This window comes from Modicisalibacter muralis, from assembly GCF_900102945.1.
GTDB lineage: Bacteria > Pseudomonadota > Gammaproteobacteria > Pseudomonadales > Halomonadaceae > Modicisalibacter > Modicisalibacter muralis.
In genome coordinates this window covers 56,816-112,772 of the sequence record NZ_FNGI01000006.1, presented here as the reverse complement: position 1 = coordinate 112,772, position 55,957 = coordinate 56,816, and the positions used below count along the sequence as shown (strand labels likewise).

Annotated in this window: 55 protein-coding genes (2 of these 55 cut by a window edge); 34 read left to right on the top strand and 21 right to left on the bottom strand. The window is 59.9% G+C overall.

Annotated features, from left to right (window positions below):
* The 3 genes from BLR92_RS11680 to BLR92_RS11670 form a co-directional block, all read right to left on the bottom strand.
* Positions 1-573 carry the 5' portion of a transglycosylase SLT domain-containing protein gene (locus tag BLR92_RS11680; RefSeq protein ID WP_245704187.1) on the bottom strand. The gene continues 39 nt to the left of window position 1, outside the view, so only the first 573 of its 612 coding nucleotides appear in the window; the start codon lies at positions 571-573; the stop codon falls past the left edge of the window.
* Positions 554-2,275, bottom strand: coding sequence for a proline--tRNA ligase (locus BLR92_RS11675; protein ID WP_089728744.1), 1,722 nt, complete (start codon positions 2,273-2,275; stop codon positions 554-556). The genes BLR92_RS11680 and BLR92_RS11675 overlap by 20 nt, the downstream gene beginning before the upstream one ends.
* 236 nt (positions 2,276-2,511) lie before the next feature.
* Positions 2,512-3,420 (bottom strand): LysR substrate-binding domain-containing protein, encoded by a 909-nt coding sequence (locus BLR92_RS11670; RefSeq protein WP_089728742.1) that lies wholly within the window; start codon positions 3,418-3,420, stop codon positions 2,512-2,514.
* A gap of 136 nt (positions 3,421-3,556) precedes the next feature.
* On the opposite strand from BLR92_RS11670, the gene BLR92_RS11665 reads away from it, so the two are divergent.
* The 6 genes from BLR92_RS11665 to BLR92_RS11640 all read left to right on the top strand — a co-directional run bounded on the left by BLR92_RS11665 (position 3,557) and on the right by BLR92_RS11640 (position 10,065).
* Positions 3,557-4,876, top strand: coding sequence for a ribulose-bisphosphate carboxylase large subunit family protein (locus tag BLR92_RS11665; protein WP_089728739.1), 1,320 nt, complete (start codon positions 3,557-3,559; stop codon positions 4,874-4,876).
* Positions 4,877-4,933: 57 nt separating this feature from the next.
* A complete protein-coding gene (locus tag BLR92_RS11660) occupies positions 4,934-5,698 on the top strand; it encodes a phytanoyl-CoA dioxygenase family protein (protein WP_089728737.1) in 765 nt (254 codons plus the stop codon).
* Positions 5,699-5,748: 50 nt separating this feature from the next.
* Positions 5,749-6,783 (top strand): TRAP transporter substrate-binding protein, encoded by a 1,035-nt coding sequence (locus BLR92_RS11655; RefSeq protein WP_217636580.1) that lies wholly within the window; start codon positions 5,749-5,751, stop codon positions 6,781-6,783.
* A gap of 74 nt (positions 6,784-6,857) precedes the next feature.
* Positions 6,858-7,394: a TRAP transporter small permease gene (locus BLR92_RS11650; RefSeq protein ID WP_089728735.1), complete on the top strand. Its 537-nt coding sequence runs from the start codon at positions 6,858-6,860 to the stop codon at positions 7,392-7,394.
* A 2-nt stretch (positions 7,395-7,396) separates the two neighbouring features.
* A complete protein-coding gene (locus BLR92_RS11645) occupies positions 7,397-8,686 on the top strand; it encodes a TRAP transporter large permease (RefSeq protein ID WP_089728733.1) in 1,290 nt (429 codons plus the stop codon).
* A 17-nt stretch (positions 8,687-8,703) separates the two neighbouring features.
* The gene (locus tag BLR92_RS11640) at positions 8,704-10,065 is read left to right on the top strand and encodes a four-carbon acid sugar kinase family protein (protein WP_089728731.1); all 1,362 of its coding nucleotides are present in this window, start codon (positions 8,704-8,706) and stop codon (positions 10,063-10,065) included.
* Between the two features lie 36 nt (positions 10,066-10,101).
* Here BLR92_RS11640 and BLR92_RS11635 read toward each other — a convergent pair whose 3' ends face one another.
* Positions 10,102-11,007, bottom strand: a complete 906-nt coding sequence (locus BLR92_RS11635) for a LysR family transcriptional regulator (RefSeq protein WP_089728729.1) — start codon at positions 11,005-11,007, stop codon at positions 10,102-10,104.
* Positions 11,008-11,179: 172 nt separating this feature from the next.
* Here BLR92_RS11635 and BLR92_RS11630 point away from each other — a divergent pair, with 172 nt between their 5' ends.
* Complete coding sequence (locus BLR92_RS11630) at positions 11,180-12,691, top strand: CoA-acylating methylmalonate-semialdehyde dehydrogenase (RefSeq protein ID WP_089728727.1); 1,512 nt, start codon at positions 11,180-11,182, stop codon at positions 12,689-12,691.
* A 7-nt stretch (positions 12,692-12,698) separates the two neighbouring features.
* Complete coding sequence (locus tag BLR92_RS11625; RefSeq protein ID WP_089728725.1) at positions 12,699-14,357, top strand: GMC family oxidoreductase; 1,659 nt, start codon at positions 12,699-12,701, stop codon at positions 14,355-14,357.
* On the opposite strand, the gene BLR92_RS11620 is transcribed toward BLR92_RS11625, so the two are convergent.
* From BLR92_RS11620 to BLR92_RS11610, 3 genes are read right to left on the bottom strand one after another with little or no spacing between them, the layout of a single operon-like run.
* On the bottom strand, positions 14,354-15,208 hold the full coding sequence (locus tag BLR92_RS11620) for an N-acetylmuramoyl-L-alanine amidase (protein WP_089728941.1): 855 nt from the start codon (positions 15,206-15,208) through the stop codon (positions 14,354-14,356). The genes BLR92_RS11625 and BLR92_RS11620 overlap by 4 nt on opposite strands.
* Positions 15,209-15,222: 14 nt before the next feature.
* Positions 15,223-15,963, bottom strand: a complete 741-nt coding sequence (locus BLR92_RS11615) for a DUF3307 domain-containing protein (protein WP_089728723.1) — start codon at positions 15,961-15,963, stop codon at positions 15,223-15,225.
* Positions 15,960-16,601 (bottom strand): hypothetical protein, encoded by a 642-nt coding sequence (locus BLR92_RS11610; RefSeq protein ID WP_089728721.1) that lies wholly within the window; start codon positions 16,599-16,601, stop codon positions 15,960-15,962. Before BLR92_RS11610 ends, BLR92_RS11615 begins: the two co-directional genes overlap by 4 nt.
* A gap of 301 nt (positions 16,602-16,902) precedes the next feature.
* On the opposite strand from BLR92_RS11610, the gene BLR92_RS11605 reads away from it, so the two are divergent.
* Entirely contained in the window at positions 16,903-17,295 is a 393-nt protein-coding gene (locus tag BLR92_RS11605) for a hypothetical protein (RefSeq protein ID WP_089728719.1), read from the top strand.
* A gap of 247 nt (positions 17,296-17,542) precedes the next feature.
* On the opposite strand, the gene BLR92_RS11600 is transcribed toward BLR92_RS11605, so the two are convergent.
* From BLR92_RS11600 to BLR92_RS11580, 5 genes are all read right to left on the bottom strand, one after another.
* A complete protein-coding gene (locus BLR92_RS11600) occupies positions 17,543-18,718 on the bottom strand; it encodes a vWA domain-containing protein (protein ID WP_089728717.1) in 1,176 nt (391 codons plus the stop codon).
* 2 nt (positions 18,719-18,720) lie between these two features.
* A complete protein-coding gene (locus BLR92_RS11595) occupies positions 18,721-19,578 on the bottom strand; it encodes an AAA family ATPase (protein ID WP_089728716.1) in 858 nt (285 codons plus the stop codon).
* A 77-nt stretch (positions 19,579-19,655) separates the two neighbouring features.
* Positions 19,656-20,573 (bottom strand): GGDEF domain-containing protein, encoded by a 918-nt coding sequence (locus tag BLR92_RS11590; RefSeq protein WP_089728713.1) that lies wholly within the window; start codon positions 20,571-20,573, stop codon positions 19,656-19,658.
* 121 nt (positions 20,574-20,694) lie between these two features.
* On the bottom strand, positions 20,695-22,479 hold the full coding sequence (locus BLR92_RS11585) for an ABC transporter transmembrane domain-containing protein (protein ID WP_089728711.1): 1,785 nt from the start codon (positions 22,477-22,479) through the stop codon (positions 20,695-20,697).
* A gap of 45 nt (positions 22,480-22,524) precedes the next feature.
* Positions 22,525-23,088: a cytochrome b gene (locus tag BLR92_RS11580; RefSeq protein WP_089728709.1), complete on the bottom strand. Its 564-nt coding sequence runs from the start codon at positions 23,086-23,088 to the stop codon at positions 22,525-22,527.
* Between the two features lie 260 nt (positions 23,089-23,348).
* Here BLR92_RS11580 and BLR92_RS11575 point away from each other — a divergent pair, with 260 nt between their 5' ends.
* A complete protein-coding gene (locus tag BLR92_RS11575; RefSeq protein WP_089728707.1) occupies positions 23,349-23,831 on the top strand; it encodes an anthrone oxygenase family protein in 483 nt (160 codons plus the stop codon).
* 50 nt (positions 23,832-23,881) lie between these two features.
* Here the strand turns inward: BLR92_RS11575 and BLR92_RS11570 are convergent, their stop codons facing one another.
* Positions 23,882-24,787 (bottom strand): cation diffusion facilitator family transporter, encoded by a 906-nt coding sequence (locus BLR92_RS11570; protein WP_089728705.1) that lies wholly within the window; start codon positions 24,785-24,787, stop codon positions 23,882-23,884.
* Between the two features lie 164 nt (positions 24,788-24,951).
* On the opposite strand from BLR92_RS11570, the gene BLR92_RS11565 reads away from it, so the two are divergent.
* From BLR92_RS11565 to BLR92_RS11550, 4 genes are all read left to right on the top strand, one after another.
* On the top strand, positions 24,952-25,398 hold the full coding sequence (locus BLR92_RS11565) for an SRPBCC family protein (protein ID WP_089728703.1): 447 nt from the start codon (positions 24,952-24,954) through the stop codon (positions 25,396-25,398).
* On the top strand, positions 25,385-25,723 hold the full coding sequence (locus tag BLR92_RS11560) for an ArsR/SmtB family transcription factor (protein WP_089728701.1): 339 nt from the start codon (positions 25,385-25,387) through the stop codon (positions 25,721-25,723). The genes BLR92_RS11565 and BLR92_RS11560 overlap by 14 nt, the downstream gene beginning before the upstream one ends.
* 7 nt (positions 25,724-25,730) lie before the next feature.
* Positions 25,731-26,945, top strand: coding sequence for a methyltransferase (locus BLR92_RS11555; protein ID WP_089728699.1), 1,215 nt, complete (start codon positions 25,731-25,733; stop codon positions 26,943-26,945).
* 65 nt (positions 26,946-27,010) lie between these two features.
* The gene (locus BLR92_RS11550) at positions 27,011-27,550 is read left to right on the top strand and encodes an O-acetyl-ADP-ribose deacetylase (protein ID WP_089728697.1); all 540 of its coding nucleotides are present in this window, start codon (positions 27,011-27,013) and stop codon (positions 27,548-27,550) included.
* A 146-nt stretch (positions 27,551-27,696) separates the two neighbouring features.
* Here the strand turns inward: BLR92_RS11550 and BLR92_RS11545 are convergent, their stop codons facing one another.
* Entirely contained in the window at positions 27,697-29,016 is a 1,320-nt protein-coding gene (locus BLR92_RS11545) for a glycerophosphodiester phosphodiesterase family protein (RefSeq protein WP_089728695.1), read from the bottom strand.
* 75 nt (positions 29,017-29,091) lie between these two features.
* On the bottom strand, positions 29,092-29,655 hold the full coding sequence (locus BLR92_RS11540) for a thioredoxin family protein (RefSeq protein WP_089728693.1): 564 nt from the start codon (positions 29,653-29,655) through the stop codon (positions 29,092-29,094).
* Positions 29,656-30,131: 476 nt separating this feature from the next.
* Here BLR92_RS11540 and BLR92_RS11535 point away from each other — a divergent pair, with 476 nt between their 5' ends.
* The 11 genes from BLR92_RS11535 (at position 30,132) to BLR92_RS11485 (ending at position 38,806) form a co-directional block, all read left to right on the top strand.
* Positions 30,132-30,800, top strand: coding sequence for a dihydrofolate reductase family protein (locus BLR92_RS11535; RefSeq protein ID WP_089728691.1), 669 nt, complete (start codon positions 30,132-30,134; stop codon positions 30,798-30,800).
* Positions 30,801-30,941: 141 nt separating this feature from the next.
* The gene (locus BLR92_RS11530; protein WP_089728689.1) at positions 30,942-31,352 is read left to right on the top strand and encodes a VOC family protein; all 411 of its coding nucleotides are present in this window, start codon (positions 30,942-30,944) and stop codon (positions 31,350-31,352) included.
* Positions 31,353-31,488: 136 nt separating this feature from the next.
* Positions 31,489-31,974, top strand: a complete 486-nt coding sequence (locus BLR92_RS11525; RefSeq protein WP_089728687.1) for a VOC family protein — start codon at positions 31,489-31,491, stop codon at positions 31,972-31,974.
* Between the two features lie 88 nt (positions 31,975-32,062).
* Positions 32,063-32,443 (top strand): VOC family protein, encoded by a 381-nt coding sequence (locus BLR92_RS11520; RefSeq protein WP_089728685.1) that lies wholly within the window; start codon positions 32,063-32,065, stop codon positions 32,441-32,443.
* Positions 32,444-32,659: 216 nt separating this feature from the next.
* Complete coding sequence (locus tag BLR92_RS11515) at positions 32,660-34,849, top strand: OsmC domain/YcaO domain-containing protein (protein ID WP_089728684.1); 2,190 nt, start codon at positions 32,660-32,662, stop codon at positions 34,847-34,849.
* Positions 34,850-34,938: 89 nt separating this feature from the next.
* A complete protein-coding gene (locus tag BLR92_RS11510; RefSeq protein ID WP_089728682.1) occupies positions 34,939-35,307 on the top strand; it encodes a glyoxalase superfamily protein in 369 nt (122 codons plus the stop codon).
* 59 nt (positions 35,308-35,366) lie between these two features.
* Entirely contained in the window at positions 35,367-36,443 is a 1,077-nt protein-coding gene (locus tag BLR92_RS11505) for a proline racemase family protein (protein ID WP_089728679.1), read from the top strand.
* 147 nt (positions 36,444-36,590) lie between these two features.
* Complete coding sequence (locus tag BLR92_RS11500) at positions 36,591-37,235, top strand: glutathione S-transferase family protein (protein WP_089728677.1); 645 nt, start codon at positions 36,591-36,593, stop codon at positions 37,233-37,235.
* 126 nt (positions 37,236-37,361) lie between these two features.
* Positions 37,362-37,661 carry a putative quinol monooxygenase gene (locus BLR92_RS20170; protein WP_089728675.1) on the top strand — a complete coding sequence of 100 codons (300 nt, stop codon included), beginning with the start codon at positions 37,362-37,364 and terminating at the stop codon, positions 37,659-37,661.
* Between the two features lie 339 nt (positions 37,662-38,000).
* Positions 38,001-38,348: a DUF2200 domain-containing protein gene (locus BLR92_RS11490; RefSeq protein ID WP_089728673.1), complete on the top strand. Its 348-nt coding sequence runs from the start codon at positions 38,001-38,003 to the stop codon at positions 38,346-38,348.
* Positions 38,349-38,440: 92 nt separating this feature from the next.
* Entirely contained in the window at positions 38,441-38,806 is a 366-nt protein-coding gene (locus BLR92_RS11485; protein ID WP_089728671.1) for a cupin domain-containing protein, read from the top strand.
* Between the two features lie 447 nt (positions 38,807-39,253).
* On the opposite strand, the gene fabF is transcribed toward BLR92_RS11485, so the two are convergent.
* The gene (fabF, locus tag BLR92_RS11480; RefSeq protein WP_089728669.1) at positions 39,254-40,519 is read right to left on the bottom strand and encodes a beta-ketoacyl-ACP synthase II; all 1,266 of its coding nucleotides are present in this window, start codon (positions 40,517-40,519) and stop codon (positions 39,254-39,256) included.
* A gap of 306 nt (positions 40,520-40,825) precedes the next feature.
* Between fabF and BLR92_RS11475 the strand changes: the two genes are divergently transcribed.
* The 7 genes from BLR92_RS11475 to BLR92_RS19570 all read left to right on the top strand — a co-directional run bounded on the left by BLR92_RS11475 (position 40,826) and on the right by BLR92_RS19570 (position 47,246).
* A complete protein-coding gene (locus BLR92_RS11475) occupies positions 40,826-41,470 on the top strand; it encodes a TetR/AcrR family transcriptional regulator (protein WP_089728667.1) in 645 nt (214 codons plus the stop codon).
* 75 nt (positions 41,471-41,545) lie between these two features.
* Positions 41,546-41,986, top strand: a complete 441-nt coding sequence (locus tag BLR92_RS11470; protein WP_089728665.1) for a DUF1801 domain-containing protein — start codon at positions 41,546-41,548, stop codon at positions 41,984-41,986.
* A gap of 74 nt (positions 41,987-42,060) precedes the next feature.
* Positions 42,061-42,531 (top strand): AAC(3)-I family aminoglycoside N-acetyltransferase, encoded by a 471-nt coding sequence (locus tag BLR92_RS11465; RefSeq protein WP_089728664.1) that lies wholly within the window; start codon positions 42,061-42,063, stop codon positions 42,529-42,531.
* A 204-nt stretch (positions 42,532-42,735) separates the two neighbouring features.
* Positions 42,736-44,934, top strand: coding sequence for a catalase/peroxidase HPI (gene katG / locus BLR92_RS11460; RefSeq protein ID WP_089728662.1), 2,199 nt, complete (start codon positions 42,736-42,738; stop codon positions 44,932-44,934).
* A 556-nt stretch (positions 44,935-45,490) separates the two neighbouring features.
* On the top strand, positions 45,491-45,868 hold the full coding sequence (locus tag BLR92_RS11455; protein ID WP_089728660.1) for a hypothetical protein: 378 nt from the start codon (positions 45,491-45,493) through the stop codon (positions 45,866-45,868).
* 122 nt (positions 45,869-45,990) lie between these two features.
* Complete coding sequence (locus BLR92_RS11450; protein WP_089728658.1) at positions 45,991-46,596, top strand: hypothetical protein; 606 nt, start codon at positions 45,991-45,993, stop codon at positions 46,594-46,596.
* An 86-nt stretch (positions 46,597-46,682) separates the two neighbouring features.
* Positions 46,683-47,246, top strand: a complete 564-nt coding sequence (locus BLR92_RS19570; RefSeq protein WP_139171595.1) for a hypothetical protein — start codon at positions 46,683-46,685, stop codon at positions 47,244-47,246.
* Between the two features lie 205 nt (positions 47,247-47,451).
* Here the strand turns inward: BLR92_RS19570 and BLR92_RS11440 are convergent, their stop codons facing one another.
* The 5 genes from BLR92_RS11440 to BLR92_RS11420 all read right to left on the bottom strand — a co-directional run bounded on the left by BLR92_RS11440 (position 47,452) and on the right by BLR92_RS11420 (position 54,277).
* On the bottom strand, positions 47,452-48,351 hold the full coding sequence (locus BLR92_RS11440) for a hydroxymethylglutaryl-CoA lyase (protein WP_089728654.1): 900 nt from the start codon (positions 48,349-48,351) through the stop codon (positions 47,452-47,454).
* Between the two features lies 1 nt (position 48,352).
* Positions 48,353-50,416, bottom strand: coding sequence for an acetyl/propionyl/methylcrotonyl-CoA carboxylase subunit alpha (locus BLR92_RS11435; protein WP_089728652.1), 2,064 nt, complete (start codon positions 50,414-50,416; stop codon positions 48,353-48,355).
* The gene (locus BLR92_RS11430; protein WP_089728650.1) at positions 50,413-51,249 is read right to left on the bottom strand and encodes an enoyl-CoA hydratase-related protein; all 837 of its coding nucleotides are present in this window, start codon (positions 51,247-51,249) and stop codon (positions 50,413-50,415) included. The genes BLR92_RS11435 and BLR92_RS11430 overlap by 4 nt, the downstream gene beginning before the upstream one ends.
* A 125-nt stretch (positions 51,250-51,374) precedes the next feature.
* The gene (locus BLR92_RS11425; RefSeq protein WP_089728648.1) at positions 51,375-52,982 is read right to left on the bottom strand and encodes a carboxyl transferase domain-containing protein; all 1,608 of its coding nucleotides are present in this window, start codon (positions 52,980-52,982) and stop codon (positions 51,375-51,377) included.
* 125 nt (positions 52,983-53,107) lie between these two features.
* Positions 53,108-54,277 (bottom strand): isovaleryl-CoA dehydrogenase, encoded by a 1,170-nt coding sequence (locus tag BLR92_RS11420; protein WP_089728646.1) that lies wholly within the window; start codon positions 54,275-54,277, stop codon positions 53,108-53,110.
* A 423-nt stretch (positions 54,278-54,700) separates the two neighbouring features.
* On the opposite strand from BLR92_RS11420, the gene BLR92_RS11415 reads away from it, so the two are divergent.
* Both BLR92_RS11415 and BLR92_RS11410 read left to right on the top strand, forming a co-directional pair.
* A complete protein-coding gene (locus BLR92_RS11415) occupies positions 54,701-55,333 on the top strand; it encodes a DUF1326 domain-containing protein (protein ID WP_089728644.1) in 633 nt (210 codons plus the stop codon).
* A 7-nt stretch (positions 55,334-55,340) separates the two neighbouring features.
* Positions 55,341-55,957: the 5' portion of a DUF2182 domain-containing protein gene (locus BLR92_RS11410; protein WP_245704186.1), read on the top strand. It continues 238 nt past the right edge of the window; 617 of the gene's 855 nt are visible here — the first part of the coding sequence; the start codon lies at positions 55,341-55,343; its stop codon lies beyond the right edge, outside the window.

Below are 55,957 nucleotides of genomic sequence, written 5' to 3'. Positions count from 1 at the left end.
GCGCATCACCCGCTCGGGATACCAGGTCTTGCCCAGGCTGCCGTTGTAGCGTGCCAACGCGCGGGTCAGATCGCCGTTCTCGCGTTGCAGGTAGTAAGCAAGAATGGTGCAGCCATAACGCAGGTTGAGGCGCGGGTCGAGCAGATTGTCCTCGGAGCGGCCGATGACGTTTTTCCAGAACGGCATCACCTGCATCAGCCCCAGGGCACCGGCGGACGACACCGCATCGGCCTGGAAGGCGCTCTCGACCTGGATGACCGCCAGCACGATCTGCGGCGATAGCCCGGCCAGCCTGGCCTCCTGGCGGATTCGTTGGAGTAGCGTCAGGCGAGTTTCGGGTTCGTCGAGAAAGGGCGCGAGACGCGGTTGCATCGCTTCAAGCCAGGCACTGGGCCGTTCCGCCTGGGCTGAAAGGCCGGCACGGCTGGTCATGGCCGACAGGGTGTCGACCAAGGCTTCGGGCACCTCGTCGGGTGCACGCGCCGCGCCGTGCGCCATGTCCGCAGCCAGGGTAGCCAGCAGGGCCGCCACCAGCCAGGTGGCGGCCCATCGATTAGCCTTGCAGGCGCTCACGCAGAAAATCGATCAGCTCATCGGCGGGAATCATGCGGTTGTCGGTGTCGCGGCGGCCCTTGTATTCCAGCTCGCCGTTATCCAGGCTGCGATCGCCGATCACCACGCGATGGGGTATGCCGATCAACTCCTGGTCGGCGAACTTGACGCCGGGGCGCGTATCGCGATCGTCGAGCAAGACATCGATGCCCTGGGCGCTGAGTTCGCCGTAGAGGCGCTCGGCGGTTTCGCGCACGCGCTCGGACTTGTGCGCGTTCATCGGCACCAGCACCACCTCGAACGGGGCGATGGCATTGGGCCAGATGATGCCGCTGGCATCGTGGTTCTGTTCGATGGCGGCGGCGGCCACACGGGTCACGCCGATACCGTAGCAGCCCATCCACAGGGTGGCGGCTCGGCCGTTCTCGTCGAGCACCGTGGCATCCATCGCCTCGCTGTATTTCTGGCCGAGCTGGAAGACATGGCCGACCTCGATGCCACGCTTGATCGAAAGCGTGCCCTTGCCGTCCGGCGAGGGGTCGCCCGCGACCACGTTGCGAATGTCGGCGACCTTGGGTAGCGCCACATCGCGTTCCCAATTGATGCCGAAATAGTGCTTGCCGTCGATGTTGGCGCCAGCGCCGAAGTCGCTCATCAACGCCACGCTGCGGTCGATGATGACCGGCATATCGAGCTTGACCGGTCCCAGCGAGCCGGGCCCGGCGCCGACCACGGCGCGAATCTCGTCTTCACTGGCCATGGTCAGCGGCGCCTTGATCTCGGGCAGGTTTTCCGCCTTGACCTCGTTCAACTCATGATCGCCACGCACCAGCAGGGCGATCAGGCCACCCTCGGTGGCATGCACCATCAGGGTCTTGAGGGTCTTCTCAATGGGTAGACCATGCTGCTCGACCAGGGCGGCGATGGTTTTGGCATGGGGTGTATCGACCAGGCGCAGTCCTTCGCCGGGTGCAGGGCGCTGAGCATCTTCGCCGAGCGGCGCGGGCAGTGCCTCGGCCTTCTCGATGTTGGCGGCGTAGTCGGAGTCGCTGGAGAAGGCGATATCGTCCTCGCCGGAGTCGGCGAGGACGTGAAACTCATGCGAGCCGGTACCGCCGATCGAGCCGTTGTCGGCCAGCACCGGACGATAATCCAGGCCCAGCCTATCGAAGATGCGCACATAGGCGTCATACATCGTCTGGTAGGAGCGTTGCAGGCCGGCCTCGTCGACATCGAAGGAGTAGGCGTCCTTCATGATGAATTCGCGCGAGCGCATCACCCCGAAGCGTGGGCGAATCTCGTCGCGAAACTTGGTCTGGACCTGATAGAAATTGGCCGGCAACTGCTTGTAGCTCGAGACCTCGCGGCGCACCAGGTCGGTGATCACCTCCTCGTGGGTCGGGCCGACGCAATAGTCGCGTTGATGACGATCCTTGAGGCGCAGCAGCTCGGGGCCATACTGTTCCCAGCGGCCGGATTCCTGCCACAGCTCGGCGGGCTGTACCGCCGGCATCAGCACTTCCTGCGCGCCGGCGCGGTTCATTTCCTCGCGCACGATACGTTCGATCTTGCGCAATGTGCGCAGGCCGGTCGGCAGCCAGGTATACAGCCCCGAGGTCAGGCGGCGGATCATGCCGGCGCGCAGCATCAGCTGGTGGCTGACGATCTCGGCATCGGCGGGCGTTTCCTTGAGAGTGGCGATCAACAGTTGACTGGCGCGCATGAGTCCGGCGTTCCTTCGAGTTCATATAAACGAAGCCGCGCCCCTTTTATCGGGCATCGCGGCGTTTGCCGCATTGTACGGCTAAAGCTCTGGTGGCGGCAAAAGCGAACGCAGCGGTAAGACCGTGAGATCGACAGCGAACTGACACGCATCGAGTGAGTCGAGAATCTCGGTCATGTATCGGTAATGATGAGCGTCATGCAGTCATTGGGCGGATAGCGTCGGGACGTATCGGGTCACCTACCTTTGGCATTTGGCAGGGCGCGGTCCGTATTGCCGACTTCGTGCATGGTCCATTTCACAAGCGCCTGCAAGTCCTTCGACTTCCTGAGATGCGGTGCAATCCACAACACGATATTGAACTTGCCGGCGATGAAACCGAAGGGTGCGACAAGCCGTCCTGAGCTTATCTCATCCTCTACGATCATACGTGGAGCGATGGCAACGCCAAGCCCATAGGATGCTGCCTGGATCATCAGGTAGAAGTGCTCGTAGATATCATGTGGCGCCAATGCAATCTCTGGGCGCCCCATTGTTTCAAGCCAATCATTCCATGCGAAGAGCCGCGTCTTGGCGGCGAGAATGCGCGCCTTAGGCAAATCTTCCAGGCGAGCTTCCAGTCCTGCCGCTTTCAGGTAGCCAGGGGCGCATACAAGGCCGATTTCTTCATTCATCAGATGTTTGACGATCACATCCTGCGGCGGTGGAACCATGTCGTTGCGAATCGCCAGGCTGATCTCTTCGCGCACAAGATCGATGTCTGCGTAGTTTACATTGAGCCGCAGATCCACATTAGGGTGCGTTTGCTTGAAATGGCGCAGCCGAGGTATCAGCCAGTGCATCATGATAGTGGCGGAGCATGACAGCGTTAGCGGGCCTGGCTTGAACTGCGCCACGCTAGCTTCGATCAGATTGAATCCGTCCGATAGTTTAGCCGCCATGCGTGCGCCCTCATCAGTCGCGATTACCGATTGCGGCAGGCGTTTCAACAGTGGCACGCCAAAGATGCTTTCCAAGCTTTGTATATGGCGGCTGATAGCGCTGGGGGTGACGCCGAGCTCGTCCGCTGCGCGACTCATATTGCCAAGTCGGACCGATGTTTCGAAGGCTCGGAGTGCATTCAGCGATGGTCGTGCGACGGTCATACTGTTTGGCCCCTCCCTATCTTCCACTAGATTTGACTTTTTCTCATACCTTACCGCACAAAATGTGAATTGTATCTTGGGCATCGATCTTCATAGGATACGTTAGCAGGAGGCTAACAACCCGAGGTCAAAAAATATGCTTGTTGAAGAAACTCAAGCCCAGGCGTCAAGCGCCACGGCGCAAGCGCACGCTTTATTGCAGGACCGTGTCGTTGCTACTTACCTGATCGAAACGGCTTTTTCATTGGAATACGCCGCCGAGGTGATTGCCGGCGAGCAGTCGTGTGGCACGTTTGTCGCTGTGCCCGGTGAAACCGCAGCATTGAAGGATCGTCACGGCGCACGGGTCATTAGCATCAAGCCGCTGGGAGCGGTCTCCGCTCCTTCCCTGGAAGGAGCCACAGCGCCACATTCAGCACGCGTAGCCTCGCGATACGAACGCGGCGAAGTGACCATTTCCTTCCCGTTTCACAATATCGGTCCGTCGATACCGAATCTGCTGACGACCGTCGCAGGTAACCTTTATGAACTGCAACAAGTGTCCGGGCTGCGGTTGGTCGACCTGGATTTGCCGGCATCATTTGCAAAGCGCTATCCCGGGCCGGCCTTCGGCATCGAAGGAACACGACGGTTAGCGGGTGTCGATGGACGACCACTTATCGGCACCATCATCAAGCCGAGCATTGGCTTGATGCCGGACGAAATACGTCCGTTGATTCGTGATCTGGCTTGTGCGGGACTCGATTTTGCCAAGGATGACGAACTCAACGGTAATGCGCCCTATGCGCCGCTGGCCGAGCGTGTCGCGGTGGTAATGGACGAAATCAACCGTGCCGCCGACAAGACCGGTAAGAAGATGATGTATGCCTTCAATATCACTGGCGATGTCGACGACCTTCGGCGCGGCCACGACCTGGTGCGCGATGCTGGTGGTACTTGTGTGATGGTTGCTATCAATAGCGTGGGTTTTGCTGGGTTGTCCTACCTGCGTCAGCACTGTGAACTGCCCATTCATGGTCACCGTGCAATGTACGGCGCGCTTGCTCGCTACCCAATGCTTGGCATCGGTTTCACCGCCTACCAGAAGATATGCCGCCTTGCCGGCGTGGATCACCTGCACGTGAGCGGTCTCGGCAGCAAATTCTATCAGAGCGATGAGGAAGTGAGCCAATCGATCCTCGATTGCCTGACGCCACTGTATGGCGATTATCGTGTAATGCCGGCGGTTTCTTCGGCCCAATGGGCCGGATCGGCGGTAGACACGTATGCGCGGACCGATACGATTGACCTGTTGCACTTGGCCGGGGGTGGAATCATCGCTCACCCGGGCGGTATCGCGGAGGGTGTGCGTAGTATGCAACAGGGATGGGAGGCTGCCATGGCCGGTATAGAGATCGGCGATTACGCTGCCACACACTCCGAACTCAAGGCCGCCATCGAAAAATTCGTAGTATAACGCGGAAACGGTTTCCCTGCTGCGTGAGACGGCTCTTATTACAGAGAGGATGATACATTGAAACTAACTGCTGCTCAGTTACAGGAGTTCAACGACAACGGTTTCCTTGTGGTGCGCGATATATTCACGGCAGAGGAAGTCGATGCTCTACGTGCCGAGTCGGTGGCAATTTTCGAGCACGAGCGTTCGGAGGTATGGCGCGAGAAGAACGGCGCTCCGCGCACCGCCTTCGGTTGCCACGAGTACAATGAGTTATTCCGTTCGCTGACACGTGACAGCCGTCTTGTGATACCGGTCGAGCAGATCATCGGTGAAAAACTGTATATCCACCAGTTCAAAGTCAACCCGAAAGTCGCCTTCGATGGCGATCCTTTCCCATGGCATCAGGATTTCGTCACCTGGCATTACGATGACGGCATGCCGGAGCCCCGGGGGATGAATATCGCCATTATGCTGGATGACGTCACGCCGAATAATGGCGCGCTGATGTTTGTGCCGGGCAGCCATGGAGAAGGCATGATCGAAGCGCCGGACGTTAACGGTCGACGTTGGATGGAGCGCAGGGATGTGGCGCGCCTGATCAAGAAAAGCAGCGATATTGTGGCGGCATCCGGCAAAGCCGGTGATGTGCTGATGTTTCATGGTAATACGGTGCACGGCTCGGCCGGTAATATCACGCCGCTCCCGCGCAGGATTTTATACGTCACTTACAACGCCGTATCGAATTACCTGCGTGAGCCGAAACGAGCCTCTTTTATCGCGCATCGGACATTCGAGCCGGTGGATACGGTCGTAGGCCAGGTTCTGCATGCAGTCTCTTAAGAAACCACCATATCTAACCACACAAGAACAAAACGTAAGGAGATACGATCATGAAAATCATGTCCATACGACACAGATTCACCGTCCTGCTGGCTACATGTATCATGCTGGCGTTCGCGGCTGCCGCGGCTGCCGCGTCTGCCGAGACCATGGAGTTGCGTCTGGCTCACTATGCCGCCATTGATAGTCCAGCCGACCAGGCGGCCCAGGAGTTCGCGAGGTTGGTCGAAGAGAGAACCGACGGGCGAATCGTCATCACGCTGTTCCCCAATGGCCAGTTGGGAGGAGTGGAAGCGAACGCGCGCGACCTGGCCAGAGGGGCGCTTGATCTCGCATTGCTGACGCCAGGATCGCTAGCCGGGCTCGATCCTTTACTCGACATTCACTACCTGCCTTTCATCGCGACCGATTACGAGCAGGTCGATGCGATTTTCTACAATCCCGATGGTGTTATCCAGAAGACCATACGCGAGACGCTGGCCAAGCATGACATTGAAACACTAGGCTTATACGAACTCGAATTCCGCGCCGTTACCAACTCTCGGCATCCGATCGAAACACCCGACGACCTGGAGGGATTGAAATTGCGCGTGCCGAGTTCGGCGGCTATCAAAGGTTTCTTCGAGGCTGCTGGCGCTCAAACAGTCGTAATGCCTTTTCCGGAATTATTTACAGCGCTTCAGCAGGGAACGGTAGATGGTCAGGACAATGGAGCTGCCCTTACCTATGAATCGCAGCTGTTCGAAACGCAGGAATATATGACCACGTTGAAGCATGTGTATGCATTCGGCACGTTCAATGCGAGTGCCAAGCTTTGGTCCGAACTTTCGGAGGAAGATAAGCAGATCATGCTCGAAACTGCGCAAGAAGTCGGTGAGCGCCAAATCCAGAAAAATCGCGAAATAAACGATCAATACCTGGCCAAGCTCGCGCAGGCCGGCCTTGAGATAACGCATCCGAATGAGCAGGCGCTAGCGGCGTTTTTCGAGATAGGCCAGCAGGTCTGGGATGAGTTGACCCCCGTGTATGGAGAAGCGCGAATCAATGCTCTGCGTGAGGAGGTCGCACGCGCGCGGTCGAACTAAGTTTGGGAAGAAAGCGGCGAAATGAAGATGGCACGATTTCCCTGTGAAAGATACAGCTAACAAGAGAGGGATATATGGAGATTTCGCCTGCCTTGGATCGCTGTCTGAACATAAATGCACGGCCATTCAAGTTCGAACGGAAAGTCTATTGTGTTGAAAAATGGATATGTATCACGGCATTAGCCGTGATGCTGCTCGCCATATCAAGTAATGTGCTGGTGCGCTATTTCAACCTGCCTTTTCCCAATTTTAGTGAGTGGGGCGTTGTCGCTATGGCGCCGCTGACTTTTATTGGCATGGCAATGTGCTCATACACGGGAACCCATATTGTGATCGATATTCTCAAGTCGGCTAAAAGCCATCGGCTTCGCCTGGTCGCCCGATTTCTGATCGGAATCGCATCGATCATTTTCGCCACCGTGTACCTGTATTACGGATGGAATTTTTTCTACGATACCCTGCTATCCGGTGAAAAGCTGATCGCCATGGGAACGCCGGTCGCGATACCACTATTCTTCTTGCCTGCCGGAATGGTGCTAGTGATCTTTCATGCCGTGCTTGAACTCTGGTGTACCGTAATCGACCTTGCGCCCGCCATCCAGGAGAAATAAGCATGACGTTCGGTATCTTCATTCTCTTCGGACTTCTGCTGATCGGAATCCCCATTGGCATTGCGTTCCCCCTGCTCGTCATTGCAAATGCCGAGACCTGGAATATTGATTGGGCAGTGTTGCCCTCGACGACGTTTGGCGCTGTTTCCTCTTTCCCGTTGCTGGCGATACCTCTATTTATTCTTGCTGGGGAGGTCATGAATCGCGGCGGCCTGATCAAGCAATTAATCGATGTATGTGACCGACTGTTGGGATGGCTTCGGGCGCCGATGGGGCATGTAATGATTGCCGCCAGCGCAATGATGGGAGCCATTACCGGCTCATCAGTCGCCACCGTCGCGGCTATCGGCGGCGCCGTAGGTCCCGTAATGATGCGGCGGGGCTACCCGCCGGGCTATACCGCAGCGTTGAATGCGGCCTCAGGAATGCTCGGTGTGCTGATCCCGCCGTCAATTCCGCTCATTCTGTACGGATCGATCGTCGGTGTGTCGATTACCCAATTGTTTCTGGCTGCGATACTGCCCGGCATTCTTATGGTCATAGCATTCATGACGGTACATTTTTTCATGACGCGTCGCGTACTGGCCTCTGGCCATGAACATGCTCACAGTGGCAATGGAGCGAAAAGCGATGATGCCGCGAAAAGCCTGCCGTCCATCCTGTTCCGGTCCGCCCCAGCATTGATGCTACCCGTCGTTGTACTCGGCGGAATTTACTCGGGTGTCTTTACTCCGACTGAGGCCGCGGCAGTTGCCACAATGTATGCGTTGTTTGTCATGTTGCTCGGCAGGACGGGTCGATTTGGTGATCTGAGTGATATCTTTTCCCGTGCCGCGCTCAGTTCGGCGGCGATTCTGGTCGTTATCGCCTTCACCAGCGTATTCAACCGCGCGTTGGTGCTGGAACAGATTCCCCAGTCGATTGCTGCTTTTGCTCCCATGGTTACCGATAGTGTCATCGTATTCCTATTGGTCATCAATGTAGCGCTGCTATTGATAGGTATGCTCATGGAGACCAACGCAGCGACGCTGCTGATGGGTCCGTTGCTGGCACCTGCAGCGGCAAGTTATGGAATCGACCCGGTCCATCTCGGCATCATATTGGTCGTCAATATAGAGCTTGGTCTCCTGACGCCGCCGATGGCCGCCAATCTGTTTGTCGCTGCGCGCACTAACGACGTGGCGCTGATCGCACTGCTTCGTTACATCGGCTGGTTCATTTTTGCGGCGCTGATCGTGGTGGCATGCATTACCTTTATCCCTGCGTTACCTCTGTGGTATCGCTACTTCTAACTTGATTCGAGATCAGTATGCGCCCCATCCAGCCCTACCCAATGCTCTTTTATGGGGATGATTTCACCGGTGCCAGTGCGAATTTGCTGGAGTATCACCGGCAGGGACTAAGAGGCATCCTGTTCGTCAATACGCCGACTCTCGAGCAGGTGGCGATGCATGCGGCGGATGTCAAAGTGCTGGGCATCGCAGGGATCAGCCGCTCGCTTACGCCTACCGACATGGCCGACGAGATACGGCCAGTGTTCGAGCTGTTTAGGCGCTTGGGCGGGCGTGTCATTCAGTACAAGATCTGCGCTACTTTCGATTCCTCGCCGACACGCGGAAACTTCGGCACGGTGATGGAACTCGCAAGGGATGTGTTCGGCGTGGAGAACATCCCAATCGTGGCCGCGCACCCCTCCTTTGGCCGGTTCACGGCGTTCGCCAATCATTTCGCTGTCTATCAGCAACAGGCGTATCGGCTTGATCGTCATCCAAGCATGTCGAAGCACCCTGAGACACCAATGCAGGAGGCGGACTTGCGGCGGCACTTGGCCAATCAGACCTCGCTGCCTATTGGTTTGTGCGATGTCGTTGCACTGCGAACGAAAGGTGATGAGGAAATCGATGCCATTCTCAGCAACGCCAATTTCGCAGGCACCATCTTCGATGCGATGGAGCACAGGGATCTGGTTACCATGGCGCGAGCCGTGTGGCGCGTCTCGCATGATCGATCCGTATTCACGCTGTCTTCACACGGCTTCGCGGCCGGTCTAGCTTCTCATCTTGCCGCGACGCAAACGAGGCTGCACAAAATCGTGCGCAATCCGCAACGGCCGGTCGAAAGCCTCGTCGTGCTTTCCGGCAGTTGCTCGCCCCGCACTGCCATACAGATTGAACATGCCCGGGCCAATGGGTGGCAGGCCATACGTTTGCCGGTCGATGCGCTTGAATATGAGAGTGAAATGCATGTCGCCGAAAAGGTAGCGGCACAGGTACTTGAGGCGACTGCTAGAGGTCAGAGCATCGTGGTTTACGCAGCTAATGGTCCCGAGGATGCAACGATTGCAAAAGGGCGCGGCGTGTTTGGCGCAATGCAGTCCGAATCTTCGGCTGTCATCGGCAGGCTCTACGGTTCGGTCCTGCGGCTGGTATTCGCTCAAAGAACGCTGCCGCGCTTGATGCTCGCGGGCGGGGATACATCGAGCCAGACGGTGCGGGCGCTGGGCATCGATGCCTTGACGATCGATGCGATCAATCCCGCTAGCATGGAGGCTTTCATGCGCATGCACGCAGAGCAGAGTCCTTTCGATGGCGTGCAGCTATTGATGAAGGCTGGACAGAACGGCTCGGACGATTATTTCACCTGCGCGCGTCTAGGGGAGGGGTGGGAGTGATAGGTATGGCTGGCCCTTGAGAGATTTCAAGAAACGTTAGGTAGTCCATACCTGTTTCAGCACGCTCCGGGCAATGTCGACTATCGGTTCGTCGCGGCAGTCTCGACGGTAAATGAAGCTCAGCGTGCAGGGCAGGCGTACGCCATTGGCGATCACTAGGCCACGCTCCTGGCGTTCCTGCATGGCCACGGTATCACGGGCCAGACTCAATCCTACGCCAGCGCGCACTAAATCGAGCATGCAGGACTCCTGATCGACTTGGGCCACGCCATGGGCTGTGAGCCCCAATGGTGCGAGCACTGCTTTGAGCAGACGGTGATGAGCGGATGCCGGTGGAGTAACGATCCACGGCAGGGCAGTCAGGCTTGTCCAGTCGGTGCGCGCCAGGCGTGAGGCCCAGCCTGCCGGGGCAATGATCAAATAATGGAAAAGAGTCAGCTCGAGGATATCGATAGCAGGTTCGCCTCCCTCGGCGCGAGTCGCTAGGCCAGGTGGGCCGAGAAAGAAGCCGACATCCAATTCGCGGCGCAGAACTCGCTCGAACACGCTGCCACTCATGCTGTGGTGTAGTTCGGTTTCGATCTGCGGCGCCTGTTCCACCAGCCGATGCAGGAAAGCACCCAGGCGGATGAATTCCGGATCAACGATAGTACCGATGCGCAAGCATCCACGTACTGTGCTGTGCATGGCCCGTGCCGCCAGATCGAAGGCATGGACAGCGCCCAGCGCCTTCTCGGCGACGGGCAGCAGGGCGTGGCCGTCAGGGGTCAGGGCCAGGCCTTGAGGGTGACGCTGAAACAGCTTGAAGCCAAGATGCTCCTGGAACTGTTTGAGCTTGAGGCTTACTGCCGGCTGGGTCAGGTTTAGCATCTGTGCGGCGCGGGACACGCTACCTTGCTGAGCGACCGTGACGAAGGCGCGCAGCGCCTGTAAATCCCGCATGTCATCTCTCCGGAGAAGGAGGGTGAGTTCAGCGAGCAAAGATATAAATATGGCTTATATCATGCTTTCGAATTTCTTAATTGCTTACTGGCCAAGTCACGTTAGGCTAGATAAAGAATCTACTATTTTACCTGCCTATTCAGCAATTTCCATCATAACGAACGAGGACGCCATGACCATCGCCCATATCGAGCATTATATCAATGGTCGTATAACATGCGGTCAATCCGAGCGCTACCAGGACGTCACCAACCCAGCGACTGGGCTGGTATCCGGTCGGGTATCCTTGGCCAATCGCGCCGATGTCGAGGTTGCTGTAGCCGCGGCTAAAGATGCCTTTCCGGCTTGGGCCGACACGCCACCACTTCGGCGTGCCAGGGTGATGTTCCGGTTTCTCGAGTTGCTCAATGGCCGTAAGGATGAGTTGGCCCGTGCCATCACCCTTGAACATGGCAAGGTATTCAGCGATGCCTGGGGTGAGGTGACTCGTGGCATCGAGGTCGTCGAGTTCGCTTGCGGTATCCCGCATTTGCTCAAAGGCGATTACACCGAGCAGGTCAGCACCGGCATCGACAATTGGACGGTGCGTCAGCCGTTGGGTGTGGTCGCCGGTATCACTCCCTTCAATTTCCCTGTCATGGTACCGATGTGGATGTTTCCGCTGGCAATCGCCGCCGGCAATACCTTTGTGCTCAAGCCCAGCCCTACCGACCCTAGCGTTTCCCTGTTATTGGCCGAGTTGTTGGGGCAGGCCGGCATGCCCGATGGTGTGTTCAATGTGATTCAGGGTGACAAGGAAGCTGTGGATGCGCTGCTTGAGCACCCTGACGTTCAAGCCTTGAGTTTTGTCGGTTCCACACCTATCGCCAATCATATCTACGAGACAGGAGCGCGCCACGGTAAGCGTACCCAGGCACTGGGCGGAGCCAAGAACCACATGGTTGTGATGCCCGATGCCGATCTCGACAAGGCGATGAACGCTCTGATCGGTGCCGCCTATGGTTCGGCGGGCGAGCGCTGTATGGCAATTAGCGTCGCGGTACTGGTTGGCGAGGTTGCCGACGAGATCTTGCCTCGGTTGGCTGAGCGGACCAAGTCGTTGACGATCAAGAATGGACTCGATGAGAAAGCTGAGATGGGTCCTATCGTCAGCGCGGCGGCTCATCGGCGGATCGTCGGCTATATCGATCAAGGCGTGGCAGAAGGCGCCGAATTGGTGGTTGACGGCCGCGACTTCGACGCCAGTACCACAGGTGAAGGGTGTGCCGATGGTTTCTGGATGGGAGGGTCGTTGTTCGATCATGTCACCCAGGAGATGGCCATCTATCGCGATGAGATCTTCGGGCCGGTGCTGGCCTGCGTGCGAGTACCGGATGTGGCCACGGCGATTCGGTTGATCAACGAGCATGAGTTTGGCAATGGTGTGAGCTGCTTCACCGAGAGTGGCAACGTGGCCCGCGAGTTTGGACGGCGCATTCAGGTCGGTATGGTCGGCATCAATGTGCCGATTCCAGTGCCAATGGCTTGGCACGGTTTCGGAGGCTGGAAGCGCTCGCTGTTCGGTGATACCCATGCCTATGGCGAGGAGGGTGTGCGCTTTTATACCAAGCAGAAATCGATCATGCAGCGTTGGTCGGATTCCATTGATGGCGGCGCCGAGTTCGTGATACCCACGACCAAATGAGGCTCTCATGCCAGAACAACACTACGACTACATCATTATCGGCGCTGGCACGGCGGGTTGCCTGCTGGCCAATCGCCTGAGCGCCGACCCCGCCAACCGGGTGCTGCTGATCGAGGCCGGCGGCAAGGACAACTATCACTGGATCCATATCCCGGTCGGCTATCTTTATTGCATCGGAAATCCGCGCACCGACTGGTGCTTTCGCACCGAGCCGGATGCCGGACTCAACGGTCGACAACTGATCTATCCGCGCGGCAAGACGCTGGGCGGTTGTTCCAGCATCAACGGCATGATCTATATGCGCGGCCAGGCGCGGGACTACGATCATTGGGCCGAGGTGAGCGGCGACGATGCCTGGCGCTGGGATCACTGCTTGCCGGATTTCATGCGCCACGAGAACCACTACCGGCTGGATGCGGCGGGCAGCCGGGATGCGCAGCACGCGCGCTACCACGGCCATGGCGGCGAATGGCGGGTGGAGCGCCAGCGCCTGAAGTGGCAGGTGCTCGACGACTTCGCCGAGGCCGCTCGACAGGCCGGAATACCCGCCACCGATGACTTCAATCGCGGTTGCAACGAAGGGGTCGACTACTTCGAGGTCAATCAGCGCCGGGGCTGGCGCTGGAATACCGCCAAGGCCTTCCTGCGCCCAATCTGCATGAAGCGCGACAACTTTCAGCTATGGCACGGCACCCAGGTACTGCGCCTGGTCTTCGAGCGCGGCGAGGGCGGGCGGCCGCGCTGCACGGGCGTGGAGGTAGCGAAGGGCGGCGAGACCTTGACGGTGAAGGCGCGCGGCGAAGTCATCCTGTCGGCCGGGGCCATCGGTTCGCCACAGCTATTGCAGCTCTCCGGCCTTGGCTCCCCGTCGCTGCTGCGCCAGCATGCTATCCCGGTGATCCAGGAACTGCCCGGTGTCGGCGAGAACCTTCAGGATCACCTGCAGATTCGCGCCATTTATAAGGTTGCCGGCGCGAAGACGCTCAACACCCTGGCCGGTACGCTACTGGGCAAGGCGCGTATCGGCCTGGAATACCTCATCAAACGCAGCGGGCCGATGAGCATGGCGCCGTCGCAGCTCGGTGCCTTTACCCGCAGCTCGGCGGCGCAGCCGTATCCTAACCTCGAGTACCACGTTCAACCGCTGAGCCTGGACGCTTTCGGGCAGCCGCTGCATACCTTCCCGGCAATCACCGCCAGCGTCTGCAACCTCAATCCCACCAGCCGCGGCTCGGTGCGTATCGACAGTCGCGATGCCCGCGAGGCGCCGAAGATCGCCCCCAATTACTTGAATAGCGAGGAGGACCGGCAAGTGGCGGCGGACTCGCTACGCGTGACCCGGCGCATCGTCGCCCAGCCGGCCTTCGCCAAGTACCAACCGGAGGAGGTCAAGCCGGGCGTGCAGTACCAGAGCGACGACGACCTGACGCGCCTGGCCGGCGATATCGGCACCACCATATTTCACCCGGTGGGCACGGCTCGCATGGGTCGAGCGGACGACGCCATGGCAGTGGTCGATTCGCATCTGCGCGTACGTGGGGTGGATGGGCTGAGAGTGGCGGATGCCAGCGTGATGCCGACCATCACCAGCGGCAATACCAACTCGCCGACCCTGATGATCGCCGAGAAGGCGGCCGGCTGGATCCTGGCCGAACGGCGTGGCTAGAGGCACGCTGCCGAGAGGCGATACTTTTCCAGCAAGGCCCAGAGAATTGCCGCGGTCTCGGCATCCGGTTGGACCTTGTCTTGGGTCATGCGGAGATAGTCGTCGGGACGAAAATGCATCGTAAAGGCTCGTAGTACGTCGTGGGTCCGGTCGTCCAGTCGCCCGCTGATCGTGATGGGATAGCCATAGGCGGCGAGTGCGCATTGCAACTCGGCCAGGGTCGGCGGATTTTGGCGAAAGCGCCTCAGGTAGCGGGCAACGCTGGCATCGTCGGGCCAGGCGCCGATACCGGCGGCATGCAACTGGCGCCAGGGGAAGCGCGGGCCGGGGTCGATCTTGCGCGATGGGGCGATATCCGAATGCCCCACCACGTTGGTGGGATCGATGCCGTGGCGGGCGATGATATCGCGTGCCAGGGCGATCACGGCATCTATCTGATGTGGCGGGTAGGGCGCCCAGACGCGGCCCTGCGCGGTGTCGGTTGGCCCGCGGTTGACGATCTCGATGCCGATCGAGGTGTCGTTGAGGTTGTGCCGGCCCTTCCAGGCGCTGACCCCGGCATGCCAGGCTCGGCGCGATTCGTCGACCAGTTGGTAGATACGCGGTTGCCCATGTATCCAGCGGGCGGGCAGCGGCACCACGTAGTGCACGCTGACGTTGGGCCCGGTCAGCGTGGCCAGCGAGCGAGCCTCGCCGCCATCGGTATAGTGCAGCACCAGGTAGCGCACGCGGCTGGAGTGGGATGGCGCCGTGTACTGGTGGTCGGCCACGTATCCGTTGCGCCGTTCGAGCGTGGCCGGGCCGCTGCAGCCCGCCAGCAGCGCCGCGATCAGCAGGGCGATGTGTCGCATCGTGATGCCGCGCATCATAGTGCTTGCAACGACTGGCGCAGTGCCAGCCCCAGCATCAGCGTCAAGGCGAAGCTGAGCATGGTTCCGAGCAATACGTATTCGGTCAGCTTGCGGTCGCGATCTTCACGCAGATCGCCGAAGCGCAGCACCGATTTGGCGGCCAGCAGGAAACCGATCGGCATCAGATCGCCGGCCAGCACGAACGTCAGCACCAGGAAACGCTCCAGAATTCCAATCCGCGCGCCGGCATCGGCCAGCGTGCCGCTATTGTCGATCTGCTCGCTCCAGCGATGCATCACCAGGGCGATCAGGATCGATAGCGGTCGTGTTATCACCAGATAAACCAGCGCCACCAGCAGCACCTGCGGGTCCAGTAGCCAATCCCGGGTGGCGGCCAATAACGACCAGGGTTCGACCAACCAGGCCCAGGCCGCGAATAACACGGTCAGGTGCAGAGCCTGATCGAGCAGAAAGTAGCGAGCTTTTTCGGGCGCGTAGCACTTGAAGATATCGATCAGCAGATGTGTGCCACCGATAAACAGGGCAGCGAGAATGGCGGAATGAAGCGGTTGTCGAGTTATCAGCAGCACGGCCAGGACCAGCGCCGTATGGACCGCCGCATGGAGATACAGCGCCGCTGAGCGGTAGCGATAGCGCTGCTTGCTTTGCACCCAGGCCTTGCACTGCAGCAGAAAATCGCCGACCAGATGCGCCAGTAGCAGGGCCAGCAATAGCGAGGGAAAGGGGAGTGTCATGCCAGGCCCTCCGTGAGCCGCGTGCCGACATGGGCAAGATAGTCGCGGACCAGCGTCCAGCGGGCGGCGATCAGCCGACGATTGACCGTCGGCTGCGTGCGCTCCAGGCGCTTGGCCAGGGCCTGCTGGGATTCGTCGTGTAGCAGGCTCAGGTAAGCCACCTCGGCGGAGAAGCGCGACCAATGGCTGAGAATGTCGTCGGCAAAGCGTGTCAGTAGCGCCAGTTCGTCGTTGAGTGCCGTCGAAGGCGTCACGACGGTCAGTCGGTCCGCCTTGTCGCCGAGTGCATCGAGGCTACGGCCGGAAAGCAAAAAGGCTTGGCCGTCGGCTTCGGCGAAGCGCTCGGCCGTCGGCATTTTGGCAGGGCCAACCGCCACGGCGATGCGGGCATCCCACATGAACTGGCGGGAGGGCGATTGCTGCATCAACGCGGCGCGTACCAGCACGGCGGCTACCATGGCATCGCCAGGCTTGGGCACGGCAATCTGGAAGCCATCGCCGCGATAGCGATCGCCACGTGCGCCAAAGCGCGATGCGAGCAGCGCCAGGGTATCTTCGAGGGTGCGGCTGAGCCGCTCCCTCTGCTGGATTCGTTGTGAGCCGACCACGTCGCCGGTCAGTACGCCGATGTTTTGCATTGCTGCACCTTTCCGATTAATAGCTTATTATAGCTATTAATCGGGTTTATAGCCAAAAAAGACTATCATCTTTCATGAGGCTTATAGTCTATTTCAGCTATTTTTAGCCAAAATAGTCAATAGCCATTATAAAAATTAGCTTTTTAATACTGTAATTATATACAGTTAGTGGGCGCTACCCAAATTCGCTTGGTAACGTTTTGTCTCTCGAAGAGACAAGCCGAGGAGTCGGCAAGGAACTTGCGCTTCCATCGAAAATGCTGATTAATCAGACGATCATCCATACTAGCGGGGATTCTCGATGTCCAGAATCATGCGTATCCGTTCTGCTGCAGCCATGCTGGCGGCGTCTTTCGTGGTTCTTGCTCAACCGGCATTGGCACAAGCCGAGAATGACATACCACCCGAAGTTCAGGCGCAGTTGACTAATAGCTACATCGAGATGGCTGCCGGGTTCTATGGTATCGGCGTCATGTGTGGTGCCAGCGACGCGGAACTCGAAGAGTCCAGGAACAAGCAATTAGCCATGTTGGCCAAGCAGCCGGGTATTCCCGCCGATTATGAGCAGCGTTACGAGGCCGCCATTGCCAAGAGCGAGGCCGAAGTTGCTAAATTGTCACCAGCCGAGCGCAAGCAGACTTGTGACGAGATAAAACAGTCCGTGGAAGACTTTGCCGCGAAATATCAGAACTGAATATGTAGTTAGGCAATTTTTCGACCAGGCTGGCGCACCAGTACCGCGTGGCCTGCGATTCGTCGGGGACGCCGAGTCCGTGCAGGCTTTTATGCAGTGGTTCCTTAGAGGGTGTTTACAAAAGTAGCGAGCGACGGTCAGGCAAGGCGAAATCAGCCGAAAAAGCGGAGTTTGCATGCTGTAAATGAGCATTTTGAGGCTGATTTCAACACAGCATGGCCTAGTGCAGTAGTTTGTAAACACCCTCTTAACGGACCAGTTCGCGCATGGCTGTCTCCAGGCCCTGCAGTGACATCGGGTACATCCGCCCCTCGATCAATTCGCCAATCAGTCGAGTGGAGTGAGTGTACTCCCAGGAACGCGGCGGCATGGGGTTGAGCCAGGCCAATTTATCGAATTTGGCGGTCAGCCGCTGGAGCCAGACCGCGCCGGCCTCGTCGTTGAAATGCTCGACGCTACCGCCAGGGTGGACGATTTCATAAGGCGACATGGCGGCGTCGCCAACCACGATCACCTTGTAGTCGGCGCCGAAGGTACGCAGCACTTCCAACGTGCCGACACGCTCGCTACGCCGGCGATTGTCGCGCCACAGCCCCTCGTAGATGCAGTTGTGGAAGTAGAAATATTCGAGGTGCTTGAACTCGCTGCGACACGCCGAGAATAGTTCTTCGCAGGTGCGGATATGATCGTCCATCGAGCCGCCGACATCGAGCAATAGCAATACCTTGATCGCATTGTGACGTTCGGGGCGCATGCGTACGTTGAGCAACCCGCCATCGCGTGCCGTGGCGTCGATGGTGCTGTCGATATCGAACTCTTCCCCGGCGCCGGATCGCGCGAAGCGCCGCAGCCGACGCAGCGCCATCTTGATGTTGCGCGTGCCGAGCTCCAGCGTGTCGTCGTAGTCGCGGTAGTGGCGTTCGTCCCAGACCTTGACCGCGTGGCGATGCCTTGAGCCGTCCTGGCCGATGCGAATGCCCTCGGGGTTGTAGCCATGGGCGCCAAATGGACTGGTGCCGCCGGTGCCGATCCATTTATTACCGCCGGCATGCCGCTCGCGTTGTTCTTCCAGGCGCTTCTTGAAGGTCTCGATCAATTGCTCGAGCCCGCCCAGCGATTCGATTCGCGCTTTCTCTTCGTCGGAAAGCGAGCGCTCGAACTCGCGGCGCAGCCAGTCGTCGGGAAGCAGCGCCTCGATAGCGCCGTCCAGGTTCTCGATACCCTCGAACCAGGCGGCGAAGGCGCGATCGAAGCGGTCGTAGTGACGCTCGTCCTTGACCAGGGTCAGCCGCGCCAGGCGGTAGAAGTCGTCGCCATCGGCGAATGCCAGGCCACGTTCCAGCGAGACGTGCAGATCGAGCAATTCGCGCAGCGATACCGGCACGCCGGCACGCTTCAGGGTGTCGAAGAGGCCGAGCAACATGCCTAGCGTCTCGGGCCGTTGTTCTGGCGACGTACCATGAAGGCGAGGCGTTCGAGCAGGGCGGTATCTTGCTCGTTCTTGATCAGCGCGCCGGCCAGCGGTGGGATGGCCTTGCTCGGGTCGCGCTGGTAAAGCGCCTCCTGGGCCAGTTCATCGGCCATCAGCAGCTTGAGCCAATCGACCAGTTCCGAGGTGGAAGGCTTCTTCCTCAAACCGGGTGCCTGACGCAGATCGAAGAATACCTCCAGCGCCTGGGAAACCAGTCTTGGGGCGATCGCCGGGAAATGCACGTCGACGATTTGCTGCAGCGTTTCGCGATCGGGGAAGTCGATGTAGTGGAAAAAACAGCGGCGCAGGAAGGCGTCGGGCAATTCCTTCTCGTTATTGGAGGTGATGACGATGATCGGCCGATGCCGGGCACGCACGGTCTGATCGGTTTCGTAGACGTAGAACTCCATGCGATCGAGTTCTTGCAGCAGGTCGTTGGGAAATTCGATATCCGCCTTGTCGATCTCGTCGATCAGCAGCACGACCCGCTCATCGGACTCGAAAGCCTCCCACAGCTTGCCCTTGTTGATATAGTTGCGCACCTCGTGCACGCCCTCGACGCCCAATTGCGAGTCGCGCAGGCGGCTGACGGCATCGTATTCGTAAAGCCCCTGATGTGCCTTGGTGGTGGACTTGATGTGCCAGGTGATCAGCCGGGTATCCAGCGAGCGCGCCAGTTCCTCGGCGAGCAGGGTCTTGCCGGTGCCGGGCTCGCCCTTGACCAGCAGCGGGCGTTGCAGTGTGACCGCGGCCTCGACGGCCAGTCGCAGCGCATCGGTGACGACGTAGGTGGAGGTTCCCTCGAAAGCCATGTACTTGCCTCGTTGACGTAACTTCAAACGAGTGTACGAAAGCCATCCGTCGACCACAATTGCTGAATGCCAGCGATTCAGCCAAGTACCGATACCGAGGCGGGCGTCATGTCGACATTGACGATGCAGCTGGTGATGCAGTTGCGTCCCCGCGCCTTGCACTGATAGAGAGCGGCATCGGCGCAGGCGATCAGGTTCTCGACATCGATCGGCGTGCCAGGCTGCGCCGTGGCCACGCCGATGCTGACGGTGACGACCGGCGCAGTCGGCGATTCCACATGCGGAATGCCCACCGCCTGGAGCATGCCACGCATGGCCTCGGCGAGCCGCACGGCCTCATCGAGTTCGACGTCGAGCAGCACGACGACGAACTCCTCGCCACCCAAGCGCACCACGATATCCGTATCGCGTCGGAAGATATCGCGCAGCACGTTGGCGATCTCGATCAGGCAGTCGTCGCCCGCCAGGTGTCCGTAGTGGTCGTTATAGGGTTTGAAGTGATCGACGTCGATCATCAGTGCCGAGAGCGGCGCCATGCGTCGTCGGCTCAAGGGCAGCGCGGTATTCAGACGCTGTTCCAGCAAACGGCGATTGCCCAGCCCGGTTAGGGGGTCATTGAGAGTTTGTTCGAGCAACTGCTCGTTCTGCTCCCTTAGCGTAACGAGCAGGCGCTGGATCTTCTTGGTGAGCAGGGCGATATCGTCCTGACGTCGCATTAGGGACTTGGGCGGTTCACCCCGATCGCCGTCCTGCTGGTGCTTTACGTAGTTGACGAGGCGGTGAAGTGGCCGCGCGATCTGGCATTGTATCAGTGCCACCGAGGCCATCAGCATGGCCAGCAGCACGCCCCCGAACAGGCCTAACTGCACGCCGATGTCGAGTTCGGAAAATACCCCGAGAGACGCCGAAGTCCCCGCTCGGGCGATAAACCAGAGCAGGATACCGGCGGCCAATAACAGGCCGGTAAAGGCGGGAAGAAGGCGTCGGTATGACAAATTCGCGGCTACCCGGTTAGCAGAAGTTCCTAAGTTAATTTATCGGCAGGAACGAGCGAATCTTGAAACGATCGTTGGACGATTTTCGTTCCAAAAGTGCCAACCTGGCGCACTTGGCTGGCTAATCGATAGCGGGTATATCGAGATCGAACTGCAGGCTGGCCAGATGGCGATATAGCGGATTACTTTCGAGCAGCTCATTGTGCGTGCCGGCGCCGATCAACTGCCCGCGATCGAAGACCAGCAAACGGTCGGCGGCAACGACGGTCGCCAGGCGATGCGCAACCACCAGGCTGGTGCGACCGACCATCAAGCGATCCAGCGCCTCTTGCACCAAGCGCTCGCTTTCGGCGTCCAGTGCGCTGGTGGCTTCATCGAGCAGTAACACGCTGGGGTTGCGCAGCAGAGCGCGGGCAATCGCCAGGCGCTGGCGCTGACCGCCGGAGAGCTGCACGCCGCCTGGCCCCAGGTAACTGTCGAAGCCATTGGGCAACGCCTCGATGAATTCCAAGGCATTGGCATCGCGCGCTGCAATACGCACGGCATCATCGTCGGCGTCGGGGTCGCCATAACGAATGTTGTCCGCGGCGCTGCCGGTGAACAGCACCGGCTCCTGTGCGACCATACCCATCGCCGCGCGCAGCTCGGCCGGGTCGAGATCGCGCAGATCAATGCCATCGAGACACAGTCGGCCGGCATCGGGATCGTAAAAGCGCAGCAGCAGTTGCAGCAGTGTGCTTTTGCCGGCGCCAGAAGGGCCGACCAGCGCGACGCGTTGGCCAGGGCGGATATGCACGTTGAGCTTCATCAGCGCCGGCGTGTCGGGGCGGCTGGGGTAGGCGAAGTGCAGGTTCTCGATGGCGATCTCGCCGCGCGGCGGCTGCGGCAACGGGCGGGGCGAGGCGGGCGCATGAATCTTCGGGCGTGCATCGAGCAATTCGAGCAGCCGTTCGGCGGCACCCACGGCGCGTTGCACATCGCCGGCGACTTCGGCCAGTGCCGCCACGGCACCGGCGGCCAACACCGCATAGAAGACGAAGGCCGACAGCTCACCGGCGCTCATCTCACCCGCCAGCACGGCATGCCCGCCTTGCCAGAGCATGATGCCGACGGCGGCGAACACCACCAGCATGGCGATACCGGTCAGCCAGGCACGCTGGCGAGTACGCGCCAGCGCGACCCCGAAAGCCGCTTCCGCTCGTTCGCCATAGGTATGGCGGTCGCTTTGCTCATGACCGAAAGCCTGCAAGGTGCGGATGCCGGCGAGCGCTTCACCGGCATAACGCCCCAGCTCGGCGACCTGATCCTGACTATGCCGCGAAAGGCGCCGTACGCGCCGCCCGAACCACAGGATCGGCAGCACCGTGGCGGGGATGCCCAGCAATACCAGCGCACTGAGCCAAGGCTGGGTAACCAGCATCAACACCACCGCGCCGATCAGCATCAGCAGATTGCGCAGCGCCACCGACAGCGCTGAACCGAACAGGCTCTGCAATACGCTGGTGTCGGCGGTCAGCCGCGATTGGATCTCGCCCGCGCCACTGTTGCGATTGAGGCTTTGCTCGAAGAAACCGGGTTCCAAGGTCAGCAGGTGATCGAAAACCTGGCGACGCAGATCGGCGGCCAGCCGCTCGCCGATCCAGGTCACCAGGTAGTAGCGTAGCGCCGAGGCGATCGCGAGGATGCCTACTACCACCAACAGGCCGGCCAAGGCCTGATTGAGCCGCGTGGCGTTTTCGGCCATGAAGCCGCCGTCGATCACCAGGCGCAACCCTTGGCCCATCAGTAGCACGCTCCCCGAGGCCACCAGCAGGGCGACACCGGCGCCGATCAAGCGGCCGCGATAGGGGCGCAGCAGCGACAACAAGCGCAGCAGGATGCGCGGGTTCTGGCGGGTTTTGGTCATGGCGTGGCTCGGTAGCGAAAAAAATAATGTCCTAGCCACCGCCTGTCATGAGTCTCTACGCTGGAACAGGCTCATGCGCTGCATGACGCCGTCGCGACGAATGCGCCAATGATAAAGCGCAGCAGAGATGTGAATGAGGGCCAGCACCAGAATCGCCCAGCCGACCCGCCCATGCCATGCATACAGGCTTTCGGACAGCGCCTGATCCTTGGGGATCAACCCTGGCAGGTTGGCGTCGAAAAACTCGACCGGAAAGTTGCCGATGTCGGTGGCCAGCCAGCCCAGTATGGGCATGGTGAACAGCAATAGATAGAGTAGGGTATGCACGATGCTACTGGCGATACGATTGAAGGTGGGCAGGGGCTCGGCGTAAGCCGGCTTGCCTTTGACCAGCCGGATGATCAGGCGCAACGTCATCAAGCCAAGGATCAGCAAGCCGAATGTCTTGTGGTACTGATAGAGAAGGTCGGTAGTGGCTTTGCCGAAGCGTTCGACAAGATTTTCGAAGCCCAGCCAACCCAGCGTCATGCCGCTGGCCAGCGAACATACCACCAGTCCGGCAACCAGCCAATGCAGCAGGCGATGAGAGTAAGCGTAGCGTGCGATCATGATGCGAACCCCGCCCGTCGGACGTCAGCTTTGAATCTGCTTCACTATGCGCCGCGATGCAAGTGGAGGATTCATCGATCGGCCGGTCCCTCGTGCCATCCCCGCGCCTTATGACTCACGCCGAGCTCTTTCAACGACTCACTGCGCTGCTAACCGAGCGGTCACTTCCAACTGGGCAACGCGGCAAATATCGCCTATTAAGAAGAAGGCATGGAATCGATCGCTGCGCCATCGGCAAACGGGGAGACGCTTCCGTGGTAATGGTCTGGCAATTCGAGGGCGTACTGACGCTGCTCGCGGCATTGGGTTGCGGCCTGGTCGCCGGGGTGTTCTTCACGTTCTCGACGTTCGTGATGCAGGCGCTATTTCGCCTGCCGGCGCATGAGGGCATCGCCGCCATGCAGTCCATCAACATCGTCGTATTGAACCCCTGGTTTCTGGGAACCTTCTTCGGCACCGGGGCGATATGCGTGTTGTTGATCGTCTTGGCGCTGGTATCCGAGGCCGGGTTCAGTGCCGCCTTCGGGGTGCTGGGCAGCGCGCTCTACCTGGTGGGAACCTTGGGGGTGACCATCGTCTGCAACGTGCCCCGCAACCAGGCACTGGCCAAGCTCGACCCCAAGGCACCCGACTCGGTGGCGCACTGGGACGACTATGTCAGAAACTGGACGCGCTGGAATCATGTGCGGACCATTGCGGCGCTGCTCGCGGCGGCGGTGTTCAGCGTGATGCTGGCCGTTTGAGCGGGCCTGGCCAAGGATGCCCTGGTCAGGCAGCGGAATGGCTGGTCGGCTCAGGCCCAGCGCGGATCGGCGGTGAAGGCCACCGTGAACCAGCGCTGCTCGGCGGGAATGCTGAGTTGCGCGGCGATCTCCTCGCGAATCTCGTCGAGGACGATCATGCCTCGCTGGGTCGCGAAATCCGTGCGGGTGATGATGTGGATCTCGATGAAATGACCGCGTCCGGTCTTGGCTACATGACTGTGATACTGGAGCAGACCGTCGCGCTGCATCACTTGCTGCATGGCGGCGTGGACTTCCCGGTCGATGTGGCTGGGGGCGATCAGGAACACCTCCTTCATGGCGCGACGCACGATGCCGATGGGTACCGGCATGAAGCAAAGCGTGAGTATCGCCAGCAGCAGGGAATCCACATAGGGGGTCCAGTGCGACCAGGCCGTGCCTTCCAGAAATAGCGCAATCACGAAGGCCACCAGCAGGGCGGAGGTGATCAGTGCGGCCATTAGCCAGCTCTGGATATCGATACGCACGAACTCGGAGTTCGCCTCGCGATTGATGCGTCGCTCGAAGGCGTACATACCGAAGCACACCGCTGCGACCAGCACTGCATAGGCGATGGCCACACCGAAGGCGAGTTCCTGCCCACCTTCCATCAAGCCCTGTATGGCATTGAGAAAGGCGTAGAAACACAGCAGCGTCAGGATGGCGCCGTTGAGCGCGGCCACCATTGGCTCGAAGTGCCAATAACCATGCTGGAAGCGCTGGCTAGTCTGGCGCACGACCAGGCGCGACACCAGCAGCGCGAGGCCGGACATGGCTGCATCGATGGTGGAAAATACCCCGTCGAAGAGGATGGACTGCGAACCGGCCAGCAGGCCCAGGACGACACCCAGGGCGGCGACGACCAGAGTCATGGTGATGGAGAGCTTCAGGGCTCGCTGTTCGAGATGCGCTTGCATGGCGGCGTCGCTGCTTGGGCAAAACCGCTAATATACGGCTTGGCGACCGTGACTTGCCAGCAACGCAATCTGTAGCACGTTCCGTGTGCCGACTATTTATGCAGCCGAACGGTTGCGTTTTTCGCCACAATAGTCGATGCTAAACGCAACCAGGAGGTTGCGTTATGAAAGACAGCATCGAGAAGAGCATCGAGCTAAAAGCACCGGTCGAGCGCGTCTGGCATGCGTTGACGGACCATCGGCAGTTCGGCGAATGGTTCCGCGTCAAGTTGGATGGCCCCTTCGAGGTAGGCGAGGTCTCCCGAGGCCATATCACCTATCCGGGCTACGAACACGTCCAATGGGAGGCAAGGATTCAGGCCATGGAGCCCGAGCGTCTGTTCTCGTTTACCTGGCACCCTTATGCCGTCGACCCTGACAGAGACTACGTGGACGAGCCACCAACGCTGGTGGAGTTCCGACTGGAGCCCATCTCCGGCGGTACGCGTCTCGTCATCACGGAATCGGGCTTCAGTCGCATACCGGAAGGGCGCCGGATGGAGGCCCTGCGCATGAACGAGTCCGGATGGGAAGAGCAAACGTCCAATATTCAGGCGTATGTCGAGGCCTAGTGCAACGGTCGCGAAGCGCGATCCGGTACCGGTGTTCGCCGCCCTGGGCGACACCAACCGCCTGATGCTGGTGCTGACACTGCGTGATGGCCAATCCCGGTCGATCAGTCGACTGACATCCGACTTCCGGATGTCGCGTCAGGCCATCACCAAGCATCTTCATGTGCTCGAGCAGGCGGGTATCGTCAGGTCGCGCCGCGTCGGCCGAGAAAATCACTTCTCCTACGTTCCCGAACCCATCGAGGACGTGCGCTCGTACCTCGATCGGGTTTGCGAAGAGTGGGATGACGCCCTGTCACGCTTGAAGTCGTTCGTCGAGGACTGAGCCCTGGATGCCTATGACCTATGCCGAACGCTTTCAGCGACTCACCGCGCTGCTGACCGAATGGCAGCCGCTCTGGCGGCCCTTGCCTTTTCATCACCGGCAGATGCCCTGGGCATCGCGGCATTCTGGTTTATACCGTTATCTTATGTTGTTGGACGAAGCGAACTGGATCCGGCTGGAGAGGGATCCCTTCGCGACCAGCGGGATTGGCACCTGGCTACCGGTGGCCGAGTTGACGGAGCTGACGCAATTGCCGTCGCGCCACGCCGCCGATGAGTCCGCCTTGCCCAACCGCTGGGGCGATCACATCGGCGGGCGCAAGTGGCAGCAACTGGAAGCCTTCGTTCACCGAGTCGAGGCGAAGCCTGGGCAGGCCATGTTGGAGTGGTGTGCCGGCAAGGGCCACCTGGCACGCACTCTGAGCCGATTGCATGGCAGCGAGGTAACAGCGCTGGAGTGGCAGGCCGAGCTGTGCGAGCAGGGCAGGCAACTGGCCGAGCGCCAGGGTGTAGCGCTGAAATTGATCCAGCAGGACGTGATAGCCCCAGACGCCGGGCGCTGGCTCGATCCGCAAGGGCACGTGGTTGCTCTGCACGCCTGTGGCGACCTGCATACCCGGCTGTTGCAGCGGGCGGCGGAAACTGGCTGCGATATCACCCTGGCGCCATGCTGTTATCAGCGCACCGCGGCCGACCATTACCGTCCGCTTTCGCAACTGGGGCGGCGCCTGGCCGAGTCACACGATCTGCAACTCGAGCGCGACGACCTGGCCCTGGCCGTGCAGGAAACCGTGACCGCATCGGCGGCGGTGAGCCGGCAGCGTGAGCGGGCCAATGCCTGGCGCCTGGGCTTCGACCTGCTGCAGCGCGACGTGCGCGATTGTGACCGTTATCTGCCGGTGCCCAGTCTGGCCTATGGACGCATGCCGGCGAGCTTCGCCGACTTCTGCCGTTGGGCGGCGCAGCAGAAGGGGCTCTCATTGCCCGAAAGTACGAATAAGGGGATCGAGTGGGAGGAATGGGAAGCCGCCGGCTGGCGACGCCTGGCCGAGGTGCAGCGCCTGGAGCTGGTGCGCCATCTGTTCCGGCGCCCGCTGGAGGTTTGGCTGGTGCTGGATCGGCTGATGCTGCTGGAGGAGGCTGGTTACCGGGTCAGGCTCGGCACCTTCTGCGAACGCGAGCTGACGCCGCGCAACCTGCTTATTCAGGCGACACGCCCCTGAGATTCCACAACTGCTACGCTCAGAAATGAGCTCATGCATTGTTCAGGCAACGCTCAGGAGGAGCGATGGACAAGGACCTGTTCAATCGCCGGGTCAGTGTGATCACCGGCGACATCACCCGGCTCGAGGTGGACGCCATCGTCAACGCCGCCAATCACTCATTAATGGGCGGCGGGGGCGTGGATGGCGCCATTCACCGTGCCGCCGGCTCCGAGCTCAAGCAGGCCTGCCAGCGTCTGCGCGACACCGACTGGCCCGACGGCCTGCCGGACGGTGAGGTCGCCCTGACCGACGGCTTCAACCTACCGGCGCGCTACGTGATCCACACCGTGGGCCCGGTCTACGCCAAGACCAAGGACAAGTCACATCTGCTCGCCAACTGCTACCGCAACGCCCTGGCGCTGGCCGACAAGCACGACTGTCGCAGCATCGCCTTCCCGGCGATCTCCACCGGCGTCTACGGCTATCCGTTCGACGAGGCAGCGCACATCGTGATCGATACGCTGGAAGAGGCGCTGGATGCACATGACTTGCAGGTGACGCTGTGCTTCTTTAGCGATCGTGATCAGCAGGCGTTCGAGGCCATCGCCGAGCAGCGGGCGTAGTGGATCGCTGACGTATCTCGTCCACCGCAGCAGACCGCTTTAGCCTGAACCAAAAATCCGGCGCTGCCTTGTCTCGATAGAGAAAACAAGGCAGCGCTCATTGTTTGATGCTCGATGCGGGCTTGCCGCCTGATGTGGGTTTGGGATCAGGTGTCGGTGTTCACGCAGTTGTCATAGAAGGTGACCGTAGCTGGCCAGTCCGAGAACAGGCCGATCACCTCGACATCGCGCGCCAGCACATCCAGCGAGAGCAGCTTGTCGCCGTCGCTGTCGATCACGTCGTCGGTGGTCCGGTGATACCATTCGCCGTCCTTGGTCAACGGGCCCGAGCGCTCGAAACTCCAGGCAATGATATCCAGGCCAGCCTGCTTGGCGCGTTCGGCGTAAACCGACGGCACGATGCGGCTGCCGGTTTCACCGGCATCGGGATTGGAAGCCAGCAGCATCCACAACGGCGGCGCGATGATATTGACGCCCTGGTCGACCAGCTCTTGCATGCTTGGCTCCCAAGTTGCCGGATCGTCATATACGAAGCCCTCCTCGTCGTAGCGATCGTCGAGATAGACGGCCTGCTTGCCGAACGCGGGCGTGTTCTCGATCCAGTAGCGTACATCCTCCAACTCGAATGACTGCGGATAGACGTTACTCGGCGGGACATTCGCCGCCTTGTATTCATCGATCATCTTCCGGGCATAGTCTTCTTGCGACATGCCATCGAAGGGCATGGAGACGCTGGGTGCCTTTAGCTCCGGGGTCATCTTCACACCCAGCGCCTTGAAAAGTTCGATGCTTTCAGCATGGGTCATCAGCGTACCGCGCTGTGCATACAGATCGGTGCGCCAGTCGGGCGTGCTATTCATATAGGCTTCGAGGCTGCGTGCTTCGGGATTGGCGCCTTCCATCTTGCCCTCGAGCGTCTTGAACTCGGCGAGGGTAATGTCGCTGGTGCAACACTGAATGGCCGCTGCGTTTAGCAGTTCGCCACTTTGTGGATCGAACTCGGGCGGTACGCTGCATTTCTGGGCCAGGTCCGTCGCGAGGATGTTGGTGGTGGCGTGCAGGTCACACTGCGAATGGCGGCAGACCAGTTCCTTGTCCGCGGTAAAGGTGACATCGCATTCCATGATGCCGGCGCCCATCTGGGCCCCGGCAATATAGGCTTCCCGTGTATGTTCGGGAAACTGCAACGGCGCCCCGCGATGGGCGATGGAAAACTCCGTGCGTTGCCAGTCATCTTGCTGGGCGGCACAGTTCAGCAGCTTGGCCTTGAGCTTGCGGGAACGCTGCGTTTCCTCGTCCATGTCCTGGACCAAATAGAGTGGACGCGGGCCGAGGGTGACGTTCTTGGCAGCCGCGATGATGGCCTCTTCAGTGCTTGTCTCATTATTTGCCGCCCAGGCGGGCGCGAAGGCAATTATCGAGAGTAGTAGGCAGAGAGTGGCGGAGAAGGTCTTGTTATTGGGCATGGTGGGCTCGCTGTCCTTTGTGAGTGGCATAGGAGCCTTGAGTATAGGACGCTAATGTGACGGCGCGGCGACCACTCAGTTTCTGCGGCCAAGCTTCCACTTGATGTTGCAACCCATCGACGGCTTCTGCTGGGCGTCCGGCACTTGGCCTGCCAGCACCGCATCGGCTGCTGTGCGCAGATCCGCGCCAGTCACCGGCGTTTCCTTGCTCGGGCGGCTATCGTCGAACTGGCCGCGGTAGGCCAGCTTGTGCTCGCCATCAAACAGGAAGAAATCCGGTGTGCAGGCCGCCTCGAAGGCGCGCGCTACCTCCTGACTCTCGTCCACCAGGTAGGGGAAGGTGTAGCCGCGCTGGCGAGCCTCCTCGAGCATCTTCTCCGGGCTGTCGTCCGGGTAACTATGGAAGTCGTTGCTGTTGATCGCGACCACCGCCAGGCCTTGCTCCTGATACTCGCGGGCGAACTCGGCGAAGGCATCGGCAACGTGCTTGACGAACGGGCAGTGGTTGCAGATGAATGCCACCACCAGTGGCTGCCCGGCGAACTCCTCGCTTGAGACTTCCTTGCCCTCGGGATCGGGCAGCCGGAAGGCAGGCATTGGCGAGCCCAGGTCGAGCATGTTGGAAGGAGTCAATGACATGGGTTGAAACCTCCTATTCTTGAGTAGCGAAAACGCTCGCGCCAGGCGCGCGAGATGGAACCTTTATTGTATGCCGCTATAGTGGATTTGACCCCGATGCAGTCTGGCGCGGTCAATCGGCTAGCAATTCATTTTTACATCGTGTGACGCATACGTTTTTCAATGGATTAGAAAATTCTATGGTTATTGGGATAACCATGCGGCCTAACAATTCCGTAAGAGACTTCCTGTCAATACCCAACAATAGCCTCTCGGCCTTGAGCCTCCAGGTCTTTTCTGACGTTAGGCCTCAGCCGCGTCAGTGTCGATTTTGTACGGTGTCGTTCGACAATCAGCTAGAGCTAGAGATTATCCAAAGTCACCTTGAGCAGCCCAGGCGTTGGGCGCCACTCACACCCAGAATGCACCGGGCTGTCGATTACGCGGTGTCTCGTTCGACTACTGGGTGCTAGAAAGCAAACCAGGAGGATGAGCTCATGCGAAAAGTGATTGTCGGCGCCATGGTTTCACTGGATGGTGTCATGCAGGCGCCCGGCGGGCCCCAGGAAGATCCGACCAGTGGGTTCAGCTACGGCGGCTGGGTCGCGCCGCTGGCGGACGAGGTGTTCGGCGAAGAGATCGACAAGATGTTCAGTCAGCCGTTCGACCTGTTGCTCGGACGAAAGACCTACGAGATCTTCGCCGCGCACTGGCCGTATGCCGAGGACGGACCTGATGATTCCATCGCGAGAACCTTCAATTCGATCAAAAAGTACGTTGCGACCCGAAAAGGGCTGAATCTGACCTGGAAGGGCTCGATGGCTCTCCGTGACGCAGCGCACGATGTCGCCAAGCTGAAGCAGGAAGATGGGCCAGCGCTAGTCACGCAAGGTAGCACCGACCTGATCCGAACGCTGCTTGCGAGTGATCTCATCGACGAGATCAATATGTTCACATTCCCAGTCGTACTCGGGGGAGGCAAGAAGTTGTTTGACGATGGCGCCAAGGGAGCGGCGTTCAAACTGGCCGCCAGTCGAGTGTCGCCCAGCGGTATTGTGATCGCGCAGTATGTACGCGATGGCGCGGTGAAAACCGGCGACTTTGCCATGGACCCTCCCACGCCGGCGGAAGTGGCGCGGCGTGAGAAGATGCAGCGGGAGGGTTAGTGGCTTTGTGTGATATAGATCGCAGCTTCGGCAGAGTGCAGAAGAATTCCTCGTGGCTGTCGCAATCACGATTGGCTGTACGACTAAGAGAAGACAGCATATGAAGCTGTCGCTTTATCAACAACCTGGAGAAAGCGAACAATGTCCCGAATGATCTTCGTGAACCTGCCCGTGACGGACCTCGATGCATCGATGGATTTCTACAAGGCCATCGGCTTCGAGAACAATCCACAATTTACCGACGATACGGCGGCATGCATGGTATTGAGTGAGGCGATCAACGTCATGCTGCTTACACATGCTAAGTGGCGTACCTTCACCGACCGTCCAATCCCACCCGCAACCTCTAGCGAAGTGATGCTTGCCCTGTCGTGCGAAAGTCGCGAAGCAGTTGATGCCATGAACGAAGCGGCTGCCAAAAATGGTGGCACAGCAGACATCAACCCCGTCCAAGAACTTGGTTTTATGTATAACCGAAACTTGGCGGATCCCGATGGGCATGTCTGGGAGGCTATGTGGATGGATCCAACGGCGATTCCCACAGGCGATTAGGCAAACTAAGAGAGCGTCAAGTGGCAGAAGGCCAGCGCATAACAATTCGCTCCAGCCGATCCGGCCTACGCCACTTCGCGGCTTTGGCCGGGCGGCTGAGCTTGGGCGTTAGGCGGCATATATATGGAGAAATGACATGATGAAGCAAGCAAAGAACACGATTTGCCTTTGGTACGATGGCGACGCCGAGGACGCGGCGCGGTTTTACACCAAGGTTTTTCCCGATTCATCGATCGGCGCGGTGCACCATGTGCCGGGAGACTTGCCGTCGGGGAAGAAAGACGACGTGCTGACCGTGGAGTTTAGCGTGATGGGTATTCCGTGCCTCGGGCTCAACGGCGGCCCTATGTTCAAGCACAACGAAGCGTTCTCGTTTCAGGTAGCAACCGCCGACCAGGCCGAAACGGATCGCTACTGGAACGCGATCGTCGACAACGGCGGCCAGGAGAGCGCGTGCGGTTGGTGCAAGGACAAATGGGGATTGTCCTGGCAGATTACGCCGATCGCCCTGACGAAAGCGGTCACCGATCCCGATTCCGCCGTCGCCAAGCGCGCATTCGATGCGATGATGCAGATGAAAAAGATCGACATCGCTGCAATCGAGGCGGCGCGCCGCGGCTGAAGCAGGCAGGGTAGGCGACGACACCTTCTCTCACGGTTACGCCCAGGCAATTAGATGCCGGCTAACTTTAGCGTTGGGTACCAAGAACATGAGCATGCACGATCAGCGGCCTCCGGTGGGTGTAGCGCACGTTGTCCTGCAGACGGACCGCATGGAGAAATCTACGCGATTCATGCGCACAATTGGTATGCGCCCGATATTCGACGGGCCTGAAGTCTCGGTCTATGAAATGCGAGGCGGGACGCACTTAATCCTGATGCAGAAACACAAGATTGTTGGCGGCGATGCCCCGTTCGATCTCATGGTTGATGATCTGCATGCAACTCATCAGCGATTTACATCTCTGGGGCTTGCACCATCACCGATTGAGGCTCGCCCAGCCATCGATCATGAGGTTTTTACTGTCTGCGAGCCTGCAGGACATGTCATCACATTCTTCTCAAGTCATGCTTCGGGCAAGCCCACATGACGTGGAACTTGGTACCCAACAAGGCGGTTCAGTTGCGGTTGAAGGTATAAGATAGTTCCCTCTCGGCATTGCCGGAGCAGGCGCCGGCAGATTCACCACACGGCGTGCTATTGAGCGTTTTTTCACCCGCCACCCAAGACGCCGGGCGGCAAAATCGGGATAATGGCCGGCTACACGTCCACGACTCCCCGAAAGCCATCAACCCGGCTCCCGCTTATGGAAATCAAGGTCAACTATCTCGAGAACCTGCGTCAGGAAGCCAGGTTCGACGACTTCACCGTCATCACCGATCAGCCGATTCGCTACAAGGGCGATGGCTCCGCACCGGGGCCGTTCGACTACTTCCTGGCCTCGTCGGCGCTGTGCGCCGCCTACTTCGTGCGGGTGTACTGCAACGCGCGGGACATCCCCACCGAGAACATCCGGCTGTCGCAGAACAACATCGTCGACCCGGAGAACCGCTACAACCAGATTTTCAGGATTCAGATCGAACTGCCGAATGATCTGTCCGACAAGGATCGCACCGGCATTTTGCGCTCCATCGAGCGCTGCTCGGTCAAGCGGGTGATCCAGAACAACCCCGAGTTCCAGATCGAGGTGGTCGATAACATCGATGAAGACGCCCAGGCGCTTCTGATGGGCGGCACCGTGGAAGGTGAAGACACCTGGATCGAGGGCAAGGACCTGCCGCTGGAGCAGACCATCGCCAATATGACCGGCATCCTCGAGGCTCTCGGCATGAAGATCGAGATCGCCTCGTGGCGCAACATCGTGCCGCACGTGTGGTCGCTGCACATTCGCGATGCCGTCTCGCCGATGTGCTTTACCAACGGCAAGGGCGCCACCAAGGAAGCCGCGCTGTGCTCGGCGCTGGGCGAGTTCATCGAGCGCCTGAGTTGCAACTTCTTCTACAACGACCAGTTTTTCGGCGAGGAGATCGCGGGCAGCGCCTTCGTTCACTACCCCAACGAGGAGTGGTTCCAGCCGGGGCCGAACGACGAGCTGCCGGCCGGCATTCTGGATGACCATTGCCGGGCGATCTACGATCCGGACGGCGAACTGCGCGGCTCGCATCTGATCGATACCAACTCCGGCAAATCTGAGCGCGGCATCGTTGCCTTGCCCTTCGTGCGCCAGTCGGACGGCGAGACGGTCTACTTCCCCTCCAACCTGATCGAGAACCTCTACCTCAGCAACGGCATGAGCGCCGGCAACACCCTGGTCGAGGCGCAGGTGCAGTGCCTGTCGGAGATATTCGAGCGGGCGGTGAAGAGGCGGATCATCGAAGAAGAGATCGTGCTGCCCGACGTGCCCGAGGCGGTGCTGGCCAAATACCCCAACATTCTCGAGGGCATCGAGGCGCTGGAGGCGCAGGGCTTCCCGGTGCTGGTCAAGGATGCCTCCCTCGGCGGTCAGTTCCCGGTGGCCAATGTCACGCTGATGAACCCGAAAACCGGCGGTGTCTTCGCGTCGTTCGGCGCGCACCCCAGTTTCGAAGTGGCGCTTGAGCGCAGTCTCACCGAACTGCTGCAGGGGCGCAGTTTCGAGGGCTTGAGCGATCTGCCGCCGCCGACCTTCAACTCGCAGGCGGTGGCCGAACCGAACAACGGCGTCGAGCACTTCATCGATTCGTCCGGGGTGATCTCCTGGCGCTTCTTCAGCGCACGCGCCGACGTCGAGTTCTGCGAATGGGACTTCTCCGGCACCAACGAGGAAGAAGCGGCCAGCCTGTTCCATATCCTCGCGGATATGGGCTTCGAGGCTTACATGGCCGTGCTCGATCAGCTGGGAGCGCCGGTCTGCCGCATCCTGGTGCCAGGCTATTCCGAGGTGTACCCCGTGGAAGACCTGATCTGGGACAACACCAACATGGCGCTGGCCTTCCGCGAGGACATACTCAACCTGCATTCCCTGGATGATGCGCAGCTGACCGACCTGCTCGAGCGCCTGGAGGAGAGCGAGCTCGACGAGCAGATGAAGATCGTCACCCTGATCGGCATCGAGTTCGACGACAACACCGTCTGGTCCGAGCTCACCATTCAGGAATTGAAGCTATTGCTCCACCTGGCGCTGCAGCAGTTCGAGGAGGCGTTGGACCACGTCGAGATGTTCCTGCAGTTCAACGATAACAGCGTCGCGCGGGGGCTGTTCTACCAGGCGATGCAGGCGGTGCTGGAAATCACCCTGGATGATGAGCTGGAACTGGACGACTATCTCTATAACCTGCGGCGCATGTTCGGCGACGAGGACATGGACGCCGTGGTCGGCTCGGTCACCGGCGAGGTACGCTTCCACGGCCTGACGCCCACCAGCATGAAGCTGGAGGGAATAGACAGGCACCAGCGCCTGATCGAAAGCTACAAGAAGTTGCACGCGGCGCGGGCTGCCAGAGCTGTTACTGCATAGCCAGAACCACATTTACGACCGGTGGCGCTGCGGTGGTTGAAAGGCCGCAGCGTCGTTGCACTGCCAACTGCGCAAGGAGAGCAAGCAGTATGAGCTTTGGCAAGACGACACCCATTCTCCGCATTTTCGATGAAGTCAAAGCCAGGGAGTTCTACATTGACTTCCTCGGCTTCTGCGTCGATTGGGAGCACCGTTTCGAGCCGGGCTTGCCGCTCTACCTGCAGATTTCCAAGGATGGCTGTGTTCTGCACCTCTCCGAACACCATGGCGACTGCTGCCCGGGCGCTGCACTGCGTATCGAAACGGATGAGCTCGAAGCTTTCCATCAGCAATTGAACGCGGCAGGCTATCCGTACGCCAAGCCGGGCATGGAGGAGATGCCCTGGGGCAGCAAGGACATGACGGTGGCGGATCCGTTCGGCAACCGCCTGACCTTTACCAGTGCGATCAGTACCTGAGAGACGCTACTCGCTGCCGAAGCCATTCCCGCACGGGGCGCTGAAACACCGGAGACAGGATGAGCGCTACGGATAAGCTTGCCGACTGCCGCATTCTCACTCTCATCGACGCCCATGCCGGTGGTGACCTTGGCCGCGTTGTAATGGCCGGCGTGGGAAACCTGCCGACGGGCAGTGTGGCGGAGCGCGCGCTCTTCTTGCGGGAGCGTGCCGACGGGTTGCGTCGTCTTCTCATTCGGGAGCCCTATGGCGATCCCTCCCATTGCATCAATCTGGTTGTTCCGCCCGCGAGTCCGGAGGCGGATGCCGGGCTGATCATCATGGGGACGATGGGTTACCCGGATTTTTCCGGTTCCAATGCCATGTGCACCGTCGCTGCCCTGGTCAAGGCCGAACGGCTGGCCCTGAAAGACGGGCAGGGTGATTTATCGCTCGAGACGCCTGGAGGTGTCACCCGGCTGAATGTTTCCCATCGTGCGGGGAAACTGGAAACGGTTTCCTACGATGCGCTGCCCGGTTTTGTGGCGGAGGAGGAGTGCTGGGCGGATGTCGAGGGATGGGGACGCGTGCGCTACAGTCTCGTCTATGGCGGCGTTTTTTATGCCGTCGTGTCGGCGACGGATGTGGGCCTCGATCCGGCGCGGACGCCGACTCCGACATTGACGCAATTCTTCAGCGACTTTCTTCGCGTTGCTGCCCGGCAAAAGCTCCATCACCCGGTTCTGGGCGCCATGCCGCCGCTTTCATTGGCGCTCCTTGCCAGTCCTTTGGAGGCGGACTCCTCGGGTGTGGCGGTTGCGCGGGTGGCGGTCTATATGGAGCCGCGTGTCATTTGCCGCGGCCCCACCGGGACGGGAACGACCGCTCTTCTAGCTTGGCTTGCGCGCCGTGGAGAAATTGAAGCCGGCTCGACAATCCGAACGATTTCTCCATACGGCAATGAGTTTTCTGGAACCCTCAGCGCCACGAAGATCGCGGTCGGCGGTAAGCCGGCTGTAAAAACACGCATTACCGGTAGGCCGCACCTTTTATCTCCCGGTCGGATTGTCGTCGATCTCGACGATCCGCGCGTCGATAGACGAGAACTTGAGACGATTCTCGTGCACGGCGAGGACAAACCCAGCTCGCAACATTGAGACCACGTAAGCTCTGCTTCGGAGCCATGTCTTCAGAGTGTGTAAAAGAAGCTGGCCACCCAGCCCGCTGTGTAGAGACCGAGACCGACGACCTTGCCAACGCGATACGCGCGCTTAAACGCCGTCGTCCTCAAAAGGAGGCGTTAAATGACCGATCTGATTCTCACGACTTTCGACTGGGTTCCCGAGATGCCACGGGGCTATGTGCGCGACTTACGGGTGCGCTGGGCGCTGGAAGAGGCCGGCATGCCCTATCGCGTCGAGAGCGTGCCGTTTCGTGATCGAGGTACCGAGCATTTCTCACACCAACCTTTCGGGCAGGTGCCGTGGTTGACCGATGGAGACCTCTCGATCTTCGAGAGCGGGGCGATTCTGCTTCATCTGGGCGAGCGCAGTGAGGTGCTGATACCTACCGATCCGCGCACTCGCAGCGACGTCATCGAATGGATATTTGCGGCGCTCAACTCGGTCGAGATGGCGAGCCTGCCCTGGTCCCTCTTCATGTTCACTGGCGATACCGAAGAAACGCCGGGTCGGAAAATGTTGGACAAGTTTCTCGACACCAGGCTCCAGCACCTGGAGGCGGTCCTGGCTGGACGCGAATGGCTAGCCGGGACCTTCTCCGTCGCCGACATCCTCATGGCGGATGTGCTGCGCCTCGTCGATCGGTTCGATGGGCTTGCAAATTACCCGACCTGCCGAGGCTACGTCGCGCGTGCCACGGCCCGCCCGTCCTTCGTGAAGGCGCACGCGGACCAGATGACGCATTTCGCGGCGGCAGCATTGCCATAGGGCGTCATCGATGCAGCACCTTGTCGATCTCGCCGAGGTTCGTTCGACTATGGGTAAGGGAGCTAATTTACCCAAGATTGAGCTCACTTCCTGTATGTGTTGAACATTTCACGAGGACAAACTTCTATGGGCGAGCGTAAGGTTATTGTCGCGGGTTGGTTTACAGTGGAGCCGGAGAAGCGAGACGCGGTAGTGGAGAGTTTCAGGGACCTCATACAGCGTGCTCGCAATGCTCCCGGATGTTTGGATCTAGCAATTACGGCGGACCCTGTTGATTCGAGTCGAATCAATAATTTCGAATTCTGGGAGTCTGAAGAAGCTCTGGATGAATGGCGTGCGGTCTCGGACCCTCCGAAACAAATTGCGCCGATGCTCCAAGTGGAGGTACAGAAACATATCCTCCAGAGTTCAGGACCACCATTCTGAGCGAGCGTCACTCAACCACCGCTTCCAGGCGATGTCGCTGCTGCCACCTTGCGTCGCCAGGTAGAGGCTGAGCACGGCCGTTGGGGCTTACGAACATGCTCGCTTCGAGCAGAGCATGCATCGCCGTTGTCGAATATCCCCATCACCTATGTGGATGGCATCAATGATCATTGGCAAGAGACTCCTCGATACTGTTCGCATCTGTAGCGGTGGTCATCATTCCAGGCCTTGACGGGCGGCGGCCTGTTCGGTGTGGGGGGAAGCCTTGTTCGCCGGTAAGCCATCGTTAGCGAGCTGAAGCAAATATGTGTATCGCACTCAGACTCAGGAGGATTGAGGATGCCTAAGCACCACATTTTCGCGACATCATTTGCAAAGGTTTATCCATATTATGTTCAAAAAGCAGAACGCAAAAATCGTACGAAAGATGAAGTTGATCAAATCATTTACTGGCTGACAGGCTACGACCAGGCGGGTTTACAGCATCAAATCGAACAGGAAAACGATTTTGAAACCTTCTTTGCGCAAGCTCCAGTCATTCATCCGAATAGTTCGCTTATCAAGGGTGTGGTGTGCGGTGTCCGCGTAGAAGAAGTCGAAGATCCACTGATGCAAAAAATACGCTACTTAGACAAGCTGATTGATGAGCTTGCAAAAGGAAAGGCGATGGAGAAGATTCTGCGGTAGTTCGCCTAATGCTCACATTGGCGTTGCTCTAAACGTTACGGTTGGCTACGGTAAGGCAAAAGCCGGTGGAGGCTAGGCCCAAAGGAAAAACCATGACGCATCGTCTTACCCCATCGAACGCGCTCCAAAGGCTCCAAGCCAATGACGGAACGCCGTTCTTGGAACTCTTCCGGCACGGTTCACTCCAGGTTGAAATATACAAGCCAGAAGGCGTAGATCGCCAGGCCCCGCACACCAGGGACGAGGTGTACGTCATCATCTCCGGCTCAGGGCAGTTCTTGAATGGAAGCACTCGGCAGCCATTTCAGCCCGGCGAGGTGCTGTTCGTGCCCGCGGGCGTCGAGCATCGCTTTGAGGATTTCACCAAAGACTTCGCTACGTGGGTGTTTTTCTATGGCCCGGAAGGCGGCGAAAGCACCAACGCACATAGCAGCTTTGGTGAGGCTATGAATCCATGAGTGACGGTGCTGCTGAGATGAACGTAGACACCGCCGTTTATAAAACGCGGCTGGAGTCTACCAAGGCCATCCCTTGAAAAATTGATTGGAAAACGCTGCTTCTCCCGGGTCGTGGGCTTCTGCGTCGCGCAGCCCAAGGAATGGCGAAGTGGAGTGTGAATTAAATAAAAAAAATTGCCGTGCAGGACTTCCGATAATAATTAAATGAAGGGGGAACTATGAAGGTAATAATCGTTGCTTTTGCGCTATTGGTTTTCAGTAGTAGTGTTCTAGCTCATGGAGGAGGCTGTCGAAAAAGTTCTCCACCAGGGCAGTGCTGTCACATGGATAACAGTGTGGGTAGGGTTCATTGTCATTGAGACTTGGTACGACAACCCAACACCCCGAGCCAGCACATGGCTCGGGGTGTTGCCGTTCATGGCATCAGTTGATTGCGGAACTGACTTCCTACACCTTGCTGACGATCAGGGCGGCATTCACCCCACCAAAGCCGAAGCCGTTGCACAGCACGTGCTGGCTGCGGTGCTCGCGTGCCGAGCCCGCGACTATATCCAGGTCCTGCAGGTCCCCGTCGGCGTTCTCGAGATTCAGGGTCGGGGGCAGCCGGTCGTGCATGACCGCCAGGGCGGAGAAGATGCTCTCCACGCCGCCGGCCGCACCGAGCAGATGGCCGGTGGCCGACTTGGTCGCGGAAATCGGGATGCCGGCGAGGGCGTCGCCGAAGGCATTGCGCAGGGACGCGATCTCGGCTCGGTCGCCGACCGGCGTCGAGGTGGCGTGGGCATTGATATGGTCGATCGCCTCGGGAGAAAGCCCGGCCATTTTCAGCGCCGCCCGGATGGCCGCCGCGGCACCGGCGCCGTCTTCCGGCCCGGCGGTGATGTGGTGGGCGTCGGCGCTGGTGCCATAGCCGCTGAGCATGGCTAGCGGCGTTGCCCCGCGTGCCTCGGCGTGGGCCAGGCTCTCGATCACCAACAGCCCCGCACCTTCCCCCATGACGAAACCGTTGCGCGCCTGGTCGAAGGGCCGCGACGCCTTGGCGGGTTCGTCCTGCTCGGTGGAGAGTGCCTTCATGGCGTGGAAGCTGGCCAGCGAGAGCGGGTCGATACAGGCCTCGGCGCCGCCTACCAGAGCCACGTCGGCTTCGCCGCTGCGGATCAGGCGCATGCCATCGCCGATGGCCTGAACGCCCGCCGCGCAGGCGGTCACCGGGCATCCCAGCGGCCCCCGAAAACCATAGCGAATCGACACATTGCCCGCCGCCAGGTTGGCCAGGAAGGCCGGCACGGTGAAAGGCGAGAGCCGGCGGTGGCCGCGCGTCGACAGGGTGTTCTGTGCCTGGGTAATGGTGGGGAAGCCGCCAATACCGGAGCCCACGATGGTCGCTGTGGCCAGACGCTCCGCATCGCTCGTTGGGAACCAGTTGGCCTGGGCCAGCGCCTCTTCGGCGGCGGCCATGGCGTAGAGACTGAACAGCTCCATCTTGCGACGCTCCTTGGCGTCGGCCACGCGATCCGAGTCGAGGCCGGCTTCCGGGTCGTCGGAAATGCTGGGAACCGAGCCCGCGACCTTGATCGGCAGCTCATTGGTATCGAAGCGGGTGATCGGGGAGATGCCTGAGCGGCCGGCAAGCAGGCGCTCCCAGCCCGCATTGACGCCGCAACCAAGCGGGCTAATCATGCCCATGCCGGTGATGACGAGCGGTGATTGCATGATAGTTTTCCTGAGCAGCTTGGGGTTGTGCCACGCTAGCACCGGGCTTGATATGATCAAGGTAATATTCAGCGCAGGAGTACGAGAGGGTGTTTACAAAACAGGCGAACGATGGCAAGACAAGGCGAAATTGAACGACAAATCGTCAGGATAGACGATTTGGGCGGCTCTGCCGCTCGAAGAGCGAGCAACAGGGATGTTGCGAGTCAGAAACGCAGTTTACAGGTAGTAAATGAGCACTTTGAGAGCAATTTCAACGCCGTATTGCCGAGTACAGCCCTTTTGTAAACGCCCTCTGAGGTCGCCATGCCCTACTCGACTAATCACAAGGCCAAATCGCGGGAGCGCATCCTCAAGTCGGCTATCGAGCTGTTCAGTCGCAAAGGCTTCGAGAAGGTCTCCATCGGCCAAATCATGAAGCTGGCCAAGATGACCCACGGCGCCTTCTACGCCCACTTTGCCTCCAAGGAAGCGCTCTACCATGCCTCGGTGCGGGAAACCCTGGAGAGCAGCCGTGCCGCCAGGCTGGTCAAGGGACCCTTGTCGGTGAAGCACCTGACGGAGCTGGTATCCAACTGCTGGAACCTCCAGGAGCTGGAACGCAAGCACAAGCCGGGGCCCGAGACGGTGCTGTTCAACGAGATCGGCAACGAGAATGCCGAGATCCGCACGCTCTTCGAAGCCTCCTACCTGCGCATGAAAAAGATGCTGGAAACCCGCCTCATCGCCCTGAGCCGCCTGAAGAAACTGCCCTTCGAACCCGACCGCGAGGTCATCGCCGACAAGTCCCGGGTCATTCTCGCCTCCCTGGTGGGCGCCGTGGCCATCGCCAAGAGCCTGCCCGGCGAACAGGAGCGCCAGCACATTCTCAACGCCGCGCAGCGCAACATCCTGCAGATGCTCGGCGTCGACGAGAGCGAGCTGGAAAGCATGCTCGGCAGCGTAGGGTAGGGCGGTAGCTGGTACGGCCTACCGGCGTTGCACCAGCCACCATCTTTCGTATCGATCAGGAAGGGAAAGCTACCCATGACACGCGACAAGGCCAAACCACCGGCAGAAGCCAAGCCGAAGCTCCTCTCAGGAGGAAACCCGCAAATCCCCAAAGCCGACGGCGACGCCCCGGTACAGGCCTACATCGCCGCCATGCCGGAGTGGAAGCAAGACGTCGGGCGCCGGCTCGATGCACTTATCGAGCGTACGGTTCCCGATGTGCGCAAGGCCGTGAGATGGAACTCGCCCTTCTATGGAGTCGAGGGCCAGGGGTGGTTCCTCACCTTCCATTGCTTCACCAAGTACATCAAGGTGGCGTTTCTCAACGGCGCCTCACTGGAGCCACTGCCGCCCACTGCATCCAAGGACCCCAACACCCGCTATCTTCATATCCACCAGAGCGACCCGATCGACGAAGAGCAGGTGGTGGCATGGCTTCGCCAGGCATCCCGGTTGCCTGGCGAGCGTATGTTCTAGCGAGACTCGGGCCTGGCATACACGGGCAAGTGGTGGCATCTCGTTCACGACGTGAGCAGGGGTAATTTCTTTCGATGAGCCTTGAACAAGACGTAAAATTACTTGGCTGCGACGACCTGGGCCTCATGAACGCCTTGCTGGAGGTGTTTGGTCAAAACTTCGGCGAATTGGAGACCTATGTTGGTAAGCGGCCGTCGGCTGTTTACATGAGACGGCTTCTTGCCAGTGACGACTTCATTGCCCTTGTTGCCCACCAGGGCGGAAAAGTGGTGGCCGGCCTGGCCGCGTACGAGCTGAAGAAGTTCGAGCAGGAGCGTAGTGAAGTCTATCTCTATGACCTGGCGGTTGCCGCCGAATACAGGCGACAGGGGATTGCCACTGCCTTGATTCACGCGCTAAGGGGGATTGCCGCAAAACGCGGAGCCTATGTCATCTTCGTCCAGGCCGATACGGGGCCGGAAGACGAGGCGGCAATCGCCCTGTATTCCAAGCTGGGCATCAAGGAGAACGTCCTGCATTTCGATATCCCCGTGAGCCGAAGCTGAGTGGTCCTCATAGCTTGCCTCTATCGGGGCGAAAGCCTTCCCAAAGCTTGACGGCTTCGTTCCTGAATCCTTCACTGTATTTTAACGGCCTATTAAGAATTCCAATGCCTCCTGTCTAGGCCTGAGGGTGTCCCGAAACCTCAAGGCGACACGGAATCGTCGGCTCTATTTCCTGTAGGCCACCATCCAGTCGAGGAGAAGACCGTGTCCGATAACAAGCCGACACGCCCGGAGTGGGGTGCACGCACCACGCCCCGTCTGCAGGGCAACGAGCACTGGTGGCCCGACCAGCTCACCCTCCACATTCTGCACCAGAAGCACCCCGACGCCAGCCCGTTCGGTGCCGACTTCAGCTATGCCGAGGCGTTCTCGCAGCTCGACGTCGACGAATTGACCGCCGATGTCGACGCGTTGATGACCGACTCCCAGGAGTGGTGGCCCGCCGACTGGGGCCACTACGGGCCGTTCTTCATCCGCATGTCGTGGCACGCATCTGGGACCTACCGTGCGGTCGATGGCCGCGGTGGCGGCGGCACCGGCGCTCAGCGCTTCGCGCCGCTCAATAGCTGGCCCGACAACGGCAACCTGGACAAGGCTCGCCGACTTCTCTGGCCGATCAAGAAGAAGTACGGCGAGAAGATTTCCTGGGCCGACCTGCTGGTCTTCGCCGGCAATCGTGCGCTCGAAACGATGGGATTTCGCACCTTCGGTTTCGGGTTCGGCCGCTCTGACATCTGGGCACCCGAGGACGACATCTACTGGGGCCCCGAGACCGAGTGGCTCGCGACCAAGGACGAGCGTTATACCGGCAGCTTCGAGGACAGCAACCGCGTTCTGGACAATCCCCTCGCCGCGGTGCAGATGGGGCTGATCTACGTCAACCCCGAGGGGCCCAACGGGGTTCCTGACGCGATGAAGTCCGCGCAGGATGTACGCGAAACCTTCGCGCGTATGAGCATGAACGACCGCGAGACCGCCGCCCTGACCGTTGGCGGTCACACCTTCGGCAAGATGCATGGCAACGGGCCAGCGGACGCTGTCGGCGAGGCGCCCGAGGGGTCGAAGGTCCACGAGCAGGGGATCGGCTGGGCCAACAAGCACGAGACCGGCCTCGGCGAGTACACGGTGACCTCGGGGCTCGAGGGCGCCTGGACTCCGACGCCGACACAGTGGGACCACTCCTATCTCAACACCATCTTCGCCCACCAGTGGGAGGTCAAGAAGTCGCCGGCGGGCGCGAACCAGTGGCAGCCGGTCGAGGTCCAGGAAGGCTTCTGGGTGCCCGACGCCCATGTCGAAGGCAAGAAGAACCCACCGGTGATGAACACCGCCGACATGGCGATGATCACCGACCCCGCCTACCTCGAAATCGTCAAGGAGTTCCACGAGAACCCGGACGTGCTCGCCGACGAGTTTGCCCGTGCATGGTACAAGCTGCTGCATCGCGACATGGGCCCGCGCGCCCGCTACCTCGGCCCGCAGGTGCCCGACGAGGTCCTCGCCTGGCAGGATCCGGTACCCGAGCACCAGGGGCCGCTGGTCAGCGATGAGCAGATCGCCACGCTCAAACAGCAGATCGCCGACTCCGGCCTCACCGCCAAGCAACTGGTGGGGACCGCCTGGGCCTCGGCCTGCACCTATCGCCAGACCGATCACCGCGGCGGTGCCAACGGTGCGCGCATCCGCCTCGAACCGCAGGCCGGCTGGGACATCAACGTGCGCTCCGGCGTGCCCGAGGTGCTCGACCGGCTCGAGCAGCTCAAGGATGCCTCCGAGGCGAACATCTCGCTCGCAGACATGATCGTGCTGGGCGGCAGCGTCGGGGTCGAAGTGGCAGCGAAGGCCGCCGGGCACGACATCACGATGCCGTTCACCCCGGGCCGTACCGACGCGACCCAGGAGATGACCGAGGTGGATACCCACGCCCACCTCGAGCCGAGGCACGATGCGTTCCGCAACTACATGCAGCCTCAGGCGACCTCCATCCCGGCCGAGCACCTGATGATCGACCGCGCGTTCATGCTCAACCTCAGCGTACCGCAGATGGCTGCGCTGCTCGGCGGCATGCGCGTCATGGGGATCAACGTCGGCGACAGTAACGAGGGAATCCTCACCGACCGCCCCGGACAACTGACGAACGACTCTTTCGTCAATCTCGTCGATATGGGTACCGTCTGGGAGCCGATCGACGAGGGCGAGGAACGCTTCGAAGGCCGGAACCGGGCGACGGGTGAGAAGAAGTGGACCGCGACACGTGTCGATCTCGTCTACGGCTCCAACTCGCAGCTACGTGCCATCGCGGAGGAGTACGCCGCCAACGGTGGCGAGGAGAAGATGGTCGACCGCTTCGTCAAGGGATGGGTCAAGGTCATGGAGAACGACCGCTTCGACCTGCACCGCTGAGTTCTGGCCCGTCGTAGCGGTAACGCGGACTCCCGCTGGTGAAATGAACCCCGAAGGCTGGATATGCAGCCTTCGGGGTTTTTTGTGCTGCAGACCTGGATCATGACAAGCGGCTTCCCGCCTCATGCTTTAGTTGTCGTTGCTCTCAACGTAATGGTTGGTTACGGTTAAGAAAAGGCTACTAAAGATAGCTTACGCAACCAAGAAGTACGCAGGGACTGCCGCACTAGGGATGATGCGAATCATCATCTATTCTGCCAGCAGGGGCGGTAGCATTTCTGATATTCCTGTCAAGCCTCAACACAGCTGACGACGCACTTCGGTAACATCTTTCCCTATTACTGATTGGCACGCGCATTACTTCATGATTGGCTCTGGCAAAACACGCAAGCGTGCGAATCCTGCATAGACTGCCAATGTATCATTAAGGTTTTTAATGTTAATGGGTTAGGTCAAGGGCGCGAGCTAGATAACATTGCTGAACGTGCGTGCTCGTTTAAGTCAATAAATGAGTGTGCAGTCTAATCACCGTTAGTTGCAATAAAAGGAATAGTAAATGACAATTGATAACGAGAAGGATTTAGGGGATGCAATTAAAGAAGACCAAGATTATATTGAAATAGAAGGTGATTTAGGAAAGAAGGTGTTAAAAATAAAAGCCAAAGGTAAAGTTGCTTGGGCTATTGCAATTGGCGCAATAGGAGTAGCCGTTGCTGGAACTTTATACCCTATTCCAGAACCGGCAACTCAAACAACAAGCAAGGCTTTTGCACTTACTGCCGCCGGAGGAGCTGTATCCGTTTTAGGGGTAGGCGCAACAGTTGCTGCTATTTCAATTGCTGTGGCAGCCGGAGGTGTTGGTGCTTTAAATAAATTAAGAAAATACGAAGTTATTAGCCAGGAAAATGGTAAGGTTGTTTTGAAAAAAGCATGAAATGCTAACAGGCGACTGCGCCGGACAATTTTCGCTGTCACCTTTTGTGCAAAGACAAGTACAAGAGCCGCTAGGAAAAATTTGCTCGGTGATTCGGGCACTAAGCGCCAAAGGGGCTAAGCATGTGGGATTGGCGATATCCAATAGATGACATACGAAAAGAGGTTAGGAAATCTCGCTCAAATGGAGACAAACAGACCTCACTCGACGCCATTGATAATCTGCTTGATGAATTAACTGGCGTTTATAACCGCCTTGAAAATGAAGATGCGAAAAAAGATGGCGAGGATAATTCGTTAGCTGATTTTTTCAAAGGTCAACGTGAAATGATTACTCATGCATATGAACAAAGTAAGCAATATGCAAATGTAATCGTTTTAGGTGGGTACGCTGGTCTTTTCACTATTTGGAGTTTTACAAAAGAACAACTACAAGACTGGCAAGTGCTTCTTGTTGGTCTGTTTGTTCTGCTTTCATTCTTTTTCTATCTTGTTTTTGAGCTGTATAGTTCTTGGTTGCGATCAATCCAGATCATAAATCAGCTTGCTGAGCTGGAAGAGGCAGAACAACAAAATAAAATTCCAGAGGAATACGGAAAATCAGAGCGGCAGCGAGCAAAGCGGTTTATAAAACTATGGCCGCTTTTCTTTTTTTCAGCCGTCGGATTTGCTCTTCTCGCGGCAGGCTTATTGGGTTATTCATTTATTCTCGGACTGCTATGCGCTTAACAATTCGATGGTGTGGGGCTGCCTACATTCCGCTTCGTTTTGTTACGGCAGTCCCACATTGAGGCGTTATGTGGGAAAGGGGGAATATGCGAATTTTATTTTTTCTTTTTTTTCTATTAATAGCGCCGTACGCAGTGGCGGGTAAGTTTTCAGATTATGTTGGCACATATTGGCCTTATGATAGTGGTCAATGCGGAACTACCATATTATTTGGTAAATCGCACCCTGACCTAAAGCTAAACGGGGTGTGCATTCCGGCATCAGCAGTAATAGATACGAAACGAAAGAAATTGATTCCGCTGGCGATCGCAGAGATGAAGAACCCGCAGCGGCTTGATGAAATGATACAGATTATGATGGCCCGGTCATTACCTACAGAAGCATATCGAGTCGAAATAGAAGATTACACGGATGATATTTTTGTGCTTGTTGACGGTTCAGTACTTAAAAAAACCGATTACGGCTACGTAGGTTATCTTGGTTTCCAAGAAGATGCTATTCTCTTCCAAGATGGTAATGACTGGAACCTATGTGTTGATGGAGACATGTTCGAGGTGGAGTTGCTGTCTGAAGGATCGGCCTATTACGGACGGGATTCTATCGACGGAAAATCTGCAGGCGAAATTGAATCATTAGATATATGCGGCTAGAAATATTCCAAATAATGTTGTCGCATAATGAAGCGCTGCAGTCGACCGCCTTACCCGCTGTCGCTGCTAAGGTTCTCTCCGCGGGCTGTGCCCGCTCCGACTGAGCTTTGCGTTAAACTTCCTCCAGCAAAGATACATCACCGTAACAACGAAAGCCCGAGCTAGGAACTGAACTGACTCGGGGGCTTTCGTTTCCACCACGTACTTACTTAGCTGCCAACGCCACCCCCACCTTCGACCGATTGGGCCGCCCAATTGCTTGGGTGATCCAAGTGCCGGTTCCCGCCAGCTTGTCCAGATCAATCCCCGTCTCGATACCCAGCCCATCCAACAGATACACCACGTCTTCACTCGCCACGTTGCCGGAGGCGCCCTTGGCGTAGGGGCAGCCGCCGAGGCCGGCGACGGAGTTGTCGATTACCGCGATGCCTTCTTCCAGCACGGCGTAGAGATTGACGAGTGCTTGGCCGTAGGTGTCGTGGAAGTGGGCGGCGAGCTTTTCCATGGGGATGTCGCGGCTCACGGCTTCGATCATGCGCTTGGCCTTGAGCGGGGTGCCGGTGCCGATGGTGTCGCCGAGCGAGACTTCATAGCAGCCCATCTCAAAGAGCGCCTTCGAGACTTCGGCGACTTTGGCCGGGGCGATCTCGCCTTCGTAGGGGCAGCCGAGCACGCAGGAGACGTAGCCGCGCACGCGGACGTTGGCCTCTTTGGCGCGCTCCAGCACCGGTTCGAAGCGTTGCAGCGATTCGGCGATCGAGCAGTTGATGTTCTTCTGCGAGAAGGTCTCGCTGGCGGCGCCGAAAACCGCCACTTCCTCCACACCGCATTCCAGCGCGGCTTCCAGCCCCTTGAGGTTGGGCGTTAGCGCCGAGTAGGTCACGCCCGGGCGGCGGGTGAGGCCGGTCATCACCTCGCGGTGGTCGGCCATCTGTGGCACCCACTTGGGCGAGACGAAGCTGGCCGCCTCGATATGCCGGATGCCTGCCGCACCCAGCCGATCGATCAGTTCGAGCTTGGTGGCGGTGCCGATCGGTTCGGGCTCGTTCTGCAGCCCGTCGCGCGGGCCGACCTCGACCAGTCTCACGGATTGGGGAAATGCCATCTCAGCCTCCTGACTCGTCCGCGGCGAACTCCAGCAACACCTCCCCCTGACCGACCGTATCACCAGCGGCGAAGTGGAAGCTCCCCACTTGGCCATCGGCGGGGGCGTTGAGGGTGTGCTCCATCTTCATCGCCTCCATGACCATCAGCGGCGTGCCTTTCTCGACGGGCTGGCCGGGCTCGACCAGCAGCGCTACCACGGTGCCGTGCATGGGCGCGGTCAGGGTGGCGTCGACCTCGTGCTGGCCGTGGTCGACGGCGTCGAGGCGGCGCCAGAACAGGCGCGTTTCGCCGTGGACGTCGCTCAGCACCAGCACGTCGCCATGCGTGGCGTGGTCGAGGCGTGCCAGCAGCCGGCGCCGATGACCGTCGAGGGTGACGGCGACCGCATCGCCTTCCAGGCGCTGCAACTGGCCTTCAAGCGTGACGTCGCCGACGTGCAGGCGCCAGGCCTCGCCGGCATGGCGCTCGGCCAGCACGGTGACGATAGCGTCACTGCTCGACGCATCGGTGGCATGGCTCGGGTCGGTCAGGGCGATGCGCACCTGCGCCGCACCATTGAGACGCCAGCCATCGCGACGCGCCCATAGCGAGCCGCCGTCGGCCTCGTTCCGCAGTACCTCGAGGGCGACCAGGGCGGCGCTGGCGTAGGTGGGCTCGTCGAGTGCCGGCTTGGCGAATAGCGCCTCAAAATGATGCTCGATGAAGCGGGTATCCAGCTCGGCTTTCTGGAACGCCGTGTGGCCGGCGAGACGCTGGAGAAAGGCGCGGTTGGTGATCACGCCGCTGACGTCCAGTGCAGCCAGGGCGCGGTGCAGTGTGGCCAGGGCCTGGTCGCGGTCGTCGCCGTGGACGATCAACTTGGCGAGCATCGGGTCGTAGTGCATCGAGACCTCGTCACCAGCCTCGACGCCGCTGTCCAGCCGCACGCGCGAACTCTCGAGTCCGGCGCCGGCCAGGTCCAGATTGAAACGTTCTAGACGCCCGGTGGCGGGCAGGAAGTCCTGCTCCGGGTCCTCGGCGTAGAGCCGCGCCTCGAAGGCGTGGCCGACGATGCGCAGTTCGTTCTGCGCCTTAGGCAAGGGCAGGCCGGCGGCCACGCGCAGCTGCCATTCGACCAGGTCTTCGCCGGTGATCATCTCGGTGACCGGGTGCTCGACCTGCAGGCGGGTGTTCATCTCCATGAAAAAGAAGCTCTGGTCCGCGTCTAACAAAAACTCGACGGTACCGGCACCCACGTAACCGATCTCCTTGGCGGCGCGCACCGCGGCCTCGCCCATTTCGCGTCGCAAGGTCTCGCTCATACCCGGCGCCGGGGCCTCCTCCAACACCTTCTGGTGACGGCGCTGCACCGAGCAGTCGCGCTCGAACAGATAGACGCCGTTGCCCTGGCCGTCGCAGAACACCTGCACCTCGACATGGCGCGGCTGGGTCAGGTACTTCTCGATCAGCATGCGGTCATCGCCGAAGGCGGCCCGGGACTCGCGCCGGCAGCCATCCAGCGCGGCCTGGAACTCCGCGCCGCGCTCGACCACGCGCATGCCCTTGCCGCCGCCGCCGGCGCTGGCCTTGAGCAGCACCGGGTAACCGATACGCTCGGCCTCGGTTTTCAGCAGGTCGTCGGACTGATCGTCGCCGTGATAGCCGGGCACCAACGGCACGCCGGCGGCGTCCATGCGCGCCTTGGCGGCGGACTTGTCGCCCATGGCGGCGATGGCGCTCGCCGGCGGGCCGACGAAGACGATGCCTGCTCGCTCGCAGGCGGCGACGAACGTGGCGTTCTCCGAGAGAAAGCCGTAGCCGGGGTGGATCGCCGAAGCGCCGGTGCGCCGGGCGGCGTCGATCACCGCCTCGACGTTCAGGTAGCTTTCCCGCGCGGCGGCCGGCCCGAGGCGCACGGCCTCGTCGGCCTCGCGCACGTGGCGGGCGTTGGCGTCGGCATCGGAGTAGACCGCCACGCTTTTCAGGCCCAGGCGGCGGGCGGTGCGAATCACCCGGCAGGCGATCTCGCCGCGGTTGGCGATCAACACGGTAGTCAGCGGCGTCGGTGCGTTGGCGAGGCTCATGAACCCGGCTCCTTGGTTTCTGGATCGTCGGCGATGCGCCAGGCGGGGTCCCGCTTTTCGAAGAAGGCCGCGAGGCCTTCCTGGCCCTCATCGCTGACGCGCAGTTCGCTGATGGTGCGGCAGCAGCGCTCGCGGGTCGCGTCGGAATCGGGCTCGCGGGCGACGGCGGCGAGTAGCGCTTTGGTGGCGCGCTGGGCCTGCGGCGAGGCACCCAGCAGGGTGTCGACGTACACCGCCACGCGCTCATCGAGCTCGTCGCTGCCCGCGACTTCATGCACCAGGCCGAGAAGCTGGGCCGTGGTCACCTCGATAACTTCCGCGGTGAGGGCGAAGCGGCGCATCTGGCGTTCGCCGATGGCGCGCTGCACGTAGGGGCTGATGACCGCCGGCGACAGCCCGATCCGGACTTCCGAGAGGCAGAAGCGCGCGGCCTCGGAGGCGACGACGAGATCGCAGCAGGCGGCGAGCCCCACCGCGCCCCCGTAGGCGGCGCCCTGCACCCGGCACAGCGTGGGGCAGGGCAGAGTGTCGAGCCGGTACATCAGGCGCGACAGCTCGCGGGAATCAGCGAGATTGGCATCGACGCTGTACTCGACCATACGCTTCATCCAGTTCAGGTCGGCGCCGGCGGAGAAGTGCTTGCCTTCGGAGGCCAGCACGACGACGCGGACGTCCCCGCGCTCGGCGGCGGCGTGCAACTGGTCGAGATGGGCGTTGAGTTCGCCGATCAGCGCGTCGTCGAAGGCGTTGTGGACCTCGGGACGATCCAGGGTCAGCCAGGCGACGCCGCGGGGATCGATCGCTAATCTTGAATAAGAGGTGTTATCTGACATCACAGACCTCGTTAATAAAAGCTTGAAGCTGGAAGAGCGGCGCTTCGCGCCTGGAAGCTTGAAGAAATCCCCTGAGAGCTAGCTGGTGGCAATGTGTTGGCTTCCAGCTCCGCGCGAAGCGCGGCTTACATCCTAAACACGCCGAAGCGCGTCTCCTCGATCTCCGCGTTGAGCGCGGCGCTCAGCGCCAGCCCCAGCACGTCGCGGGTCTGCAGCGGGTCGATCACGCCGTCGTCCCACAACCGCGCGCTGGCGTAGTAGGGGTGGCCCTGGTGCTCGTATTGTTCGTGAATCGGTGCCTTGAACGCCGCTTCGTCATCGCTGCTCCATTCGGTGCCGTTGCGCTCGTGCTGTTCGCGTTTGACCTGGGCCAGCACGTTGGCGGCTTGCTCGCCGCCCATCACCGAGATGCGTGCGTTGGGCCACATGAACAGCAGGTTGGGCTCGTAGGCGCGCCCGCACATGCCGTAGTTGCCGGCGCCGAAGCTGCCGCCGATCAGCACCGTGAACTTGGGCACCCGGGCACAGGCCACGGCGGTGACCAGCTTGGCGCCGTGCTTGGCGATGCCTTCCTGCTCGTATTTCGAGCCGACCATAAAGCCGGTGATGTTCTGCAAAAACAGCAGCGGGATCTTGCGCTGGGCGCACAGCTCGATGAAGTGCGCGCCTTTCTGCGCCGACTCCGAGAACAGCACGCCGTTGTTGGCGACGATGCCCACCGGATGGCCATGCAGATGGGCGAAGCCGGTGACCAGGGTGTCGCCGTAGTAGCGCTTGAATTCGTCGAAGTCGGAGTCGTCGACCAGCCGCGCGATGACCTCGCGCACGTCGTACGGCTTCTTCAGGTCGGTGCCGACGATGCCGTAGAGCTCCTCGGGATCGAGGCGCGGCGGTCGGGATTCCTTCATCGCCAACTGACCGCGCTTCTGCCAGTTGAGGCGCGACACCGCGCGCCGCGCGAGCTGCAGCGCGTGGGCGTCGTTGTCGGCGTAATGATCGGCAACACCGCTGATCTTGCAGTGCACGTCCGCCCCGCCCAGGTCCTCGGCGCTGATCGTCTCGCCGGTGGCGGCCTTCACCAGCGGCGGGCCGCCGAGGAAGATGGTGCCTTGCTCACGCACGATGATCGATTCGTCGGCCATCGCCGGCACGTAGGCGCCCCCGGCGGTGCACGAGCCCATCACCACGGCGATCTGCGGGATGCCTTCGGCGGAGAGCGTGGCCTGGTTGTAGAAGATGCGCCCGAAATGGTCGCGGTCGGGGAAGACCTCGTCCTGATGGGGCAGGTAGGCGCCCCCGGAGTCGACCAGGTAGATACACGGCAGACGATGCTTGCGGGCGACTTCCTGGGCGCGCAGGTGCTTCTTCACCGTTAACGGGTAATAGGTGCCACCCTTGACGGTGGCATCGTTGGCGACGATCACGCATTCGACGCCGGAGACCCGGCCGATGCCGGTGACCACGCCAGCGGCGGGCACCGGCGAATCGTAGACCTCATGCGCGGCCAGCGCGCCGATTTCGAGAAACGGCGAGCCCTCGTCGAGCAGATGGTCGATGCGATCGCGCACGAACAGCTTGCCGCGCGACTCATGCCGATGGCGGGCCTTGTCGCCGCCGCCCCGACGAATCGCCGCGGTCAGCGTGTGCAGCTTATCGACCTCGCTGCGCAGCGCATCGGCGTTGGCCTGGAACGCCTCGGTGCGCGGGTTGATCTGGGTTTGTAGGATAGACATGCATTTCTCCGAGAGAAGCTAGAAGCTAGAAGCTAAGAACGATTCTGGTTCTCTGTTTTCTTCAAGGCGCGAAGCGCCGGTCTTCCAGCTTCCAGCCGCGAAGCGGCGCTCTTCCAGCTTGTGTCTTATTTCGATTCATTAAACAGCTCTCGCCCAATCAGCATGCGGCGAATCTCGCTGGTACCGGCGCCGATCTCGTAGAGCTTGGCGTCGCGCAGCAACCGCCCGGTGGGATACTCGTTGATGTAGCCGTTGCCGCCGAGTAGCTGGATGGCATCGAGCGCGACCTGGGTCGCCTTTTCGGCGCAGTAGAGGATCACGCCGGCGGCGTCCTTGCGCGAGGCTCGGCCGCGATCGCAAGCCGCCGCCACGGCGTAAAGATAGGCGCGGCAGGCGTTCAGCGTGGTGTACATATCGGCGACCTTGCCCTGCACGAGTTGGAACTCGCCGATCGGCTGGTCGAACTGCTTGCGTTCGTGAATATAGGGCAACACGACGTCCATGGCCGCCTGCATGATGCCGATGGGCCCGGCGGCGAGCACGGTGCGCTCGTAATCCAGTCCGCTCATCAGCACCTTGGCGCCACGGCCTTCCTCACCGAGCACGTTCTCCGCCGGCACCTCGCAGTCGTCGAACACCAGTTCGCAGGTGTTGGAGCCGCGCATGCCCAGCTTGTCGAGCTTCTGCGCGGTGGAGAAACCGGGAAAGTCCTTCTCGATGATGAAGGCGGTGATGCCCTTGGAGCCGGCGTCCGGGTCGGTCTTGGCGTAGACCACCAGCACATGGGCATCGGGGCCGTTGGTGATCCACATCTTGTTGCCGTTGAGCACGTACTTGTCGCCGCGTTTCTCGGCGCGCAGCTTCATCGATACCACGTCCGAGCCGGCGCCGGGCTCGGACATCGCCAGAGCCCCGACATGCTCGCCGCTGATCAGCTTAGGCAGGTATTTGGCCTTTTGCTCGGCACTGCCGTTGAGCTTCAACTGGTTGACGCACAGGTTGGAGTGGGCGCCGTAGGAGAGCCCCACCGAGGCGCTGGCCCGCGAAATCTCCTCCATGGCGATGCAGTGGGCGAGGTAGCCCATGCCGCTGCCGCCATCCTCGTCGGACACGGTAATTCCCAACAGGCCCATGTCGCCGAATTTTTGCCACAAATCGGCGGGAAAGACGTTGTCACGATCGATCTGCGCCGCGCGTGGGGCGATCTCGTCGCGGGCGAAGGCGTTGACCTGATCGCGCAGCATGACCAGCGTGTCGTCGAGGCCGAAATCGAGAGGCGTATAAGCGGAATACATGACGCGGCTCCTGAGTGCGTTTGAATAAATGCCTGCACGAACGAATAGCTTCGTTACGCGGTGCTGGAGCGCCAGCCCGGACGAGACTCACCTAACTTTATGTTATTCCTCGCCTTCTGTGCTCCGGGCGCCTCGCTCTTCATTTCGTTCGGCGATTTATTGGCTATATCACAGCCGATGTAAGAATAATGGCAGAATAGGCGAGGTTGACGTTTACGTAAAGTAGAGCATTGGTCGAAGTATTCCCAGGCGTTGGGCGACGGGTATGAAAACAATGATGTGGCAGGCGCGGTCGAGTCGAAAGAAGCTGAACTACACTGATTTCGATAAGCGAGGTATTCCTGAAAATTCCACGAAACGCGCGGCGTCCACATCTGAAGTTGCAGTCCAACCTGGTCGCACCGTGCAAGGGAGGCTTCGAAAATGGCACATGCAAACTGGCGTCTGGAGGGCGATTGGATCAAGAACTGCAACTGCGCATTCGGTTGTCCCTGCGATTTCAATGCCCCGCCCACGCAGGGTGAATGCAAAGGCTTTCTGGGTATGCGTATCGTCGAGGGCCACTATGAGAACACTCGGCTGGACGATCTGAGCTTCTTTGTCGTCGTTCACTTCCCCGGACCGCTGCACGAGGGCAACGGTCAGGCACAGCCGCTCATCGATGAAAGGGCCAGCCCGGAGCAGCGTGAAGCGCTGTTCGAGATCATGTCGGGAAAGCATTCGGCGGAAGGGACGCTGTTCCATATCTTCAACCTGATCGTGACCAAAATGCACGATCCGATCTTCGCCCCGGTGACCTTCGAGTTCGATCAGTCGGCTCGAACCGCGCGCCTGCATATGCCCGGCGCGTTGGAAAGCAGCGTGGAGCCGATACGCAACCCGGTCACGGATCAGCCGCACCGTATTCGTGTCGTCATGCCGGAAGGCTTCGAACACCTCGAAGGCGAGGTCGCCTCGGCGGATATCCAAAGTAGCGGCGCGATTGCGTTTACCACGCAAGAATCGCACAGCACGTTGGCGCATGTCGTACAAACCCCCGATGGAGTGGCGGCATAGGAAGAAAATGGCGCGCCGGATCAGCATGGTGCGTTGGCTGCGACACGTCGAGGATGAGGCGATGGGCACCACGGCAATAGAGAGGGTGTTGCGACACGACCGGGCGATCGTGGCCGGTGGATTGCTGGTCGTCGTCGCCCTGTGCTGGGCCTATCTGCTCAGCGGCGCGGGCGTCATGGGCGGGGTGAGCGACGCCTCGATGTCGATGGGTATGGATATGGGCGTGGAGGGCGCGTCATGGACGCCAGGGTACGCGCTGTTGATGCTGCTGATGTGGGTCGTGATGATGGCGGCGATGATGCTGCCCGGCGTGGCCCCGATGCTCCTGCTCTTCACCGCCATCACCGCCCGGCGCGGCGCTGGGCAGCGACGCACGATCGCCACGGGCGCATTCGCGCTGGGCTATATCGTGACCTGGGCGGTTTTCAGCTTGGCCGCCGTTGCCTTGCAGTTCGTGTTGGAGAGTACCGCCCTGTTATCGCCAATGATGCGCACGACCCATGCGGCCCTGGCCGGGGTGACGCTGATCGCCGCCGGCATTTACCAATGGACGCCGCTCAAGCGCGCCTGTCTTCAGCATTGCCGCTCGCCACTGGATTTCGTGCTGACGCATTGGCGAGAAGG

Excerpts from the sequence above, each read along its gene's own strand:
- BLR92_RS11595 (WP_089728716.1), bottom strand. The coding sequence starts at position 19,578 with ATGGCTTTCGAGGGAACCTCCACCTACGTCGTCACCGATGCGCTGCGA.
- BLR92_RS11415 (WP_089728644.1), top strand. The coding sequence starts at position 54,701 with ATGGCACATGCAAACTGGCGTCTGGAGGGCGATTGGATCAAGAACTGC.
- BLR92_RS11635 (WP_089728729.1), bottom strand. The coding sequence starts at position 11,007 with ATGCGGGATTTACAGGCGCTGCGCGCCTTCGTCACGGTCGCTCAGCAA.
- BLR92_RS11580 (WP_089728709.1), bottom strand. The coding sequence starts at position 23,088 with ATGATCGCACGCTACGCTTACTCTCATCGCCTGCTGCATTGGCTGGTT.
- BLR92_RS11675 (WP_089728744.1), bottom strand. The coding sequence starts at position 2,275 with ATGCGCGCCAGTCAACTGTTGATCGCCACTCTCAAGGAAACGCCCGCC.
- BLR92_RS11485 (WP_089728671.1), top strand. The coding sequence starts at position 38,441 with ATGACGCATCGTCTTACCCCATCGAACGCGCTCCAAAGGCTCCAAGCC.
- BLR92_RS11535 (WP_089728691.1), top strand. The coding sequence starts at position 30,132 with ATGCGAAAAGTGATTGTCGGCGCCATGGTTTCACTGGATGGTGTCATG.
- BLR92_RS11615 (WP_089728723.1), bottom strand. The coding sequence starts at position 15,963 with ATGACACTCCCCTTTCCCTCGCTATTGCTGGCCCTGCTACTGGCGCAT.
- BLR92_RS11640 (WP_089728731.1), top strand. The coding sequence starts at position 8,704 with ATGCGCCCCATCCAGCCCTACCCAATGCTCTTTTATGGGGATGATTTC.
- BLR92_RS11625 (WP_089728725.1), top strand. The coding sequence starts at position 12,699 with ATGCCAGAACAACACTACGACTACATCATTATCGGCGCTGGCACGGCG.
- BLR92_RS11600 (WP_089728717.1), bottom strand. The coding sequence starts at position 18,718 with ATGTTGCTCGGCCTCTTCGACACCCTGAAGCGTGCCGGCGTGCCGGTA.
- BLR92_RS11645 (WP_089728733.1), top strand. The coding sequence starts at position 7,397 with ATGACGTTCGGTATCTTCATTCTCTTCGGACTTCTGCTGATCGGAATC.
- BLR92_RS11585 (WP_089728711.1), bottom strand. The coding sequence starts at position 22,479 with ATGACCAAAACCCGCCAGAACCCGCGCATCCTGCTGCGCTTGTTGTCG.
- BLR92_RS11620 (WP_089728941.1), bottom strand. The coding sequence starts at position 15,208 with ATGCGACACATCGCCCTGCTGATCGCGGCGCTGCTGGCGGGCTGCAGC.
- BLR92_RS11665 (WP_089728739.1), top strand. The coding sequence starts at position 3,557 with ATGCTTGTTGAAGAAACTCAAGCCCAGGCGTCAAGCGCCACGGCGCAA.
- BLR92_RS11510 (WP_089728682.1), top strand. The coding sequence starts at position 34,939 with ATGAGCTTTGGCAAGACGACACCCATTCTCCGCATTTTCGATGAAGTC.
- BLR92_RS11570 (WP_089728705.1), bottom strand. The coding sequence starts at position 24,787 with ATGCAAGCGCATCTCGAACAGCGAGCCCTGAAGCTCTCCATCACCATG.
- BLR92_RS11655 (WP_217636580.1), top strand. The coding sequence starts at position 5,749 with ATGAAAATCATGTCCATACGACACAGATTCACCGTCCTGCTGGCTACA.
- BLR92_RS11440 (WP_089728654.1), bottom strand. The coding sequence starts at position 48,351 with ATGGCATTTCCCCAATCCGTGAGACTGGTCGAGGTCGGCCCGCGCGAC.
- BLR92_RS11505 (WP_089728679.1), top strand. The coding sequence starts at position 35,367 with ATGAGCGCTACGGATAAGCTTGCCGACTGCCGCATTCTCACTCTCATC.
- BLR92_RS11490 (WP_089728673.1), top strand. The coding sequence starts at position 38,001 with ATGCCTAAGCACCACATTTTCGCGACATCATTTGCAAAGGTTTATCCA.
- BLR92_RS11530 (WP_089728689.1), top strand. The coding sequence starts at position 30,942 with ATGTCCCGAATGATCTTCGTGAACCTGCCCGTGACGGACCTCGATGCA.
- BLR92_RS11630 (WP_089728727.1), top strand. The coding sequence starts at position 11,180 with ATGACCATCGCCCATATCGAGCATTATATCAATGGTCGTATAACATGC.
- fabF (WP_089728669.1), bottom strand. The coding sequence starts at position 40,519 with ATGCAATCACCGCTCGTCATCACCGGCATGGGCATGATTAGCCCGCTT.
- BLR92_RS11435 (WP_089728652.1), bottom strand. The coding sequence starts at position 50,416 with ATGAGCCTCGCCAACGCACCGACGCCGCTGACTACCGTGTTGATCGCC.
- BLR92_RS11515 (WP_089728684.1), top strand. The coding sequence starts at position 32,660 with ATGGAAATCAAGGTCAACTATCTCGAGAACCTGCGTCAGGAAGCCAGG.
- BLR92_RS11450 (WP_089728658.1), top strand. The coding sequence starts at position 45,991 with ATGTGGGATTGGCGATATCCAATAGATGACATACGAAAAGAGGTTAGG.
- BLR92_RS11430 (WP_089728650.1), bottom strand. The coding sequence starts at position 51,249 with ATGTCAGATAACACCTCTTATTCAAGATTAGCGATCGATCCCCGCGGC.
- BLR92_RS11560 (WP_089728701.1), top strand. The coding sequence starts at position 25,385 with ATGTCGAGGCCTAGTGCAACGGTCGCGAAGCGCGATCCGGTACCGGTG.
- BLR92_RS11425 (WP_089728648.1), bottom strand. The coding sequence starts at position 52,982 with ATGTCTATCCTACAAACCCAGATCAACCCGCGCACCGAGGCGTTCCAG.
- BLR92_RS11650 (WP_089728735.1), top strand. The coding sequence starts at position 6,858 with ATGGAGATTTCGCCTGCCTTGGATCGCTGTCTGAACATAAATGCACGG.
- BLR92_RS11555 (WP_089728699.1), top strand. The coding sequence starts at position 25,731 with ATGCCTATGACCTATGCCGAACGCTTTCAGCGACTCACCGCGCTGCTG.
- BLR92_RS11545 (WP_089728695.1), bottom strand. The coding sequence starts at position 29,016 with ATGCCCAATAACAAGACCTTCTCCGCCACTCTCTGCCTACTACTCTCG.
- BLR92_RS19570 (WP_139171595.1), top strand. The coding sequence starts at position 46,683 with ATGCGAATTTTATTTTTTCTTTTTTTTCTATTAATAGCGCCGTACGCA.
- BLR92_RS11610 (WP_089728721.1), bottom strand. The coding sequence starts at position 16,601 with ATGCAAAACATCGGCGTACTGACCGGCGACGTGGTCGGCTCACAACGA.
- BLR92_RS11465 (WP_089728664.1), top strand. The coding sequence starts at position 42,061 with ATGAGCCTTGAACAAGACGTAAAATTACTTGGCTGCGACGACCTGGGC.
- BLR92_RS11470 (WP_089728665.1), top strand. The coding sequence starts at position 41,546 with ATGACACGCGACAAGGCCAAACCACCGGCAGAAGCCAAGCCGAAGCTC.
- BLR92_RS11475 (WP_089728667.1), top strand. The coding sequence starts at position 40,826 with ATGCCCTACTCGACTAATCACAAGGCCAAATCGCGGGAGCGCATCCTC.
- BLR92_RS20170 (WP_089728675.1), top strand. The coding sequence starts at position 37,362 with ATGGGCGAGCGTAAGGTTATTGTCGCGGGTTGGTTTACAGTGGAGCCG.
- BLR92_RS11500 (WP_089728677.1), top strand. The coding sequence starts at position 36,591 with ATGACCGATCTGATTCTCACGACTTTCGACTGGGTTCCCGAGATGCCA.
- BLR92_RS11540 (WP_089728693.1), bottom strand. The coding sequence starts at position 29,655 with ATGTCATTGACTCCTTCCAACATGCTCGACCTGGGCTCGCCAATGCCT.
- BLR92_RS11420 (WP_089728646.1), bottom strand. The coding sequence starts at position 54,277 with ATGTATTCCGCTTATACGCCTCTCGATTTCGGCCTCGACGACACGCTG.
- BLR92_RS11575 (WP_089728707.1), top strand. The coding sequence starts at position 23,349 with ATGGTCTGGCAATTCGAGGGCGTACTGACGCTGCTCGCGGCATTGGGT.
- BLR92_RS11520 (WP_089728685.1), top strand. The coding sequence starts at position 32,063 with ATGAGCATGCACGATCAGCGGCCTCCGGTGGGTGTAGCGCACGTTGTC.
- BLR92_RS11670 (WP_089728742.1), bottom strand. The coding sequence starts at position 3,420 with ATGACCGTCGCACGACCATCGCTGAATGCACTCCGAGCCTTCGAAACA.
- BLR92_RS11525 (WP_089728687.1), top strand. The coding sequence starts at position 31,489 with ATGATGAAGCAAGCAAAGAACACGATTTGCCTTTGGTACGATGGCGAC.
- BLR92_RS11550 (WP_089728697.1), top strand. The coding sequence starts at position 27,011 with ATGGACAAGGACCTGTTCAATCGCCGGGTCAGTGTGATCACCGGCGAC.
- BLR92_RS11565 (WP_089728703.1), top strand. The coding sequence starts at position 24,952 with ATGAAAGACAGCATCGAGAAGAGCATCGAGCTAAAAGCACCGGTCGAG.
- BLR92_RS11455 (WP_089728660.1), top strand. The coding sequence starts at position 45,491 with ATGACAATTGATAACGAGAAGGATTTAGGGGATGCAATTAAAGAAGAC.
- BLR92_RS11605 (WP_089728719.1), top strand. The coding sequence starts at position 16,903 with ATGTCCAGAATCATGCGTATCCGTTCTGCTGCAGCCATGCTGGCGGCG.